The 57,552-nt window shown below is 57.5% G+C and carries 49 protein-coding genes, 6 tRNA genes and 1 other RNA gene (1 of these 56 only partly in view); 22 read left to right on the top strand and 34 right to left on the bottom strand.

Annotated features, from left to right (window positions below):
• Window positions 1-242: 242 nt before the first annotated feature.
• From B5F17_RS04610 to B5F17_RS04675, 14 genes are all read right to left on the bottom strand, one after another.
• Window positions 243-318: transfer RNA gene (locus tag B5F17_RS04610), tRNA-Lys, on the bottom strand.
• Window positions 319-437: 119 nt separating this feature from the next.
• Window positions 438-512: transfer RNA gene (locus tag B5F17_RS04615), tRNA-Gln, on the bottom strand.
• A gap of 75 nt (window positions 513-587) precedes the next feature.
• A tRNA-His gene (locus B5F17_RS04620) sits at window positions 588-664 on the bottom strand.
• 128 nt (window positions 665-792) lie between these two features.
• A tRNA-Arg gene (locus B5F17_RS04625) sits at window positions 793-869 on the bottom strand.
• A 58-nt stretch (window positions 870-927) separates the two neighbouring features.
• A tRNA-Gly gene (locus B5F17_RS04630) sits at window positions 928-1,001 on the bottom strand.
• Between the two features lie 125 nt (window positions 1,002-1,126).
• Window positions 1,127-1,738, bottom strand: a complete 612-nt coding sequence (locus B5F17_RS04635) for a DUF1349 domain-containing protein (RefSeq protein WP_087371322.1) — start codon at window positions 1,736-1,738, stop codon at window positions 1,127-1,129.
• A 232-nt stretch (window positions 1,739-1,970) separates the two neighbouring features.
• Entirely contained in the window at window positions 1,971-4,292 is a 2,322-nt protein-coding gene (locus tag B5F17_RS04640; RefSeq protein WP_087371326.1) for an ATP-dependent Clp protease ATP-binding subunit, read from the bottom strand.
• A 48-nt stretch (window positions 4,293-4,340) separates the two neighbouring features.
• Entirely contained in the window at window positions 4,341-4,949 is a 609-nt protein-coding gene (locus B5F17_RS04645; RefSeq protein WP_087371329.1) for a CvpA family protein, read from the bottom strand.
• Entirely contained in the window at window positions 4,930-6,567 is a 1,638-nt protein-coding gene (locus B5F17_RS04650) for a DUF5711 family protein (protein ID WP_143287671.1), read from the bottom strand. Before B5F17_RS04650 ends, B5F17_RS04645 begins: the two co-directional genes overlap by 20 nt.
• Before the next feature lie 250 nt (window positions 6,568-6,817).
• Window positions 6,818-7,591: a tRNA pseudouridine(38-40) synthase TruA gene (truA, locus tag B5F17_RS04655; protein WP_040333041.1), complete on the bottom strand. Its 774-nt coding sequence runs from the start codon at window positions 7,589-7,591 to the stop codon at window positions 6,818-6,820.
• Between the two features lie 5 nt (window positions 7,592-7,596).
• A complete protein-coding gene (locus B5F17_RS04660) occupies window positions 7,597-8,400 on the bottom strand; it encodes an energy-coupling factor transporter transmembrane component T family protein (RefSeq protein ID WP_087371335.1) in 804 nt (267 codons plus the stop codon).
• The gene (locus B5F17_RS04665) at window positions 8,401-9,261 is read right to left on the bottom strand and encodes an energy-coupling factor transporter ATPase (protein WP_087371338.1); all 861 of its coding nucleotides are present in this window, start codon (window positions 9,259-9,261) and stop codon (window positions 8,401-8,403) included.
• A gap of 17 nt (window positions 9,262-9,278) precedes the next feature.
• Entirely contained in the window at window positions 9,279-10,139 is an 861-nt protein-coding gene (locus tag B5F17_RS04670) for an energy-coupling factor transporter ATPase (protein WP_016148961.1), read from the bottom strand.
• Between the two features lie 28 nt (window positions 10,140-10,167).
• On the bottom strand, window positions 10,168-11,034 hold the full coding sequence (locus B5F17_RS04675; RefSeq protein WP_087371341.1) for a class I SAM-dependent methyltransferase: 867 nt from the start codon (window positions 11,032-11,034) through the stop codon (window positions 10,168-10,170).
• A gap of 295 nt (window positions 11,035-11,329) precedes the next feature.
• On the opposite strand from B5F17_RS04675, the gene B5F17_RS04680 reads away from it, so the two are divergent.
• Window positions 11,330-13,252, top strand: a complete 1,923-nt coding sequence (locus B5F17_RS04680; RefSeq protein WP_087371342.1) for an LTA synthase family protein — start codon at window positions 11,330-11,332, stop codon at window positions 13,250-13,252.
• Window positions 13,253-13,270: 18 nt separating this feature from the next.
• Window positions 13,271-15,238, top strand: a complete 1,968-nt coding sequence (locus B5F17_RS04685) for a YgiQ family radical SAM protein (protein ID WP_087371345.1) — start codon at window positions 13,271-13,273, stop codon at window positions 15,236-15,238.
• 370 nt (window positions 15,239-15,608) lie between these two features.
• Here B5F17_RS04685 and B5F17_RS04690 read toward each other — a convergent pair.
• The 3 genes from B5F17_RS04690 to B5F17_RS04700 form a co-directional block, all read right to left on the bottom strand.
• Window positions 15,609-15,684 (bottom strand) — tRNA-Gly (locus B5F17_RS04690).
• A gap of 353 nt (window positions 15,685-16,037) precedes the next feature.
• Window positions 16,038-16,496, bottom strand: a complete 459-nt coding sequence (locus B5F17_RS04695; protein WP_087371347.1) for an NADH-quinone oxidoreductase subunit NuoE family protein — start codon at window positions 16,494-16,496, stop codon at window positions 16,038-16,040.
• Complete coding sequence (locus B5F17_RS04700) at window positions 16,459-17,310, bottom strand: PfkB family carbohydrate kinase (RefSeq protein ID WP_162608078.1); 852 nt, start codon at window positions 17,308-17,310, stop codon at window positions 16,459-16,461. The genes B5F17_RS04695 and B5F17_RS04700 overlap by 38 nt, the downstream gene beginning before the upstream one ends.
• Window positions 17,311-17,528: 218 nt before the next feature.
• Here B5F17_RS04700 and B5F17_RS04705 point away from each other — a divergent pair, with 218 nt between their 5' ends.
• From B5F17_RS04705 to B5F17_RS14600, 5 genes are all read left to right on the top strand, one after another.
• Window positions 17,529-18,836 carry a glycoside hydrolase family 10-like protein gene (locus B5F17_RS04705; protein WP_087371352.1) on the top strand — a complete coding sequence of 436 codons (1,308 nt, stop codon included), beginning with the start codon at window positions 17,529-17,531 and terminating at the stop codon, window positions 18,834-18,836.
• A gap of 28 nt (window positions 18,837-18,864) precedes the next feature.
• Window positions 18,865-19,575, top strand: a complete 711-nt coding sequence (locus B5F17_RS04710) for an acyl-[acyl-carrier-protein] thioesterase (RefSeq protein ID WP_016148954.1) — start codon at window positions 18,865-18,867, stop codon at window positions 19,573-19,575.
• 60 nt (window positions 19,576-19,635) lie between these two features.
• Entirely contained in the window at window positions 19,636-19,944 is a 309-nt protein-coding gene (locus tag B5F17_RS04715; protein WP_087371355.1) for a hypothetical protein, read from the top strand.
• Window positions 19,928-20,365, top strand: coding sequence for a HEPN domain-containing protein (locus B5F17_RS04720; RefSeq protein ID WP_016148952.1), 438 nt, complete (start codon window positions 19,928-19,930; stop codon window positions 20,363-20,365). Before B5F17_RS04715 ends, B5F17_RS04720 begins: the two co-directional genes overlap by 17 nt.
• Before the next feature lie 124 nt (window positions 20,366-20,489).
• Window positions 20,490-20,675 (top strand): hypothetical protein, encoded by a 186-nt coding sequence (locus B5F17_RS14600; RefSeq protein ID WP_143287672.1) that lies wholly within the window; start codon window positions 20,490-20,492, stop codon window positions 20,673-20,675.
• A gap of 64 nt (window positions 20,676-20,739) precedes the next feature.
• On the opposite strand, the gene B5F17_RS04725 is transcribed toward B5F17_RS14600, so the two are convergent.
• Window positions 20,740-21,966: an HAD-IA family hydrolase gene (locus B5F17_RS04725; RefSeq protein WP_087371358.1), complete on the bottom strand. Its 1,227-nt coding sequence runs from the start codon at window positions 21,964-21,966 to the stop codon at window positions 20,740-20,742.
• 93 nt (window positions 21,967-22,059) lie between these two features.
• Window positions 22,060-23,868 carry a 4-alpha-glucanotransferase gene (gene malQ / locus B5F17_RS04730; RefSeq protein WP_275532114.1) on the bottom strand — a complete coding sequence of 603 codons (1,809 nt, stop codon included), beginning with the start codon at window positions 23,866-23,868 and terminating at the stop codon, window positions 22,060-22,062.
• Between the two features lie 3 nt (window positions 23,869-23,871).
• Between malQ and trmB the strand changes: the two genes are divergently transcribed.
• The gene (gene trmB / locus B5F17_RS04735; protein ID WP_016148948.1) at window positions 23,872-24,528 is read left to right on the top strand and encodes a tRNA (guanosine(46)-N7)-methyltransferase TrmB; all 657 of its coding nucleotides are present in this window, start codon (window positions 23,872-23,874) and stop codon (window positions 24,526-24,528) included.
• 423 nt (window positions 24,529-24,951) lie between these two features.
• On the opposite strand, the gene rplT is transcribed toward trmB, so the two are convergent.
• The 3 genes from rplT to infC form a co-directional block, all read right to left on the bottom strand.
• The gene (gene rplT / locus B5F17_RS04740; protein ID WP_016148947.1) at window positions 24,952-25,305 is read right to left on the bottom strand and encodes a 50S ribosomal protein L20; all 354 of its coding nucleotides are present in this window, start codon (window positions 25,303-25,305) and stop codon (window positions 24,952-24,954) included.
• 41 nt (window positions 25,306-25,346) lie between these two features.
• On the bottom strand, window positions 25,347-25,544 hold the full coding sequence (gene rpmI, locus B5F17_RS04745) for a 50S ribosomal protein L35 (RefSeq protein WP_016148946.1): 198 nt from the start codon (window positions 25,542-25,544) through the stop codon (window positions 25,347-25,349).
• A gap of 64 nt (window positions 25,545-25,608) precedes the next feature.
• Window positions 25,609-26,118 carry a translation initiation factor IF-3 gene (gene infC / locus B5F17_RS04750; protein WP_040333040.1) on the bottom strand — a complete coding sequence of 170 codons (510 nt, stop codon included), beginning with the start codon at window positions 26,116-26,118 and terminating at the stop codon, window positions 25,609-25,611.
• Between the two features lie 532 nt (window positions 26,119-26,650).
• On the opposite strand from infC, the gene B5F17_RS04755 reads away from it, so the two are divergent.
• Window positions 26,651-26,935, top strand: a complete 285-nt coding sequence (locus tag B5F17_RS04755) for a DUF1292 domain-containing protein (RefSeq protein WP_016148944.1) — start codon at window positions 26,651-26,653, stop codon at window positions 26,933-26,935.
• 25 nt (window positions 26,936-26,960) lie between these two features.
• Window positions 26,961-27,158, top strand: a non-coding RNA gene (gene ssrS, locus B5F17_RS04760) — 6S RNA.
• 615 nt (window positions 27,159-27,773) lie between these two features.
• On the opposite strand, the gene B5F17_RS04765 is transcribed toward ssrS, so the two are convergent.
• From B5F17_RS04765 to B5F17_RS04800, 8 genes are all read right to left on the bottom strand, one after another.
• Complete coding sequence (locus B5F17_RS04765) at window positions 27,774-29,312, bottom strand: nitrite/sulfite reductase (RefSeq protein ID WP_087371364.1); 1,539 nt, start codon at window positions 29,310-29,312, stop codon at window positions 27,774-27,776.
• Window positions 29,313-29,501: 189 nt separating this feature from the next.
• The gene (locus B5F17_RS04770) at window positions 29,502-31,028 is read right to left on the bottom strand and encodes an S-layer homology domain-containing protein (protein WP_087371367.1); all 1,527 of its coding nucleotides are present in this window, start codon (window positions 31,026-31,028) and stop codon (window positions 29,502-29,504) included.
• A 403-nt stretch (window positions 31,029-31,431) separates the two neighbouring features.
• Entirely contained in the window at window positions 31,432-31,740 is a 309-nt protein-coding gene (locus tag B5F17_RS04775; RefSeq protein ID WP_016148940.1) for a branched-chain amino acid transport AzlD family protein, read from the bottom strand.
• On the bottom strand, window positions 31,730-32,452 hold the full coding sequence (locus B5F17_RS04780; RefSeq protein WP_087371370.1) for an AzlC family ABC transporter permease: 723 nt from the start codon (window positions 32,450-32,452) through the stop codon (window positions 31,730-31,732). Before B5F17_RS04780 ends, B5F17_RS04775 begins: the two co-directional genes overlap by 11 nt.
• A 621-nt stretch (window positions 32,453-33,073) precedes the next feature.
• Window positions 33,074-34,141 (bottom strand): Gfo/Idh/MocA family oxidoreductase, encoded by a 1,068-nt coding sequence (locus tag B5F17_RS04785; protein WP_016148937.1) that lies wholly within the window; start codon window positions 34,139-34,141, stop codon window positions 33,074-33,076.
• Between the two features lie 613 nt (window positions 34,142-34,754).
• Window positions 34,755-35,753 (bottom strand): LacI family DNA-binding transcriptional regulator, encoded by a 999-nt coding sequence (locus tag B5F17_RS04790; protein WP_162608079.1) that lies wholly within the window; start codon window positions 35,751-35,753, stop codon window positions 34,755-34,757.
• Window positions 35,754-35,800: 47 nt separating this feature from the next.
• Window positions 35,801-36,703: a carbohydrate kinase family protein gene (locus B5F17_RS04795; RefSeq protein ID WP_087371375.1), complete on the bottom strand. Its 903-nt coding sequence runs from the start codon at window positions 36,701-36,703 to the stop codon at window positions 35,801-35,803.
• A 14-nt stretch (window positions 36,704-36,717) separates the two neighbouring features.
• Complete coding sequence (locus tag B5F17_RS04800; protein ID WP_087371378.1) at window positions 36,718-38,076, bottom strand: family 4 glycosyl hydrolase; 1,359 nt, start codon at window positions 38,074-38,076, stop codon at window positions 36,718-36,720.
• A 410-nt stretch (window positions 38,077-38,486) separates the two neighbouring features.
• Here B5F17_RS04800 and B5F17_RS04805 point away from each other — a divergent pair, with 410 nt between their 5' ends.
• Window positions 38,487-39,155, top strand: a complete 669-nt coding sequence (locus B5F17_RS04805) for a DUF624 domain-containing protein (RefSeq protein WP_087371381.1) — start codon at window positions 38,487-38,489, stop codon at window positions 39,153-39,155.
• A 267-nt stretch (window positions 39,156-39,422) separates the two neighbouring features.
• Window positions 39,423-39,578, top strand: a complete 156-nt coding sequence (locus tag B5F17_RS14785) for a hypothetical protein (protein ID WP_162608080.1) — start codon at window positions 39,423-39,425, stop codon at window positions 39,576-39,578.
• A 48-nt stretch (window positions 39,579-39,626) separates the two neighbouring features.
• Here the strand turns inward: B5F17_RS14785 and B5F17_RS04810 are convergent, their stop codons facing one another.
• A complete protein-coding gene (locus B5F17_RS04810; RefSeq protein ID WP_162608081.1) occupies window positions 39,627-40,916 on the bottom strand; it encodes a glycosyltransferase family 2 protein in 1,290 nt (429 codons plus the stop codon).
• A gap of 279 nt (window positions 40,917-41,195) precedes the next feature.
• On the opposite strand from B5F17_RS04810, the gene B5F17_RS04815 reads away from it, so the two are divergent.
• The 8 genes from B5F17_RS04815 (at window position 41,196) to B5F17_RS04850 (ending at window position 50,761) form a co-directional block, all read left to right on the top strand.
• Window positions 41,196-41,714 carry a peptidylprolyl isomerase gene (locus tag B5F17_RS04815; RefSeq protein WP_087371387.1) on the top strand — a complete coding sequence of 173 codons (519 nt, stop codon included), beginning with the start codon at window positions 41,196-41,198 and terminating at the stop codon, window positions 41,712-41,714.
• A 34-nt stretch (window positions 41,715-41,748) separates the two neighbouring features.
• Entirely contained in the window at window positions 41,749-42,654 is a 906-nt protein-coding gene (locus tag B5F17_RS04820) for a glycerophosphodiester phosphodiesterase (protein WP_087371390.1), read from the top strand.
• Window positions 42,655-42,744: 90 nt separating this feature from the next.
• Window positions 42,745-44,631: an ABC transporter ATP-binding protein gene (locus B5F17_RS04825; protein WP_087371393.1), complete on the top strand. Its 1,887-nt coding sequence runs from the start codon at window positions 42,745-42,747 to the stop codon at window positions 44,629-44,631.
• Window positions 44,632-44,865: 234 nt separating this feature from the next.
• Window positions 44,866-45,480 (top strand): YdcF family protein, encoded by a 615-nt coding sequence (locus tag B5F17_RS04830; RefSeq protein ID WP_162608082.1) that lies wholly within the window; start codon window positions 44,866-44,868, stop codon window positions 45,478-45,480.
• A 609-nt stretch (window positions 45,481-46,089) separates the two neighbouring features.
• On the top strand, window positions 46,090-47,154 hold the full coding sequence (gene prfA, locus B5F17_RS04835) for a peptide chain release factor 1 (RefSeq protein WP_087371398.1): 1,065 nt from the start codon (window positions 46,090-46,092) through the stop codon (window positions 47,152-47,154).
• A 49-nt stretch (window positions 47,155-47,203) separates the two neighbouring features.
• Entirely contained in the window at window positions 47,204-48,226 is a 1,023-nt protein-coding gene (locus B5F17_RS04840) for an L-threonylcarbamoyladenylate synthase (protein ID WP_087371401.1), read from the top strand.
• A 4-nt stretch (window positions 48,227-48,230) separates the two neighbouring features.
• Window positions 48,231-48,818: a dephospho-CoA kinase gene (gene coaE / locus B5F17_RS04845; RefSeq protein ID WP_087371404.1), complete on the top strand. Its 588-nt coding sequence runs from the start codon at window positions 48,231-48,233 to the stop codon at window positions 48,816-48,818.
• 566 nt (window positions 48,819-49,384) lie between these two features.
• Window positions 49,385-50,761: an aminopeptidase gene (locus B5F17_RS04850; RefSeq protein ID WP_016148924.1), complete on the top strand. Its 1,377-nt coding sequence runs from the start codon at window positions 49,385-49,387 to the stop codon at window positions 50,759-50,761.
• A gap of 362 nt (window positions 50,762-51,123) precedes the next feature.
• Here B5F17_RS04850 and B5F17_RS04855 read toward each other — a convergent pair whose 3' ends face one another.
• The 3 genes from B5F17_RS04855 to B5F17_RS04865 all read right to left on the bottom strand — a co-directional run bounded on the left by B5F17_RS04855 (window position 51,124) and on the right by B5F17_RS04865 (window position 54,272).
• Window positions 51,124-51,975, bottom strand: coding sequence for a carbohydrate ABC transporter permease (locus B5F17_RS04855; protein ID WP_087371406.1), 852 nt, complete (start codon window positions 51,973-51,975; stop codon window positions 51,124-51,126).
• 15 nt (window positions 51,976-51,990) lie between these two features.
• The gene (locus B5F17_RS04860; RefSeq protein ID WP_087371409.1) at window positions 51,991-52,863 is read right to left on the bottom strand and encodes a carbohydrate ABC transporter permease; all 873 of its coding nucleotides are present in this window, start codon (window positions 52,861-52,863) and stop codon (window positions 51,991-51,993) included.
• An 86-nt stretch (window positions 52,864-52,949) separates the two neighbouring features.
• Entirely contained in the window at window positions 52,950-54,272 is a 1,323-nt protein-coding gene (locus tag B5F17_RS04865; RefSeq protein ID WP_087371412.1) for an ABC transporter substrate-binding protein, read from the bottom strand.
• 213 nt (window positions 54,273-54,485) lie between these two features.
• Here B5F17_RS04865 and B5F17_RS04870 point away from each other — a divergent pair, with 213 nt between their 5' ends.
• Both B5F17_RS04870 and B5F17_RS04875 read left to right on the top strand, forming a co-directional pair.
• Window positions 54,486-56,264, top strand: a complete 1,779-nt coding sequence (locus tag B5F17_RS04870) for a sensor histidine kinase (protein ID WP_087371415.1) — start codon at window positions 54,486-54,488, stop codon at window positions 56,262-56,264.
• A protein-coding gene (locus B5F17_RS04875) for a response regulator (RefSeq protein WP_087371418.1) crosses the window boundary here: on the top strand, window positions 56,236-57,552 show its 5' portion. 228 nt of this gene lie beyond the right edge of the window; the window shows 1,317 of its 1,545 coding nt (coding positions 1-1,317); its start codon is at window positions 56,236-56,238; the stop codon falls past the right edge of the window. Before B5F17_RS04870 ends, B5F17_RS04875 begins: the two co-directional genes overlap by 29 nt.

Here is a 57,552-nt window from a genome sequence, read left to right on the forward strand (position 1 = left end):
TTACTTCCAAAAATCTCGTTGATATCAGAAAAGAATTAGAGAAGAGTGAATAGTGAATAAGGAATAAGTAAAGACACGCCACACATAAAATCCGTGCCGCTTGCGGCACTCCTTACTTCTTCACTCTTCACTATTACTTATTACTTCCAAAAATCCCGGTGAGAGCAGGAAAGAATTAGAGAAGAGTGAATAGTGAACAGGGAAAAAGTAAAAATCCCGAACGCATTTGCATCCGGGATTTTTGGTGGCTCATCGGGGATTCGAACCCCGGACACCCTGCTTAAAAGGCAGGTGCTCTGCCAACTGAGCTAATGAACCAAATTTTGGCTGGGACGGCTGGACTCGCTTTTCCTGCGGGAAAAGCCACGGCGGTTGTAACATGCCACAGGCATGTTCCTAAGAGCCGCCTTTCGAGTCACGAAAGTGCAATAAAAAAATGGCTGGGACGGCTGGACTCGAACCAGCGAATGGAGGAGTCAAAGTCCTCTGCCTTACCGCTTGGCTACGCCCCAATGTCAAAATCGGGCGTTTTGCCCTTATATGGATAATGCGCTGCGTTTGCAGCGCATTATCAAGGGTTTTCAATATGGGGTGAGTGATGGGAGTCGAACCCACGGCCTTCAGAGCCACAATCTGACGCTCTAACCAACTGAGCTACACCCACCATATTAAAAATGGCACGCCAGGAGGGATTCGCTTTTCCTGCGGGAAAAGCCACGGCGGTTGCAACATGCCACAGGCATGTTCCTAAGTGCCGCCTTTCGAATCCCGGCTTACTGCCGAGAAAAAGAGTGGCACGCCAGGAGGGATTCGAACCCCCGGCCTACTGCTTAGAAGGCAGTTGCTCTATCCAACTGAGCTACTGGCGCATAGGTGATCCCTTCTCTGGGGACTGTCTCAAATTTCCATAGCCCAAGATAAAATCAATGGAGCGGGTGATGGGAATCGAACCCACGTGTTCAGCTTGGAAGGCTGACATTCTACCATTGAACTACACCCGCGGGTCACCTGAGACTATTACATTATATCGACTCTGCGCCAAAAAGTCAAGCACTATTTTTATCATTTTATAAAAATTCTGGAGAGACCGTGAAACCCGCAATTGGCATGGCCTCTCCGGCGTCTGTTAGATCTCGTCGTCCGGTTTCTGGCCGTCATGCGCCTGCCATTGGCACGGCAGGAGCTGCATCTGCGAGAAGGTCGCGCAAAACGAGGAATCCTCCGGGCTGCACGCGTAAATACCGAACGAGACTGCGTCCGTGGCCTTGTGCATGTGGCAAATGCGCATCTGGCGGAAGGTCTGTCCGTCCTCCGAGCACTCAATGCAGAAATCGTCCGCGCGACGGCTCAGGCGATACCACATGGACTTAACCGAGGCGTCAATTTCGGTCGTTGCCCAGTCTGAATAGCCCAGATTGGTCACGACACTGCCCAGATGCTGAAAGCGTTCGTTCTCGTACTCGATCGACGCTTTGAGCCAGTTCTCACTGTCCAGGTACATGACCACGCCGCACTGGTCAAACCGGTGTTTGCTGTCGAATTCCGTGCGCACGACGAAGGAGAAATAGCGTTCGTCGGTGGTCATTTGCAGCACGGGTGCGTTATCGTTGCGGAAGTGGTAATAGGTACGCTGCCACAAGTCGGTATGGGGTTTGGTGGTGATGCGGATGGTATCATCGTTTATTTCCCAGCTCAGCGGCTCGCGCGTCCAGTGCAATGCGTTATGGTCAAACTGCATGGGGCATTCCTCCAATCTTCTATGATTTAGTATAGCATGGGGAAGGAAAAAGCGCCATCGGTCGATGGCGCTTTGGGATGTTTGTTTTAACCCATTCCCGGGGCGGACACCGGGACTCAAAGAGGGGATTTCGGACTCTGCAGAGTCCGACTCAGGGCTCTGCCCTGAGAACCCGCAAGCCTTTCGAGAAAGGCTTGAGCGAAAGCTTCAATTAGAGGTGCGGTGCTCCTGATTAAATCGTCTGAATCTGGATACCGTCATCATTTGCGGTGACGTGTGCACCGGTGAGCGGAGTATCGCACGCCTTAATGATCTCGGCGGCGAGTGCGTTCTCGACGTCCTTTTCGATCAGGCGGCGCAGGTTTCTCGCGCCGTACTTAATCGAGAAGGCTTTATGGGTCAGATAATTCACGAGAGAATCGTCCCAGCTCAGGCGGATACCGCGTACGGCAACCGAATCCTTGAGCTGACCGAGCAGGATACCGCAGATCTTACTGAAGTCCTCCTCGGTGAGCTGATTGAAGGCGATGATCTCGTCGATACGGTTTAAGAACTCCGGACGCATAATGTCCTCGAGTGCCTTGATGGCACGTTCCTTGCCCATATCGCTGACCGTACCGCCAAAGCCCAAGGAAGCGGTCTTATGCTGGGAACCGGCATTGGAGGTCATGACGATGACGGTGTTTTCAAAGTTGACCTGACGGCCGTGTGCATCGGTAATACGGCCATCATCCAGAATCTGGAGCAGGATATTCAAGATATCCGGGTGTGCCTTTTCGATCTCGTCGAGCAGAATGACCGAATACGGACGGCGGCGGATCTTCTCAGTCAGCTGACCAGCCTCATCATAGCCAACATATCCCGGAGGCGAACCGATCAGGCGGGAAACCGCGTGTTTCTCCATGTATTCGGACATGTCAAGGCGAATGAGAGATTCGGGGGAGTCGAACAGATCGTCCGCGAGCACCTTGACGAGCTCAGTCTTGCCCACGCCGGTCGGGCCGACGAACAGGAAGGACACCGGCTTGCGCTTGGGTGAGATACCGGCACGCGAGCGGCGAATCGCGGTGCAGATCGACTCGATAGCCTCGTCCTGACCGATGACGCGCTGTTTGAGGCGGTCTTCCATGCCGCTTAAGCGTCCGAGCTCCTGTGCCTGTACGCGGGAAGCCGGGATACCCGTCCACAGTTCAATGACAGCTGCCAGATGCTCGGCATCCAGCGCGGGCACCGGACGGGCGCGCAGTTCATCCAGACGGTTCTGGATTTGCAGCTCACGCGAGCGCAGATTTGCCATCTCGGCGTAGGTCTTTTCGTCCTGGGTCTCCTGGAGCAGATCGTCCTGCTTCTTGGCGATGCCGTCCAGCTCATCCTGAAGGGCAGGAATCTCGCTGATGGCCGGCTCGTCGAGGTTTAAGCGCGAGCACGCCTCGTCGATGAGGTCGATGGCCTTGTCGGGCAGGTAACGGTCGGTGATGTAGCGCTCGGACAGCGCAGCCGCGAGGCGGCATACTTCGTCCGGGATGGTCACGCCGTGGAAGGTCTCATAGTACGAGCGAATGCCCATGAGCATTTCGACCGTCTGGTCGATGGACGGCTCGTTGATGGTGACCGGCTGGAAACGGCGCTCGAGTGCCGCGTCCTTTTCGATATACTTGCGGTACTCGGCGAAGGTGGTCGCGCCGATGACCTGAATCTCACCGCGGGACAGGGCGGGCTTTAAGATGTTTGCAGCGTTCATCGCGCCTTCGGAGTCGCCTGCGCCCACGATCGAGTGTACTTCGTCGATGACCAGAATGATATTGCCCTGCTTTTTGACCTCGTTGATGAGGCCTTTGACGCGGCTTTCAAACTGTCCGCGGAACTGGGTGCCTGCGACCAGTGCGGTCAGGTCGAGCAGGTGGACTTCCTTGTCGCGCAGCTTATAGGGCACGTTGCCCGCCGCGATGCGGATGGCCAGACCTTCGGCAACCGCGGTCTTACCGACACCCGGCTCACCGATCAGACAGGGGTTATTCTTCTGGCGGCGGTTCAAAATCTGGATGACGCGGTCGGTCTCCTGTTCGCGTCCGATGATGCGGTCGAGACGGCCTTCGCGCGCCTTCTTAGTCAGATCATCGCAGTAATTGTCCAGATACTTGCGCTTTTTCTTCTTTTCCTTGTCCTTTTTGTCGGACGCGGTATCGTTTTTCTTTTCGGTGCGCAGGAAGGGGAAGGGGAATGCGGGCGGCTGTGCCTCGCCGTCCTCGTCCATGCCCTCTTCGGCGCCGTCTTCCATCTCGTCGGTCATCTCTTCGTCCTCCATGTCCGGGCCTGCCGGCATGAGTGCGCCGAGATCTTCGAGGGAATTGATTTCAGAGGACAGCATATCCAGGGTTTCCTCGTTGAGACCCATCTGCTCCATCATCTGATCGAGGGGCTTGATGCCCAGCTGTCGTGCGCACTTGAGGCACAGACCTTCCTGGGCCGCGCTGTCCTGGTTATTGGGGTCCATTTTGGTGATGAAAATGACCGCCACGTTCTTGCCGCAGCGGGAACACATGGGCATTTGCATGGTGAAACTCTCCTTACGATAAAACCACAGCCCCAAGCGGGGCAGTGTTTAGAATGGGAAATAAGCAAGCAATTCGCGCACAAGCACGGTGTTTTGGATGCGTTCGGGACTGAGCCAGCCGAGTGCCGAGAACAGGTCGGGGCGTACCAGATGGGCACACCAGACGAGCAGCAGGGCGACAGCCAGGCCGCTCACCAGACCGAAGGCCGCACCGGCCAGACGATTGAGCCAGCCAAGCGGCGGGAAGCGGGTGAGCAGGCTCAGGCTGTGCAGGATAAACGACAGGGCGAGCGATAACAGGATGAGAAAGACAGCGGAGAGGATGACGAAGGCGATGCCCTCGGCAACGCTCTGCGCACCCTCAGTGACCGTCATCTGCAAGCCGTCCAAAATACCGGAAAGCTCAGGGCTCTGTGCGGCTTGGTTGGCGAAGGCTTCGCCCACAAAGGGGGTGACGACCGCGCTTGCCAGCGTCGGTGCGCAGGTCTTGGCCAGCCAGCACGCACCCAGCACGACCGCGATCCGGCCGACAAGGCCGATGACCGACATGATAAAGCCGCGCCGTGCGCCGTTTATGACGCTCCAAATCAGAAAGAGGAGCAGGATAAGATCGGGCAGGTTCAACATGCCTGCCCCATCAGACAGGGACTGTATCATCGGTAAAATCCTCCGAGAGCGTGGACGATTTGGTCACACGCTGCGCGTATTTGGAATAGAGCAGCCACGCGCCGCCATCATCGGTCAGCATAACGCGCTGGGCTGCGCCGCCGCTCGTGCACTTCCAGTCGGGTTCGAGCGCGTTGTTATAGACGTACAGACCCGAGCTGGTCAGCACGCCGAGCTGGCCGCCCGCATAAGAGATACTTTCGGGTGCGCTGGGCAGGTTGAGCGTCGCGCGCGACGCACCCGATTTATCGTATCGGGTGATAGACGCGCGGGCATCGCCCGACCACGAGCGCTGCGCGAGGACGAAATTGTCGTCGTCGAACGCAAACCCGAGCAGGTCGGTGGCGGTGTAATCGGTCTGGGACGTGGTCTGACCGCGGCGGCTGACCGTAAAGGCCGACTGGTCGGTCACGACAGCGACGTTGCTGTCGTCCAGCCAGTGCACGGCGTAGCCGACGACCGAACCGAGGTTAACGCTTGCGCGCACCTGATCGGCGTCCAGATCGAAGAACTGCAAGATGGTTTCCAGCTGTGCGCCGTTTTGCTGATAGGTCATTGCGCACAGATGGGTGCCGGACGGCGAGAGCACGGCATCCTGAACGTAGTAGTCCGGGGTACGCCAGCGCCACAGGTGGTGATCTTCCTCACGGGAGGACGCGCCGTAGACCGTGACCGTACTCTTGTAGCCGGTCTCGTCGGTGATGATGACAAAGCTGTCACCCGAACCAATGGAGGCGTTGCGGATGGGCGCACTCAATTTGAGGGTGAACAGTTCTGCGAGGGTAGAATGGAATGCCAGGTCATACGCGCCGCGGTCGTAGGTCAGGATATAATTATCGTTGGTTTCGAGCACGGGGGACGCATAACTGAGCGAGATCTGCTGCTGGGTGATATCACCGAGCTGCAAGATGTGCAGGGCTTCGTCGCCCTGTACGGCAAGCGCCGAGCCGACCGGTTTGACCGTGCTGGCCGAGCCGGACGGGTATTCGATCACGCCGTCGCGGCCGCTGTTCGGGCCGAGGGCACTGGTCAGGATGTGGAAGGTCTGACGCAGGGACGACGGAGAGAACAGGGTAAAGTTGACCGCGCCGAACAGAATGATACTCGCGACGAGCAGCCAGCCCACAAAGGAGCGCAGGCGGGTCAGGCGGCGTAATTTGAGGCTCTCTGCCTGACGCAGGAGCTGTTTGCGTTTCTTAGCCGAACGAGGGAACGGCACAAGGTTTTTCTTTTCCGGCACCGGCAGTGCCTCCTCTCTCATTATAGTAGTGTAGCACAGTTTGAGAACGTGAGTGTAAACAAAGCGTGAAAAAGTTTTCAGACGGGGACGGGGATACCCCAGCTTGGGCGCGTAGATCAGCACCGTAAAAGCAGGTCGTACTGCCGCACTGAGCGCCCAAACCGCTGAAAGCCGATACTGCACCGCAGTTGTCCCATAAAGTTCGCATTCACAACGCAGTCCCAGCATAAGCGAGAGCGCCGGACGGCACGCACCCGCCGTGCGGAGTTCGTACTTTCCCTCCCGGTCGGCGGTACCTTGCGGAATCAGAAAATACCCCGGTGGGGTATTTTCCCGTAAGGCTGTGGCCGACTTGTTCGGCCAAGCCATGAACGGAGAACGGGGTGCGGCGCCAGCCGCTATGGGAAAAACGCTTCAGGCGTTTTTCATGAGCGCACTTGGTGCGCGGGGGATCTTGCCGCCTGCGGGCGGCGCTGGAAATTATTTTTGGTTGAAACCCGGGCCGAACCCCGGGTTTCAAAAGGGGATTTCGCCATCTGCGGATGGCGACTCAGGGCGCTGCCCTGAGAACCCGCAGCCTTTCGAGAAAGGCTGGCGAAAGCTTCAATTTTGTTCCGCTTTATTCGCTCAGGCGAAATACATCAAGTTCCGGGGTATGATCGTACCACAGTCGATTCATGAACAGACCGCACGCGGGCAGGGTCGGGCCTGCCTCCTCGCGGTCACAGGATTCCAAAATCCGGGCAACATCCTCGGGTTCAAATTTTCCGCTGCCGACATAAAGCAGTGTTCCCGAGATGGCGCGCACCATATTATACAGAAATCCGTCACCACACACGCGAATACGGATGAGGCCGTCGTTATTCTGGTCAACTTCGCACCAGAAAATCGTGCGAACGGTCGATTTGACCGGGGTACCGACCGAGCGGACGGCGTTAAAGTCATGTTTTCCGACGAAAAACTGTGCGCCCTTCTGCATCCGTTCGGCATCAAGCGGATAGGAATAGCGATAGGCGCGGTCGGTCAGAAACGGGTCGCGCATTTTGGAAGGGTAGACGTAATAAGCGTACTCCTTTTTGGTGCAGTCGAACCGTGCGTCGAAGTCGTCCGGCACCTGCACCGCGCCATTGACCGCGATATCCTCGGGCAGCTGTGCGCCGAGTGCGAGGGGCAGGCGGTCGAGGGGAATGCGGCAGTCGGCTTTGAAGTTTGCGACGTATCTTCTCGCGTGGACACCTGCGTCGGTGCGTCCGACACCCGACAAATAGGTATCGCAGCCGAGCAATTTATTGATAGCGTTTGTGACGGTCTCCTGAATGGACGCGCCGTTTTTCTGCACCTGCCAGCCGTGGTACTGGGTACCGACGTAGGACAGGGAAAGTGCGATATTCATGCGGTTCACCATCCGAAGCGGCCGAGAACGATAACGGCGGCGAAGATAACGACCGACACCGTACCGGTGAGTGCGTCAACCGAGCCGAGTTTCATCTGCTTCATGCGGGTACGACCCACGTCGCCGCGGTACAGGCGGCATTCCATCGCGATGGCCAGCTCATCGGCACGGCGGAACGCCGAGATAAAGAGCGGGACAAGGATGGGCACCATGGCACGGGCGCGCTGGACGAGGTTACCGGACTCGAAATCCGCACCGCGAGCCTTCTGTGCCGCGATGATCTTCTCGGTCTCCTCGATCAGGGTCGGGATAAAGCGCAGGGCAATGGACATCATCATCGCCAGCTCGTGCACGGGCAGGTGCACCTTCTTAAACGGCGACAGCAGCATTTCCAGGCCGTCGGTCAGCTCGATGGGCGAGGTGGTGTAGGTCAGCATGGAAGTGCCGATGATGAGCAGCAAGATACGTACGACCATCAAAATGGCCACGCGGATACCCTGATCGGTGATATGCAGGAAGCCAAAGCTCCAAAGTTCGGTGCCGGGGGTGTAGAACAGGTTTAAAAGTGCGGTAAAGGCCACGATGAACACGACCGGTTTGAGGCCGCGCACGACCATTTTCGGCTGGATGCCCGAAATCTTGATGACGGACAGGATATAGAGTGCCAGCAGGGCATAGGACACCGGACCAGAGGCCAGAAACAGGGTGACGATCATGGCGATGACCAAAACGAGCTTCAGGCGCGGGTCGGTGCGGTGGACGACACTGGTTCCGGGAAAATACTGGCCGATGGTAATATCTCTGAGCATTTATTTTCCCTCCTTATACGCACGGATGGCGCGGACTGCGTCCTCAACGGTGTAGATGGACGGGTCGAGCTCGATGCCGCGGCGGTTCAGCTCCCGGATGACCTTGGTGATCTCGGGAATGTCCAGACCGGCCTCTACGATCTCGTCGGCGTGGGCGAACACCTCACGCGGTGTGCCGCACAGCATGACATGGGCGCGGTTCATCACCAGCAGACGGTCGGCCATGCGGGCAATATCCTCCATCGAGTGCGACACGATCAAAATCGTCGCGCCCGAACGCGCGTGATAGTCCTGAATCTGTGCCAGAATCTCATCGCGTCCGGCCGGGTCAAGGCCTGCGGTGGGCTCGTCCAGAATGAGCACCTGCGGACGCATGGCGATCACGCCTGCAATCGCAACGCGGCGCTTCTGGCCGCCGGACAGGGCGAACGGTGAATGATTGGCGAGTGCAGGGTCGAGGCCGACAAAGTCCATCGCCTCGCGCACGCGCTTTTCCACCTCGGTGGCCGACAGGCCCATATTCTGCGGGCCGAAGGCGATATCCTTGGCGATGGTCTCCTCAAAGAGCTGGTACTCGGGGTACTGGAAGACCAGACCGACGGCAAAGCGGGTCTTGCGGTCGCACTTGCCCTTTGCGTCCCAGATCGAGTGACCGGACAGCAGGACTTCGCCCGAGGTGGGCTTGAGCAAACCGTTAAAGTGCTGGATGAGAGTGGATTTGCCCGAGCCGGTATGTCCGATGACACCCAGAATCTCGCCCTTTTTCACCTGAATATTGACATGATCGAGCGCGGTGCGCTCAAAGGGAGTACCTGCGCCGTAAACCTGGGTCAGGTCTCTCGTTTCTAAAATGTAAGACATGGGTTTTTTCTCGCTCCTCAGTTGGCTGCGGTCGGGCGCAGATAGCCTTCGAGGATATCCGCGCACTCGTCTACGGTCAGCGCATCGATGGGCAGATCGGAACCGATCTGATTGTTGAGGTCAAAGAGTACCTCGATGGTCTGGGGCACGGTCAGGCTGGCCTCGCGCAGCGCGTCCACCTGAGTGAAGATCTCACGCGGGGTGCCCTGCATGAGCACCTTGCCGGCGTGCATGACGATCACGCGTCCGGCCTGGACGGCCTCGTCCATGTGGTGGGTGATGAGCACGACCGTGATGCCCAGACGGGAATTTAAGTCCCGGATGACCCGCATGACCTCCTTGCGGCCGGACGGGTCGAGCATGGCGGTGGGTTCGTCGAAGATGACGCAGCGCGGCATCATAGCGATGACACCGGCGATGGCGACACGCTGTTTCTGTCCGCCCGACAGCTTATGCGGTGCGTGGCGGCGGAATTCATACATGCCGACGGCCTTGAGTGCGTCATCGACCCGGCGGCGAATCTCGTCGGGCGGGATGCCGAGGTTTTCCAGCGCAAAGGCGACGTCTTCCTCGACGACGGTTGCAACGATCTGGTTGTCCGGGTTCTGGAAGACCATCGCGCAGGTCTTGCGGATATCGTACAGGCGGTTCGGGTCGCGGGTGTCCATGGAGTCGACGTAGACCGCACCGCCGGTGGGCAGGCGGATGCCGTTAAAATGGCTGGCCAGGGTGGATTTGCCCGAGCCGTTGTGTCCGAGCACGGCGACGAACTCGCCGCGGGCGATGGACAGGTCGACCCCGTCAAGCGCGACCTTCTGGCCGCCCTCAGCGGTCTGGTAGACGTACCGAAGCGCCTCGGTTTTGATGATTTCAGACATAGAGGGGATTCCTCCTCGTTACAGTGAATTATCGCGCAGCGATGTAGCGCGCCGACGAACCGCAGGGCAGGACAAGGCCGGTCGAGGTGACCGGCAGGCCGATCTCCTGCGCTTCCACCCGTCCGGGATGACGAGCGACCGCGGTCGTGCCCAGCAGGTAAGCCATGACCGACGGTGCAAGACCGGTCGAGTAGCTGGAAATGAGCACGAAGAGCGGATGGTCGGACAGAAGCTGCATGGTCAGCGCGACAAAGTCCGCGACATCCTCCTCGATCTTCCAGGTCTCGCCGCCCGGGCCGCGGCCGTAGCTCGGCGGGTCCATGATGATCGCGTCATACTTGCGTCCGCGTCGGATTTCGCGCTGGACGAACTTCTTGCAGTCGTCCACGATCCAGCGGATCGGACGACCCTCCAGACCGGACGAGGCCGCATTCTCACGCGCCCACTGGGTCATGCCCTTGGATGCGTCGACGTGGCAGACCGACGCGCCCGCAGCGGCTGCCGCCAGGGTTGCACCGCCGGTGTAGGCGAAGAGGTTCAGAACATTGACCGGACGGCCTGCGCCGCGGACCTGTTCCATAATAAAATTCCAGTTGACCGCCTGCTCGGGGAACAGGCCGGTGTGCTTGAACGCCATGGGCTTGAGCTGGAAGGTCAACTCCTTATACGAGATCGCCCACTGCTCGGGCAGGCGGCGAATCTCCCACTTACCGCCGCCCGAAGACGAGCGATGATAGACCGCGTTTGCGCGGTTCCAGAACCGGTCTTCCTCGGTGCGCGGCCAGATGGCCTGGGGATCGGGACGCTGCAAGAGTTTGTCACCCCAGCGCTCGAGCTTTTCCCCGCCGCCGCAGTCCAGTACCTCGTAGTCCGTCCACTCGTTTGCAATCCACATAGATTTATGAAACCTCCGTCGGTATTCTGTCTTTTTTCGCCGAACTTTGCGCGGCGGAATCCATCGTTTTGATACAAATACAACTCATTACATTGTAACACCATTCTCTTTTCCGCGCAATTCCAACCCAAGACAAAAAGCACGTCCGGGACAGCACTGTTTTCGGGCAAAAAAACCAGTGCTCCCCGCGTAAAATGCTGGTTTTCCGCGATTACTGGTTGCAAGATCGCACAAATCCTCGTATAATGTAGAAAAAACGACGTGCGCCACGCGCACCATCACGAGGAAAATACGCATGAAAAAATACCGCAAAGTGCGCTTTGTCAGTTTCCGCCCGCGTGGGCGGGGATTCATGGGCGCACGCTACACCGGTCGGAGACGCTCCGGCGGCGTGTTCCGGCTGTGGCGCTTCCGCTGGCTGACCCTGTTGGGTCTTGTGCTCTCCGGTCTGGCCATCGGTCTGTGCAGTCTGCGTCTGGCGCCCGGCTCCTACGGCGCGGACATGTTCCAGAGCTACTTTGACCATCCCGCCATCCTTTGGCTCAATCTCACCCCGCCCGTCCTGCTCATCCTGTTCTTATGGTTCGTGCTCGGACGGGCATGGCTATCGGTCGCGCTCGGCGGCGGTGTCATCACCGTGCTGTCGGTGGCCGATCACTTCAAGATCATGTTCCGCGACGACCCGCTGACCGCTGCCGACTTAGGGCTTGCAGCCGAGGGTCTGAACATGGCGAATAGCTATATTTCGGCCATCGGTGCCGAAGTCTTTCTCGCCGTCGGCGCGTTCGCCCTGTCCGTGCTCATTCTGGCCGTCATCTGCCGCGCCAATCCGGCACGCACCTGGAAAGGACGCACGGCGGGCGGTCTGATTGCGCTCGGCCTGCTCGTCGGTATGGTCTGGCTGTTCTGCACCGGCGGCCCGATGACCAAGACCGCCTGGAACCAGTGGACGCAGAACGAGGACAACATTAACCAGTGGTCGGCCACTCAGGTCTATCTGTCCAAGGGCTTTGTCTATCCCTTCCTGCACAGTCTGCCTGACGCGGTCGAGGGCAAGCCCGAGGGCTACAAGGATGCCGATGCGCAGGCTGTGCTCGAGGCGCACCCCGATGCCGATATTCCGGAGAACCAGAAGGTGAACGTTGTGTCCATCATGCTCGAGGGCTTCAACGACCTGACCCAGTTTGCCGATATCGAGCTGCGCGAAGACAAAAAGAGTCCGTACAAGCCGTGGAACGATCTGGAAAAGATCAGCTACTCGGGCAGACTCATCACCAACATCTTTGCCGCCGGCACGGTGGACACCGAGCGCGGTCACGTCACCGGCATGACCGACTTCGGCAACCTGCGCCACGATATCTGGTCATACGCCCGCTACTTTGGCGATCAGGGCTACATCACAGACGGCAGCCATCCGTCCAACGACTGGTTCTACAACCGCAAAAACATCAACCGTTATCTGGGATTTGACAACTACTACTTTTTGGAAAACCACTATGCCGACATCACCGACGGCGAAATCGCCAAGGACGATGTGCTCATGCCCGAGATCTACGACCTGCTCCTCGAGGACATGGAGCAGGGAAAACCGGTGTTCTCCTTTAACGTCACCTACCAGAACCACGGCCCCTATCCGATCGGCTGGCTGCGCTACGGCGAGTTCGTGCCCAAGGGCGTATACTCGGACGATTCCTATTACATCTTAAATAACTATCTGGGCGGCATCGAAAAAACCGGTCAGCAGCTGGTCAAGCTCAAAAAGAAGCTGGAAAAGCTGGACGAGCCGGTGGTAATGATGGTCTACGGCGACCATAACCCGTGGCTCGGTGACGGAAACAGTGTATATGAGGAACTCGGCGTCAACTTCGACCTCGACACCAAGGAAGGTTTCGAAAACTACTACGGCACGCGCTACCTCATCTGGGCAAACGATGCGGCAAAGGAAGCTCTGGGCTTTGACTTTGTCGGTGAAGGCCCCGACCTCAGCCCGGCGTTCCTCATGGCGCATTTCTTCGATCTGTGCGGCTGGGAAGGCCCGGCGCTCACACAGGTCACCAAACCGCTGCTGGACAGCGGTCTGACCGTTGCAAGCAGTCACGGCGTGTACCTGTACAACGACCGCATGTCCGACACCCTGCCCGAGTCGCTGACCGACGAATGGCAGGATTACGTGAATCTGAGCTATTATCTGAGAAACCGCGTCAAATTCAACAACTGACCAAGACAAGGAGTATCTATGAACGAATTTCTTCCCATCTCACGGGCGGACATGGAAGCCCACGGGTGGTATTACTGTGATTTTCTGCTGGTGACCGGTGACGCATACATCGACCACCCGTCCTTCGGCACGGCCATCATCTCGCGCGTGCTGGAAGACGCTGGTTTCCGCGTCGCCATCCTGTCCCAGCCCGACTTCCGCGACGAGCACGACTTCGTCGAAATGGGTCGTCCGCGCTACGCCGTGCTCATCAACGCCGGCAACATCGACTCGATGGTCGCGCACTACACCGCAGCCAAAAAGCGCCGTCACGACGATGCTTACACCCCGGGCGGCGTGGGCGGCAAGCGTCCCGACCGCGCCGTGACCGTCTATTCCATGCTCGCGCGCCGCGCGTTCCCCGATACCCCGATCTACATCGGCGGTCTGGAAGCCAGCCTGCGCCGCTTCGCGCACTACGACTACTGGAGCGATCAGGTCATGCCCTCGGTGCTGTCCTCCTCGGGCGCGGACGCGCTCATGTACGGCATGAGCGAGCGCTCGGTCGTCGAGCTGGCCAAGAACCTCAAGGCCGGTAAGCACGGCATTGACGCGGTGCGCGATATCCGCGGCATGGCGTACTTCGCCCCCGATGCCTCCGACGTGCCCTTCCCGGCGGTCGAGTGCCCATCCTACGAGCAGGTGTGCGAGAGCAAGGAAGATTACGCACGATCGGTCAAGATTCAGTACGATCAGGCCGACCACGTACGCGGCAAGGCCATCACCCAGGTGCACGGCAAGCGCGTTCTGATTCAAAACCCGCCGTCCAAGCCCCTCACCACCGAGGAGATGGACAAGGTCTATGCGCTGCCCTTCGCCCGCACTTATCACCCGTCTTACGACGCGGTCGGCGGTGTGCCTGCCATTCAGGAAGTGCAGTTCTCCATCATCCATAACCGCGGCTGCTTCGGCGCGTGCAACTTCTGCGCGCTGGCCTTCCATCAGGGACGCTATATCTCGGCACGTTCGCACGATTCGGTCGTCCGCGAGGCCGAGCAGATCGCCCAGCACCCCGACTTCAAGGGCTATATCCACGATGTCGGCGGCCCGACCGCAAACTTCCGCTTCCCGTCCTGCCACCATCAGGAAAAACACGGTCTGTGCATGAATAAGCGCTGCCTGTTCCCCAAGGCGTGCGACAACCTCGAAGCCGATCACCGCGATTACCTCACCCTGCTGCGCAAACTGCGTCAGGTACCCGGCGTCAAGAAGGTCTTTGTGCGCTCCGGCCTGCGCTACGATTATATGATGGCAGACGACAACGACGAGTTCTTCCTCGAACTGGTCAAGCATCATATCTCTGGTCAGCTCAAAGTCGCACCCGAGCACATGAGTGATAACGCTCTGTATTATATGGGTAAACCTTCATTCTCTGTATATGAGAAGTTCCGCGAGCGCTACGCCCGTATCAATGAAAAGCTGGGCAAAAAACAGTACCTCGTGCCCTACCTCATGTCCTCCCACCCCGGTGCAACGCTGGATGACGCCATCCAGATGGCTTGCTATCTGAATAAGGTCGGTTATATGCCCCAGCAGGTGCAGGATTTCTACCCCACCCCCGGTACGCTCTCGACCGCCATGTACTACACCGAGATCGACCCCAGAACCATGAAGCCGGTCTATGTCGCCAAGACCCCCGAGGAAAAAGCCATGCAGCGCGCACTCTTGCAGTGGCGTAAGCCGGAAAAACGCCCGATCATCGTCGCAGCACTGAGAAAAGCCGGTCGCGAAGATTTGGTGGGCTTTGGTAAGGAATGTTTGATTCGTCCCAAGCCGGGCGAACATTGGGAGAAACCGAGCGCAAAACAGGGTCAGAAGAAGAACGGTAAGGGCGAACATCGCGGAAAACAAGCGAATCGTCCCGCCCGTCCGCCCAAACACGGCGGAAAGCCCACAAACCCGCTCGCCGGTATCGGCCCGAAAAAGGGTAAAAAACGTAAAGGCTAATTCACCACCGCACCCAAAAATGAAGCTTTCGCCAGCCTTTCTCGAAAGGCTGCGGGTTCTCAGGGCAGAGCCCTGAGTCGCGTCCCGCAGGACGCGAAACCCCCTTTTTGATTTTCCCGATCCCCCGCGAGGGAAAATCAACTAAAAAATAATGAAAAAGCGCCGTCCGCAGACGGCGCAATCCCCGGCGCGCAAAGCGCGCTCATAAGCCCCGACCCGCTGGATCGGGTCTTTTTTTGCGGCTTGCGCCGCTGTCCGGATCGTCGCTGGCGCTCCTCCCGGAAAACCTCCGCCGCGTCTCAAAAAAACAATCTGAGCTAACCCCCGGACAAAACGAAAAAGACCACTCTTTTCAGAGTGGTCTTTGATTTGGAGCGGATGACGAGGCTCGAACTCGCTACCTCCACCTTGGCAAGGTGGCGCTCTACCAGATGAGCTACATCCGCATTTCTCTGTGTTGTTCGCTCGGAACGATGTTTATTATATCAGCGTTTCCGGGGAATGTCAACATAAATTTTCAAGTTTTTTAAAAAATATTTTTGGGGTGGGAAGGGGGAATTTGGAGGGATAAAAAAAGAAACCAATCCGGTGGGTTGGTTTCTATGAGCGCACTTTGTGCGCGGGGGAGTTTCGCTCGCTGCGGCGAGCGATTAAAACGAGAGTTTATTGATTCCCGGGGCGGACACCGGGAATCAAAGGGGGATTCCGCGCTCTGCGGAGCGCGTCTCAGGGCTCCGCCCTGAGAACCCGCAGCCTTTCGAGAAAGGCTGGCGAAAGCTTCCTTGATTGGTGCGGTGGTTTAGGCGTTTTTCAGAATCTCTTTGAGTTTCTCCAAAGTCATTCCAGTCATGAGCTGGCCATCCACGCGGACGTTAGGCGCTGTGCGGCATGCACGCTGGCAGCCAACCGTCTGATACATCCATTTTCCACCCAGAAACGTCTTTCCGGGTTTTGCGCCCAGTTCATCTTCCAGATATCGATGGATGCTTTTACCCTCTCGGCTGCAATTGACACCCTGGCACACGGTCAGGGTATGGCTTGCACCCGACAACTTCAAATCCGAGATACGTTTTGCCACGGCCTGCAAGTAGGTGGGTTTGACCCCCAGCACTGCGCCGATCTCCTGTTGTGCCGCAGCGTCCAGCATACCGCCGCATGTCTGCTGTGCTTCGCGCAGGCAGCTCAAAAGTGCGGACTGATCGCTCGGTGCGCCCTGGTTTTTATAGTACAGTGCGATTTCCTGTAAAGTTTCCTTCATCGTACAACCTCCAAAGTTGTGGTTCCAAGATCACGCCCCACTGCGGCTGGCTGTCCATCTGTGCGGTTGCGCGGATGCACTCGCACACGAAGTTTGCCGCGCAGCTGGCTGCGTCTCTGAGCAAATCCCCGCGCAGGAGGGAACCGGTCAGCACGGCGGCGAACAGATCGCCCGTGCCCGGATAGTATGCCCCAATTCGGGGGTTGGTCACGGTCTGGACGGTGTCGTCCTGACCGCACAGAGTGAAAACCGTCGTTTCGTCTCCAAGTCCGGTCAGCACCGTGCGCGTCTCGTACCGCTCACACAATCTATGCACCCAGTCCTCGGCCTCGGTCATGCTCTCCGGGGTTGTATCCGCCGGCAAGTCCAGCAAGACCGCCGCCTCGGTGACGTTTGGGGTGATATAGTCGGCCATGTGGCACAGCTGCCGCAGGCTATCGACCAGTTCCGGGGTGCAGATCTTATATAATTTGCCGTTGTCGCCCATGACCGGGTCGACCAGCAGGATACCATCAGGCTGTTTGCATACCGCGGCACGCCGCACGCACTCCACCTGTGCCGGTGCGCTCAGAAAGCCGCTCAGCACCGCGTCAAAGCGCAGTCCCAGCGCCTCATACTGTCCGAGTGCGCCCGAAAGCCAATCGGTCAGGTCCTGTGTCACAAAGCCGGGAATGCCCGCGTGCGAGGAGTAGACCGCGGTCGGCAGGGGTATGCACTGGTGACCCATCGCGGTCAGTGCGCTCATCGCCTGCGTCAGTCCCGCCCGGCCGACGGCCGACAGGTCATGCAGGGCAAGTGCCTTTTTTTGTTCCATTTTATCCCTTCTTTTCCGGGTATTTGCTTTCTTTCCAGCATACGATTTTTTAGAAGCTGCGTCAAGCCCCTTGCGAAATTCCGGGCAAAATGTTAGGATGAAAGAGAGCTTTCCCGCGCAGCCCGCACCCGGCTGCGCCGGGTAATTTGTTTTCATGGACCGTTCGAGGTTTCACCTTTTCGAGCGGTCTGCACGACCCTGGCATCTTAGGAGGTACTATGAAACGATCTTTCCGTTTGCTCGCACTCGTTCTCGCGTGCGTGCTCACCCTGATGACCCCGGCGTTCGCTGCCGGTACGCCCTCGGCTTCCGAGGAAATGCGCGGCGTTTGGGTGTCATCGGTTTACAATCTGGACTACCCCTCGTCTCCCACCACCGACCCTGACAAGCTCAAGGCAGAAGCCGACGAGATTCTGGACAACTGCGTCAAGTGGGGACTCAACGCGGTCTTTTTACAGGTCAGACCGTCGGGCGATGCGCTCTACAAGTCCGATCTGTTCCCGTGGAGCAAATACCTGACCGGTTCGGTCGGCACCGCTCCGCAGGACGGTTTCGATCCGCTCGAATACTGGGTCGAGGCTGCCCACAAGCGCGGTCTGGAGCTGCACGCGTGGATTAACCCCTACCGCATCACCCGCGGCAAGGATACCGAGTGGAATTCTCTGCCCAGCACCCACCCGGCCAAGATGAACCCCTACTGGGTGGTCAAGTACTCGGACGGCAACTACTATTTTAACCCCGGTATCCCCGAAGTACGCGACCTTGTGACCCGCGGCGCGGTCGAGATCGTGCAGAACTACGACGTAGACGGTCTGCACATGGACGACTATTTCTATCCGGGCACCGATTTTAACGACGCTGCCACCTATCAGAAGTACGGCAGCAGCTTCTCCAACATTGCAGACTTCCGCCGCGACAGCGTCAACCAGCTGGTTGCCCAGCTGGACACCGCCGTCCACAACATCGACCCGGACATCCAGTTCGGCATCAGCCCGTCGGGCATCTGGGCGAACAAGTCCACCGACCCCCGCGGCTCCAACACAAACGGCAGCGAGCACTATGTCTCGAGCTACGCCGACAGCCTGTATTGGATCGAAAACGGTCTGGTCGACTATATCATCCCTCAAATTTACTGGGAGATCGGTCACAAGCTGGCCGACTTCGCCACCCTGGCCGACTGGTGGAACGATGCTGTCGCAGGCTCTGACGTTCATCTGTATATTGGTATGGGCGCGTACCGCTGCGCGGACAACCCGACCGGCGTGTGGACGACCACCGCCCCGCTGTTCGACAGTCTGGCATACCTGGAAAACAAGGACAACGTCGGCGGCTGCGTCTTCTTCCGCTACGGCTCCATCCCGGCGGTGTCCGGCATGGCCGACCGTCTGACCAGCTGGTACAGCACGGTGCACAACGAGAACACCGCGCCCAATCCATCCAACCCGGGCGGCAATAGCTCGAGTTCGCTTAATGGCGGGGACTTCGGCAGCATCCTCTCCCAGTTCCTGCTTTCTATGATTCAGTAAATGATTCAGTAAGAAGGTTTTTTGCATCATGCAGCTCATTTTTGACAAGGATTACGAACTGACATACAGCCACATTGACTGGCGCGGTACCGCGCGTCCGTCGGCGTATTTCGACTTCATGCAGGACGCAGCCACCGTACACGCGCGCAGCTGCCACCTTGACCGCGACGACATCGGCGCACTGTGGGTGCTCTCGCGCATGCACGCCGAGTTCACCCGCCCGCTCGCACCGTACGACACCCTGCGCGTGACCACCTGGTGCGCGGGCATCAAAGGCCCGAGCTGGCTGCGCGCGTTCGAGTTCTCGGTCGACGGTCAGCCCGCCGGCCGGGCGATGTCCAGCTGGGTCATTCTGGACGCCGAGACCCACCGCATCCGCCGTCCGACCACCGTCCCGCAAGCCGCAGACTACGCCTGCGAGGCGCGTGAGACGCTGCCCATGCCGGGCAAGCTGGACGTGTCCGGTCTGTCCCTGCACCACACCCACCCCATCCTGTATTCCGATCTGGACGTGAATGGTCACCTGAACAACGTCCGCATTGCGGCACTGGTGTCCGACGCACTCGACCTCAGCGAACACGACTTTGTGCGCTCGCTCCAGATTAACTACACCGCCGAAACCCCTGCCGGTCTGACCCTGTCCCTGTACGCCGAGCGCACAGACGACACCTTCCGCGTGCGCGGTGAGGCCGACGGTCAGACCCGCTTCGAAGCCGCAGGCACGTTCGGACGACTGTAAAAAAACAACTTTCAGCCCGGTCAGACCCGACCGGTCGATGCGGAAAGGAGGCTTCTCTCTATGGCATTTGCCGACGAGATCACCCAGACCATTCGAGGCGTTTGCCGTCCCCTCGCCATCATCCTGTATGGCGAAAAGCGCACCCTGTCCACCGACAAGCTCAAGGCAGCCAGCGTGTGCATCATCGTGCCCAACGATACCGACAAACACGCCTTGCAGCATACGCTCTATCTGGCCATCGTTGCGGACGTTCCGGTCAATCTGACCCTGTACACCGTACAGGAATGGGACGCGCTCACCGAGGACGAGACCAGCTATGCTGCCTGGATCCGACGGAAAGGGCGGGTGCTGTATGAGCAGGGCGCGTAAAGGCGGACGGGACAGTCTGTACTACTACAAATGGCTGGACAAGGCGCTTCTCGACCTGCAAGCCGCGCGCATTCTGATGACCTGGAACGGCGACACCTGCAACATCGCCTTCCACTGTCAGCAGGCCATTGAGAAGGCGCTCAAGGGGTACTTACTGTTCAAGACCGGAAGGCATTTCGACGGTCATAACCTCACCTATCTGTGCCGTCAGGCCGTCCAGCAGGACGAAATGTTCACCGAATGGCTGGACGAGAGTGCGGCGCTCAATAACCTGTACATTGAAACGCGCTATCCGACCGACTTACCGGTCGCGATTGATGAGCATGCTTGCAGACAGTATTTTGCCATGGCGGAGAATATGTTCGCGGCGATTCGACAGGAATTGTATGATGAGGGAAGACCGCATAAGATTAAGAAATAAGGACGCACCAATCCCGCCCGCAGGCGTAATGAAAGTTTCGCCAGCCTTTTCAAAGGCTGCGGGTTCTCAGGGCAGAGCCCTGAGTCGCCCGTCGCAACGGGCGAAACTCCCCCTTTGATTCCCGGTGTCCGACCCGGGAATCAATCAAACCAAACAAAAAGGAAAGACCAACCGGATGGTTGGTCTTTCCAGAGAATTGCGCGACCTGCGGGTCGCGCTTTTTTTGTTCTTTTTGGTTGATTTTCGCAAGAGCGAAAATCAAAAAGGGGATTCCGCGCTCTGCGGAGCGCGTCTCAGGGCTCTGCCCTGAGAACCCGCAAGCCTTTCGAGAAAGGCTTGAGCGAAAGCTTCAATTGGGGGTGCGGTGCTTTGGCTTAATAGCCCAGCTCCTCGCCGACAACCACGATTTCGTAATGACTCATTCCCGTCGGGGGAGCCATCACGACAGTCATTGCACGGCAGATACGCTCGGGGCTGCGGCAATCATGGCACTTACCATCGACTGCGCACGGGGTTCTCTTATTGAGTCTCTTTGCATTGAGCGGTGCGGCGATCTCTCTTGCGCGGCGCATGGCGCTCGTCAGGTCGGGTGCCAATTTATTGATACCGCACACGACGTAGCACGCGTCAAAGCCATGTACCGATGCTGCGATGCGGTTGCATGCGCCGTCGATATTGACGGTCTCGCCGGTTGCGGACAGGGCGTTCGCAGAGGTCAGGAACACGTCGCCCCCCGGCAGCTGGTCGCCGCCCTTCCAGTGCCAATGCACGTCGGCCTGGTCTTTGAGCTGTTCGTACACGCCCAAGCCGTCCAGGGTCATAGAACCGCCGAAGCCGATCTTCTTGCCCTTACACTGGCTGACGATGTAGTCGGCTGCCTGTGCTGCCGTCGCGCAGAACGTCCAGGTAAAGCCGTTACGCTCAAAGGCCTGCATGGCAGCGTCGAGCTGCAAGCGGTCAAGCAGCTGAATGAGGTCTTCGGGACGCTCGACGATGTGGTCTGCGCCAGCTTCCAGGAGCGAAGCGCGGTCGCGGAAGCCCCACAGGGCGCCGATTGCGGTCACGCCCGCTTTCTTAGCCGTCTGCATGTCAACGTCGCTGTCGCCGATGTACAGAATCTCGTCCGGCTGCACGCCCAGCACACTCATAACCTCCTGCGTAGAGGTCGGGTCAGGCTTGCGCGGTACGCCCGGACGCTCGCCGAAGGTCAGCGCCATATCGCCCGGGAAGTAATGGTTTACCAGGCGGCAGGCCGCTGCGTGGTACTTATTGGACAGCACGGCCATGCGCACGCCGCGGCGGCGGAATGCCTCGATGACCACCGGCATGCCCTGATAGGGATGGGTGCGCTCAACCAGATGCTCGTCGTATGCGCTCTGGAACTCTGCAAGGCACGCGTCAACCATTGCCTTGCCTGCATTCTTCGGCAGGCTGCGCTCGATCAGCTTGCGCACGCCATTGCCCACGCGGCTGCATACGTCCTCCTCGGTCAAAAGCGGGAATCCGTGATGCCGCAGGGCGGTATTGACTGCGCTCGTCAGGTCGCCCAGGGTGTCCAGCAGCGTACCGTCCAGATCAAAAATCACTGCTTTGATACTCATATTCTTCTCCTTATTATTCGTGGCAAAAGCGCACAGACGGATGTGGCCGCCTGTGCGCCTGATTTCCGGCAGATATGCGGGGTGGTTTTCCAGTCAGGACTCGAACCGCGTCAAAAACGCGTTCGCCTTGCGCAGCAGCGCCAGCTGCTCACGCACGTCCGTCCAGTATTTGCGTGCGCCGTAGTCCATGTCCGGCGTGACCTCCTGTACCTCGACCTCGTCCAGCGGGGTGCTGTCAAAGACAGCCGGTACCGGATGATAACGGCGGTTGACCTCGGTCACGTGGTGCAGGAAGGCTGCGACATCGCGGTTGATGCCCTCCTTGCGCACACGCCACGACCAGTTGCCGCCGACCGTTGACGGAATGTTCATGCGTGCGTCCGCGCCCAGATTCAAAAGGTCTTGCATGGTGGTCATGGCGATGGATGCGGGCGAGGCAAAGAGCGTACGGATGGCCGACCACGCCATCGGCTCGCGCTCGTCCCAGCGGATGTATGCCTTGGCAAAGTCCGCGTCCTCGGGCTCGCAGATGTCCAGAATCTGTTCGCAGATGGACTGTGAATCGTGGGTCGAGGTGTAAACGATCGAGTTTACCGGGTAGTTATGCGGCATGTGATCGTTGTCGTCAAAGCGATTGAACGCGAAGATCATCACGCGCATGCCCGGGAAACCGGTGCTGCGCAGCAGTGCGCGTACTTTATCGGTCATCACGCCCAGGTCTTCCGCGATAATGGGCAGCTCGGGGACTGCGGCATCCAGTGCGCGGAACAGCTTCATGCCCGGGCCCTTACGCCATACGCCGTTGATCGCGGTCTCTTCGTCCGCGTCAACCTCCCAGAACGACTCAAAGCCGCGGAAATGGTCGATACGGATGACATCGAACAGGTCTGCGTTCTGCTTGAGTCTCCAAATCCACCATGCGTAGCCGGTCTTCTCGTGTGCCTTCCAGTCATAAACCGGATTGCCCCACAGCTGACCGGTCGCGGAATAGTAATCGGGCGGTACGCCTGCGACCTTCTTGGGCTTAAAATCAGCGTCCACCTTGAACAGCTCGGGGTGCTGCCAGACGTCGGACGAGTCGGGCGAGACGTAAATCGGGATATCACCGATGATGCGCACGCCTGCGCGGGCGGCATAGGCTCGCAGCGTCGCCCACTGGGCAAAGAACACTGCCTGAAGGAACACGCGGAAGTCGATCTCGTCCTTGAGTTCCTCGCGTACGGCTTCCAGCGCCTCGGGCTCACGGTGCAGGATGTCGGCATCCGGCCATTCCCACAGCGGTGCACCCTCGTACTTCTCTTCCTTGAGCGCCATAAACAGCGTGTAATCCTCAATCCAATCGGCTGCGCTCTCGCGGAATGCCTGCACGGCTTCCATGACGCGCGGCATCTTCTGGGCACGGGCATAAGCCAGGCGCAGAAGCGGATAGCGTGCGGCGATCAGCGGGACAAAGTCCACCTTGTCGGGGTTCCAGTCCTCGTCGGCTGCCTCGACCTCCTCTTCGGTCAGCATGCCGTCTGTCACCAGCTTGTCGAGGTCGATCATCAGCGGATTGCCTGCCGCTGCCGAGTAACACTGATAGGGCGAATCACCAAATCCGGTATGCCCAAGCGGCAGAACCTGCCAATAACGCTGGCCTGCATCGCGGAGAAAGTCAACGAAATCGAACGCCGCCTGCCCAAGCGTGCCGATACCATGCGGGGAAGGCAGCGAGGTGATGTGCATGAGCACACCGCTCGAACGGTCAAATGACATTGAAATTTCCATCCTTACCTTGTGAAATGGGACAATACTGGTATTATTATAGCGTTTACCCAGAAATCTGTCAATTTTACCTTGCCAAGAAATGCGCCGGTAAGATATAATAAATGGCAGAAAAAACTTCGATTTGGAGGAATGCAACGCATGAGAATGCGCAAAAAAAAGAACCTTGACGTGCGCTTTGAACGATGCGCTTCGGTCATGGTATCCGACCCCCGTGCAGTACGCGGCAAGTGGCGCGAAAAATTCGGCAACGACAACCCCATCCGTCTGGAAATCGGCTGCGGTAAGGGTCGATTCATTCTGGAGACTGCCCGCCGCAACCCCGACATTAACTTTGTTGCCATCGAGAAGGAAGAGGGTGCGCTCATCATGGCCACCGAGAAGGCCATCGCAGAGGAGCTGCCCAACCTGCGCTTCCTGTCCTTCGATGCGGCAGCGCTGAATGAGATCTTTGCCCCCGGTGAAGTCTCGCTCATTTACCTGAACTTCTCCGACCCCTGGCCGCCCAACCGTCAGCGCAAGCGCCGTCTGACCTGGCGTGCGTTCCTGGCAGTATACGACGAGATTCTGGAAGAGGAAGGCGCGATCTTCTTCAAGACCGATAACCAGAGACTGTTCGAGTGGTCGCTCGGCGAGCTGTGCCAGAATGGCTGGCTGCTGCAAAATATCTCGCTCGACCTGCATAAGTCGGATTATGATAATATTATGACTGAGTATGAGGAAAAATTCTCGGCTCAGGGCTATCGGATTTACCGCGTCGAGGCCAGAAAGCGCATCGAAAAGAATTTGTTAAAGTAAGCACCGCACCCCTATTGAAGTTTGGATCAAACCTTTTCAAAGGTTTGCGGAGTCTTGAGGCAGAGCCTCAAGTCGCGTCCCGCAGGACGCGAAATCCCCTCTTGATTTTCGCTTTTGCGAAAATCAACCAAAAAGAAAACAAAAGCGCGACCCGCAGGTCGCGCAATTCTCTGGAAAGACCGTCCGAAGGGACGGTCTTTCCTTTTTTGTATGTTTAAGTTGATTCCCGGGTCGGACACCGGGAATCAAAAAGAGATTCCGCGCTCTGCGGAGCGCGTCTCAGGGCGCTGCCCTGAGAACCCGCAAGCCTTTCGAGAAAGGCTTGAGCGAAAGCTTCATTTCGCCCACGGGGCGGGATTCCGTTTATCGGGGCAAAAAAAGAGGACGCGTTACACGTCCTCTTTCTATTTCACGCTCTGAAACTTAGAGTGCAGCCTTTGCCTTCTCGACCAGTGCGCAGAATGCAGCGCTGTCGTTTACAGCCAGCTCGGACAGCATCTTGCGGTTGATCTCGATGCCAGCCTTCTTCAGACCGTTCATGAAACGGCTGTAGTTGATGTCGCAAGCCTTGCAAGCTGCGGAAATACGGGTGATCCACAGACGGCGGAAGTCACGCTTCTTGTGCTTACGGCCGATGTAAGCGTACTTCAGCGACTTCATAACCGCCTGGTTGGCAGTTCTAAAATGGGTGGACTTTGCACCAAAGTAGCCCTTGGCACGCTTCAGAATCTTCTTTCTTCTCTTGCGCGACATCATCGCGCCCTTAACTCTTGCCATTGTATGTTAGCCTCCTGTTATATTCTCTGTTGAAAAACGGTTTACGCGTAGGGCAGCAGACGCTTTACCTCTGCTACGTTGGTCTTGTCTGCGAAGCCTTCCTTGCGCAGGTGACGCAGGCGCTTGGTGTTCTTCTTGGTCAGGATGTGACGGCGGCCAACATGAGCGCGCTTGATCTTGCCGCTCTTGGAAACCTTGAATCTCTTCTTTGCACCGCTGTGCGTTTTGATCTTAGGCATGTTATTTAACTCCTCTCTGTGTATCGCATCCGTTTGTTTTGAAAAAGGGGATGCACCTCTGGGTTTACTTATCCTTCTTGGGGGCCAGGAACATGTGCATGTGACGGCCTTCCAGCTTGGGCTGCTTCTCTACCGCGCCGAACTCCGTGCACTGTTCTGCAAATCGCTGCAGCAGCTCCAGACCGATGGAAGAATGGGTGACCTCGCGGCCGCGGAAGCGAACGGATACCTTGACCTTATCGCCGCCCTTGAGGAAACGGCACGCATGACCTACCTTGACCTTCAGGTCGTTTACGTCAATGCCCGGGGTCAGGCGGATCTCCTTGATCTCTACCACGCGCTGATTCTTGCGCGCTTCCTTCTCGCGCTTGGCCTGCTCAAAGCGGAACTTGCCGTAGTCCATGATGCGGCAAACCGGCGGCTGCGCCTGGGGAGCGATCTTGACCAGATCCATGCCTCTCTCAATGGCGATATCAAGCGCCTCTTTTGCGGATACGATACCGAGCTGCTCACCGTCGTCGGCAATCAGACGGACTTCTTTGTCGCGGATCTCTTCGTTGATCTGATGTTCCATGCTGCTAATAGCGAATGCACCTCCTATGGTGTGAAAACGAAAGGTTGATTTTGACATGAAAAAAGGACAGCCGCTGCTGTCCGTCACTCGTTCACAAATCCCCGCGCAGGTCAGACTTTCCCGAGGAAAGCTCTGGCAGGAAAATAACATTGTGAACCCGTTTGCGGATAGCTGCGGGTGAAGGCAGACACGAACACGCGCCTTTCGCCTTACTTTATTGTTGCTAGATTAGTATAATCGGCTTTTTACCGTTTGTCAAGTGTATTTTATGTAATTTTTGTCCCGCTCAATGTAAAAAATGGAAAAAATGCGCAAAATGACGGTTTTGCTTGACAAATCCCGACAAATATCGTACAGTTATACCCTAAGTCGGGTGGTTTTTACGGCTTCCAGCACCATCCTTCAGGAAATTTTCTATGACTTTTTCCCAAAAACTTATTGAAAATTACGCCGGATTCGGTTATCCTGATGTTGGAAGGAATACCTGGCCGCCACGCGGCATAGAATCTTACTACATGGAGGTTCACGCATTATGAGCGAGCAGTTCGGCAACGATTACGTTGTCCTGACCGACGAGGACGGCAACGAAGTTGAATTTGAACATATCGATACCGTCGAAGTAGACGGCACGATGTATATGGCCTTTATCCCGGCAGAACTCGCCGTCGATGAAGAGGCCGAGGTCGTCATCCTCAAGGTTGAGGAAGAGGACGGCGAAGAAGTCCTGGTTTCCGTCGACAACGACGAGGAAGCTGACCGCGTTTTCCAGATCGTTATGGAGCGCGTCGAGGACATGTACGAGGAAGACGGCGAATAAGCCCTCTCCTCCCTTACTCCGTTAAGACCCCCTGCAATGTTTGACAGCAGCCTGTTTTAAACCCACATTATGTAATCGGGATTCCGAAAATCTTCCCCTGACAAGCGCAGGCCTCCCGCGAATCAAAAGCGGAAGTTGGAAGCGCAGCGGCTTGGGATAGGAAACCCACCTGCCGAGTCGTGCAGGTTATTATTATGGGCTGCATCGGCAAAGCGGGGGTTCTTTTATTTTTTTGCGAAATTTCTGTTTCGTCCTCTTTGGTTCGTATTTTGATACATCGTTCGGTATCGCGCATAGTTGCGACACGATCTCACCTTTTTTGTGCGCCTTCGACGAGATTTCCGAAAAACTTCTTATAAAGTTTACATAAAATTCATTTGATTTCGACTTCCTTTTCTGGTATACTATACAAGGAAAGAGGGAACAAGAATCTCTCTCCCATGTACATCATAAAACCGAAAGGAGGATGAGACCATTATGTTAATGACCAAGATTCGCCCCCAGCGTCCGGACACGCCCGATATTGACGACCTGATTTACGGCAAGGACTCCGAAGAGAGCACCAAGTAAGTTCGTCTCGTAAATGGCTTTTTTCCACGCTGGGCACGATGTCCAGACGTGGTTTTTCTTTTTTGTAATAAAATTTCGCGCCCGGCCTTCCCGCTGTGCGGCGCCTGATGATATGATAAATAAAGAGATGGAAAAGCGTTCGGACGACCGATGCACCAGTTCCAGGCGGCTGCCCTGTGCAGTCCGTCAAAACCAAAGAAAAAAAGAAAAGGACAGTCTATGTGAGACTGTCCTTTTTGTTTGCTTATTTGTGCACGGGCACAGGGGTTTAGTCCAGATAGGGCTTTGCAATCGCACGCAGGTCTTCCATGTGCGTAGGCAGCCACTGCTCGAACGACTGGCCGGCTGCTGCAACCGTCTGACCGACCTCGACCAAAAATGCCGGGATGCGCTCCTCGAGCATCGGGCCCCAGTTCTCTGCGAGGTGCTCGTGACCCAGCACAGCCGAACCGCCGACGTGCAGGGTGAATGCGGGCAGCGGCTTCTTGTCCACGATCTTAACACCGCCGTGGAAGCCCAGCGCACCGATCTGGTGGGTACCGCACGAGGACGGGCAGCCAGAAATGTGAATCTGGGGCAGTGCGCCGTCCGGGATGTTTGCCTTGCGGACAGCGTCCACGCAGGCATGGTACAGGCCCTGAGAATCACGTGCGCCCTGCTGGCAGATCAGCGCACCGATGCACGATACCGAGTGCTCAAACAGCGTCTCTGCGCCGTCTGCGGTCACGTTCAGCACGCGCTGTGCCTCGTCTGCCGTGCAGTTGATGATATACATGGTGCCGTCCGCGCCCAGACGAATCTCAACCGCTTCCATGTCCGCGATAGTATCGCGCAGTGCGGTCAGGGTCTGACGCGACGGGGTGCCGCCCAGCGGGTGATAGGAAACCGCAAACAGGCCGGGCTGCTTCTGCGCAACGATGCGCTTGCCCGAAATCTCGCCTGCGCCGGTCTTGGTGACCGGGGTCTCGGTGACGGTCAGGTCAAGACCGCCCTCGGCCTTGCGGTTCTCTACGTTCTGAAGGAAAGCGGCGCGGTACGCGTCCTCGCCCATGGCAACCGGCATATAGCGGGTGCGCGCCTTGGCACGCATCTCGTAGTTGCCGTGTGCCAGGAAGGTATCGACCATGGCACGGACGTAGTAGAGCAGCTCGGAACCCGGTACCGCCTCGGCCATCTTCATGCCAAGACGTGCGTTCGGGCCCATACCGCCGGCAGAATATACATCAAACGTGCCGTCCTCGCGTGCGACAAAGCCCAGGTCGCGGATGGTCGCATGGGTGATGTTGCTCGCATGGTTGGCAAAGCCGACCTTGAGCTTGCGGGGCATCTTGATATCGTACAGGATGGACAGCAGGTAATCGCCGACCGCGTAGGCGTAGGGCATGACGTCGAAGGTCTCGCCCGGCTGCACACCGGAAAGCGGAGGCGCCATGACGTTGCGGGGATGGTCACCACCGCCGCCGCGGCAGAAAATACCGTGATCGAGCGCCTTGGCAGACAGCTCGACGATCTGCTCAGCCGTCAGGTGGTGCAGCTGGATGGTCTCGCAGGTGGTCATCTTCATCGTGTCGATGCCGTAAGCATTGGCCGAATCGACCACAAAGGACAGCTTGTCCTTGTCCATGCGTCCGCCGGTCATGCGCAGACGCAGCATGCCGCGCTTGCCGTCGCGCTCGGAATAACTGCCGAAGCCGCCCGAAATACCCTTGTAGGTCTTGCGGTCGATCTCTCCGGCATAATACTTGCGGGTGGCATCGTTGAACTGTTCCAGGTCGTCCCGGAATCTCTGAATGATCTCCTGCTTCATAAATAAGCCTCCTTGGATGGCGTGTGTTTTGTTCCTGTCGTAATCGCTGTCCTTTATTATAACACGGGAAAGCAGGTTTACACAGGGCGATATCACACAAAAAAGCATGCGGGAGGTGCATGATTGCACGTTATCGATCGATAAGAAAAATTTATAGACAGGGATCTTGCGGTTTTTTCGGCGTGGGTGTCAGGTTTGGGCGATCTTGCCCGTGGTCAGTCCCAGCGTGTTCGCCCACCATGTCATATGTTCGGACGCGCTGTACAGGCCGTTTAGGTCGTCCGGGACGTTATGCTGGTTGTCCGCGTCCACGACGCGCACGTCGCTGCCCTTGCCCGAGAATGTGACGTGCCATGCATTGCCGCCGTCGGCCGAGTGCCACGTGCCGCGTGCAGTGATCGTGCCGTCGGGCGATGCCCCAGTGACCGTTTCCAGGCAGATCGGGTAAGCGCTGCCGGTCGGCAGGGTCAGCACCGTGCTCTCCTTACCCATCGCCAGCATGCGCACCTCGTGGCCGCCGTCACTGTATCCGTCGGTACGCTTGACCGATGCGTCCGGGATGAAGTACAGAATACCGCCGAGCAGGGTCATCGCATAGCACGGCGTGCGGGTCAATACCTGCGTGCTGCCGTCCAGTCCGACCGACAAAATGCCGAACGTGCCCGAAAAGTACTTGCCCTCGACGGTGGACAGGGTATTAACCTGTCCCAGTGCTCCCGTGCCGCTCAGCACCAGCCGCCAGCCGCTCGCGGGCGACCAAGTATAGAACCGGTAGGCGCTCGACGCGGTCGGGTCGCTCACGCAGAACAGCGTCGTACCGTTCATGCTGCCCAGTGCATCAATATATCCGCGTTCATTCTCGTCGAAGAAAGAGGATAGATCTGCGATCTTGATTTCGGACAGGGTCTCCGGGTCGAGGTAGTACAGCGTCGTGCTGTCATAGGCAAAAATACCGTCCACGCCCGTTGTCGTGATGGCACGGTCGAACGTACGGTTTGACGTCGCGCGCACCTGATCTTCCTGTCGGCGCACGACCTTGACCTGCCCGTTATCCATTCTGCGCACGTCCCACACCGAATCTTGCAGGGCTGCTGCGTTCACCGCCGGGATGGTCGGGCGGTCGCCTGCGGCGAGGGCGAAGGTCTCGGCGTCGATTACGCCCTGTTCGATGAGCACGTCCGAAAAGGCGAGTCCGGAGGAAGTGGTGGAGAACAGTGCGTCCACGGTCAGCGACACGGCTTCCCCGCGCGTCAGGGTTTGACCCTGTGCGGCCTGATAATCGGCTGCGCTGACGAAGCTCTTACCGGTCGCGGTATCATTATCCGCGTAGCCCAGTGCACGGCCCAAGAACAGCAGGTAGGACTGTTTGGTGATGGGGTCATTGGGGGAATACGTCGTCTGGCTGGTGCCGTGGGTCAGTCCGTGCTGATAGAGCCAGCTGACGTAGGGTCTCGACCAATCGGACAGATCGGTGAAGGGAGTGGGGTAGGTCTGGGCGGCCATCCCATCGGCTGCGCCGTACAGGCGCACCAGCATTACCGCGGCTTCGGCGCGGGTGAGGTTCTGACCCAGTGCATCTCCGGCTTCGGTGCCCTGAAACAGGCCCAGAGTGCGCAGCAGGTCGGCATCGCTTTGCTGGTCGGCAGGCGCTGCCATAGCTGGGGTGACGAGTAGGCAGGCGGCCAATGCCGCGGCGATCAGACGGGTTTTGACCATAACGATTGTCCTCCTTTGGGGTGATCGACAACAGGCGGTTGCCTTAAACCCATTGTATCACGGGGAAGGGCTGAGGGAAAGTGATAGATTGATTACAGAATTGGGGGTAAAAAAAGAAAACTGTTCCGAAAGGAACAGTTTTGATGTCTTACGGGAAAACGGAAGGCTTTCGCGCTCTGCTGAGCGCGATGGGTTTTTATTTTTGGTTGATTCCCGGGGCGGACACCGGGAATCAAGAGGGGATTTCGTGTCCTGCGGGACACGACTCAGGGCTCTGCCCTGAGAACCCGCAAGCCTTTCGAGAAAGGCTTGAGCGAAAGCTTCATTACGCCCACTCGTTTTATTCGTGCTCGGCACGAGAATAAGGATAGTGACCTACGGGCTTTGGGCGGGAATCCGAACCTTACAATAAAACGCATTCGGCGGCGAACACGGCGACGCAGGCGACGCTTGCGACGGTGAACAGGGAACATCCACGCCATGCCATTGCAGCGGCGACAATTAAGCCGACGAGGGCTGACCACGGGGTACCGGTTGCGCTCAGAATTGCCGGGAAAGTCATGACAGCCAAGGTTGCGTAAGGCATATAGAACAAAAACGAGCGGATGGTGCGGTTTTGAATCTGGCGGCGGATCAGCGTCAAGGGAAGGACGCGGATGAGGTAAGTCACCAGCGCCATGACCGCGATATATACATATACATTAGGCTGCATGGTCGTTTTCCTCCGGGATTGGGAACAAAATTGCGGCGGCGCCCGCGATGAGGACGGTCAAAATGATGATGCGCGTACCCGAGGACAGGCCGGAGAGCACGGGCAGATAGGTAAAGAGTGCGCTTGCGATCATGGAAGCCGCGACCACGCCCGCGATGACCTTACTCTTGCGTGCAGGCGGCAGGATGACGGCGAGGAACATGCCGTACAGGGCGACCGACAAAGCGGACACGATACGACCGGGCAGAGCATTGCCGAGCAGGACACCCAGACAGGTACCGAGTGCCCAGCCGGGTGCGGCAACCGAGATTGCGCCCAGGCAATAAAATGGGTCTAAGCGTCCGGGAACGGCGGCGGAAATCGCGAAAATCTCGTCAGTGACCGTATAGCCCATCATCAGGCGCTGCCAAATCGAGGTTTCCGGTGCGATTTTCTGGCTCAGTGCGCACGACATAAGCAGATAGCGCAGGTTAATGACCAGCTGGGTGAATGCCATCTCTAAATACGGTGCACCGGCGGCGATGATGCCCAGTGCGGCGAATTCTCCGGCTGAGGTATTGTTGAGCAGGCTCATGAGCGTCGCGTCTCCCGCGCCCATGCCGCTGACCTTGGCTGCGATGCCCAGTGTAAACGATACGGCCAGATAGCCCAGGCCGATGGGCACGCCGTCGCGCAGACCTCTGCGGTACCACGTGCCATGTGACTCTATCATAAAAACATGACCCCTTCTTTTTTCGTATTGCTATTATTGTATCACAGTACCATACGAAAAACCATCCCGCCTTTTGCCCAATCTGCTCCCGCTCGGCAGGTACGAAAAAGCGCGGCCTCTCGGCCGCGCTTTCCCGCTTTTTTCGTCTTTATTCCATACATATCAATGCTGAGTTGCTGTATTTACCTGCAGTTTGCTCTCTACATACTGCTTTCCGTTTTCGGCCTTCAGCTGGCGCACCAGGTCAAAAAACATGCCCATTTTTATACGCCTCCTATCCTGTTTCTCTGTCTCTTTTTGTATTGCATCTATCATACTACTTACGAACAGGAAACGCAATATCGAACACGTCCAAAAGTTACCATTAAACTTGCCATAAATTGTGCATATTACTCCATAAATTTACACTCTTCTTTTTTGTCCGCCACGCACGGACAAAAAACGGCAAATACCGTTTTTTGAAGGAAGAAGTAAGAGTGAATAAGGAATAGGTGTTGTTTTTTCACTTCTTACTTATTCACTCTTCACTATTCACTCTTTTTGCGTTGCGTTCGGGGCAAAAAAAGACACGCAGGATAAAATCCCGCGTGTCTGCTTTGCATTTCGGTAGGGTAAAACCGATCAGATCTTGCTGCAGATGTCCTGGAACATCTTGATGTCTTCCATTGCGTCCTCGAACGTGGTCTTGGGCTGCTTGCCGGACTCGATGCAGTCGTGGTAGTAGCGCAGCTCGTTCTCGAACGAATCGTGATAATCCGGGCCGTAGGTGATGGTCTGAGAGTCGGTCTTGGTGGACTCTACAACCTCGAAGGTGTGCGGCTGATAGCGCAGGTAGGGAGTCTCGTGCTTGATCTTCATGCGGCGACTGTGCTGGTAGATCTCGATCGCTGCGTCAAACTGAACGATGTCCTGATCGTTTACGATCTCGTATACGCCCAGGAAGCCCTTGAACTGGAATACGATGATAACATGCTCACCGTCAACGGCAACCGACTTAACCTCGGGCACATAGCCAACCAGCTCGCGGACAGCCGACAGGGTGTGGCAGCCCAGGCCAGCCAGCATGGTATAAGTAATGCGCTGCTGCTCGGTGCAGTCTGCGCCCAGTGCCTGGCACAGCTGGTCGTAACGGCGCTTGCCGCTCTCCTCCAGTGCCTCTGCCGGGATATCGTTCTGCGCGAGGATGGGCTGACGCGCCTGATCCATGAAGTAATCACCCTCCAGGATGATATCACGGAAGCGCATGTACTCGATCGGGCGGTCGTCTGCTGCGAGCAGCTCCTGGCACTTCAGGAAACCGGTCGCAAAGCGGCGCATATAGCCAACCATGCAGATCTGGTTCGGGTGCGACTTCTGCAGCTCGATCAGCTCTTCCAGCTCCTGCGGGCACAGGCAAACCGGCTTCTCAACAAATACATGCTTGCCAGCCTCGATTGCTGCCTTTGCGTACTCTGCGTGATACTGGTCGGGGGACAGAACGAAAACTGCGTCTACGTCCTCTGCCTTGCACAGATCAAACGGGGAAGTGTATGCCTTTGCGTGATACTTCTCGGAAATTGCCTTCAATACCGACGGGGAAACGTCAGATACTGCGGTAATCTGATACATACCCGACAGGTCGTTCAAAATCGGTAGGTGCATCATCTGTGCAACCGTACCCGTTCCGATCAGTCCTACTCTTACTACCATATTTTTTGGCTCCTTTCTCTGTCAAACAGGCCGCGTCATCCTCGCTGACCTGACTGCGTTTTGTTTCCTTTTCTCTGGTGACTAGTATAATCGTTTTGTCTTTCGCGCTCCATGCAATCTTTCGCCGGGTTTTGGTAGTTTTTTGACGGAGAGTGAAACAAAGTAGAAACAGATCAAATTACGGACGCACCCATCCCGCCCGCAGGCGACAAGCGGGTCCGGGTCTGCGACCCGGCGCGATCCAGCCGCGCAGGCTGGCCGCTCGCCGCAGCGAGCGGAACTCTCTTTTGATTCCCGGGGTTCGGCCCGGGAATCAACTAAAACTAAAAAATAATCGCGTCCCGCAGGACGCGAAATACTCTTTGCGCACGAAATGCAGGGGAGTCTTGCCGCCTGCGGGCGGCGCTTTTGAACGAAAGTTTAGTTGATTCCGGTCGTTGACCGGAATCAAGAGGGGATTTCGCCCGTTGCGACGGGCGACTCAGGGCTCTGCCCTGAGGACCCGCAGCCTTTGAAAAGGCTGGCGAAACTTTCAATCATTGGTGCGGTGCCAATCCTGACAAAAAAAGATCGTCCGTTTTTGCGGACGATCTTTCCCTTTTCTCTCTTATTTTTACATTTCGCTCGGGTCGAGTGCGCGGCAGCTCGCACGCTCCACAATCTCGCAGGCCATGGTCAGCGAAGAAACGTCGTGTGCACCCTGCATATTCGCCAGGCGCTCGAGCGTCTTCTGTGCAATCTGTTCCATCGGCTGATGTACGGTGGTCAGCGCAGGCGAGAACCGGCGCGCCATCGAGTTATCATCAAAGCCCAGTACAGAAATATCCTCCGGTACGCGGCGGCCCATCTCACGCAGACGGGCAATCGCACCCGCTGCCAGATCGTCACTGAACGCGAAAATCGCGGTTAGGTCGGGATGACGCTCGATCAGAGCGGCAACGCCTTCGTAGCCGTCCTCGTAGGTCATACCGCCCGGCTGGGTGTAGCTGTCGTCGAACGTCAGGTGCTCGTCCTCCATCGCCTTGCGGCAGCCGGTCAGACGCTGGAAGCCCGACGAAATCGCACGGGATGCGTCGGTCAGGAAGCCAATCTTGCTGTGACCCAGGCCGATCAGGTAGTTCGTACCATCGTATGCCGCCATCATGTCATCGATGTGTACCGCAGAGAATCTTCTGCCCGCTGCCAGTGCGCCGCAGACAACAACCGGCAGATTGCGGCGGCTGAGTGCGTCCGCAAGCGGGAAGTCTACGCTCTCGTGCAGCAGAATGACGCCCATCGGCTCGCATGCCGAGATCAGTGCAAGCGTATTCTGCGGATTGCTCTGATCGATGGGCATAATCAGCAGGCGCTTGCCCATACGCTCGGCGTAGGTGCGCAGCTGCTCGATCATATCATTAAAGAAGCACTGGCGGAAGTTTGGAATGATGACCACGATCAGCGCGCTGGTCTTGCGGCGTCCACGGAAGGAGTCCGGGGGTGCATAGCCGGTCTTCTTGGCCATCTGCTCAATGCGCAGGCGCACCGGCTCACTGATCGAGCCGCGGCCGCTGAAAAAACGCGATGCCGTCGCGGGGGATACATCACACAGTTTCGCAAACTCACGTATTGTCATAATCTTTATGCCAACTTTCTCTTTTCTAAAATCCTGCGCCCGGTGCATCACCCGAGCAAATGTTGATATTGCTTGAATTTTTCCAGAAGTTCGGACTCGGTCAGCCGCGCAGACAGGCATCCCACCGCCGTCACGCACGTTCCACCCGTGATGTTGCCGAACAGCACGCTCTGCTCAAAGCTGTAATCGTGGTACAGTCCGTACATCAGTCCGGCCAGGAACGCATCGCCCGCTCCGGTCGAGTCGCGATGAACGACCGGAATGTTCGCAATCACGCGCTCGCGCCCGTTCTCTCGAATCAGGCAGCCGTCTTTGTCCAGCTTGACGATCACGCGGTCAAAAAACTGCTCGAGCACCTTGGCCGCGTCCGACGGATTGTCCGTCCCGGTGATCTTCAATGCTTCCTTCTGGTTCGGCGTGTAATAATCGGCCAGCTCCAGGTACTCCCGGTAGCTGTCAAGGCTCATATCGTCGTCCCATCCGGTGTCAAACACCAGAATCGTGCCCTCGGATTTGAGCTTGCGGTAGGCCGGCAGATAGTCCCGTCCCATCTCCACGACCTTTGCCCCCTTGGCTGCCTCATACACACGGTCTGCACTCGCGTTCAGGCCATCGGTGTACGAGACGAACGTACGGTCGTTCGGAGTCAGGATGGCAGCCGTGATGTTGAGCGGAATTCCACTCTCACCCTCAGCCAGGTTGTAGGGCGTAGCGCCAAATTCGTCAAACTTACGGCGGGCAAACTCGGAAAACATATCCTCGCCCAGTCCGGTCAGAATGCGCACCGGAACGCCCAGTCCGGAAAGGTTCAGAAGGGTCGCCGGGACACCGCCGCCCATTTGCAGCGAAAATCCACGGGCAAACAGCTCTTCGCCCTCGTTCGGGATGCGCGGCATTCCCTCAAACAGCAGATCGACGTTGATACTGCCCGCGCCTGCGGCAAAAGACATAAGCGCCCCTCCTTTTATGCACCGAGGAACGGTGCATTGAGCTCAAAGTATGCGTCTGCCAGCTTGACCGCCAGCGAGTACGAGTTGACCAGCGGATGCAGCATCAGGCAATCGATTGCAGCCTGACGGTCGCGGTGCACGATGGCCTTAGCTGCCAGTCTCTCGTAGCTCTTGACGCGGCGGATGAGCTCCAGTGCGCGCGGATCGGCGTTTTCTACCTTATGCGGCTTTGCGCCCTCGCGCGAGATATCGCAGGTGATCTCTACGATGTCGTCGTCTTCCAGTCCCGGGATTGCGCCCTGATTGGGTGCGCACAGAATCATGCTGCCGGTCTTACCCGACTCGATCAGCTCGATAAAGCGCAGCGCAACGCCTGCGTAACCGCCAGCATCGGGCGAGAATACGTCGAACTTCCACGGCTTGTCGCGGCGTACGCCGGTCTCGTTTGCCATGTATGCGTCCTCGCGCTTGCCGTACCACTTCTCAAAGCATGCAAGGCAGCTCTCAAAATCACCGTCAATGTCCATCGTGGACAGCTCGGCGGTCATCTTGCGGTTGATGTCCTCGATGACCTCACCGCGGGTCACGCCGGCGTTCAGAATATTCTGTACAGCCTGCTCGCGGTAATAGAAATAGTACAGGTACTCGTTGAGCACGCAGCCCATATGCTCGATCAGGTCGGGCCCAAAGAAGCGCAGGTCGGTCTTTTCGTAAGCATCCGGACGCGCGATCAGCTCGGGCATGATCTCCTTGCCGTCGATCTGAATGGAGCGGAAGTAGGACAGGTGGTTCAGACCATAGCACTCGCCCACGATGCGGTCGGCGGAAACGCCGTACAGATCGGCAAACTGGTGCAGCATGCCGCTCGGTGCGTCGCAGATACCATAGGTGAAGTCGTAGCCCATGTCGCGCAGCGCCTGAGAGACGACGCCTGCGGGGTTGGTGAAGTTAAACACCTTGACCGTGGGCTTGGACAGGCGCTTGATGCGCTCGCAGTAGCCAGCCAGAGCCGGTACCGAACGCATGGCAAACGAAAGACCGGCAGCGCCGGTGGTTTCCTGACCCAGAATGCCCAGATCGAGCGCGATGCGCTCGTCGCGCACGCGCGTGTGGTCGCCGCCGACACGGATGGTCGTGATGATATAATCGGCATCGCGTACCGCTTCATCGGCATCGGTCGTCAGGGTGAACGTCAGATCGGCATTCAGCATACGCGCCACATGGCGGGCAAGTCCGCCATAGATGCGCAGCTTCTCCGCGTCGGTATCCATAAATACAAGCTCGGTAATATGCAGATCACGGGCGCGCTGGGCGATACTCTTTGCCAGGAACATCGAGCGGACGCCGCCGCCGCCAATAACAGTCAGCTTCATAAGATTCGTGCCTCCTTGTGTGTTACAGAAAACATTCGTTCTATGTTACAGGATACCAGCTGATGCAGGCCGGTACAATGGGCGAATCTGATAATTTTTGTTTCTGGATTTCGAAACAAGCAGCATTCTGTTTTTGGACGCGCCGGAAATGCAGCCGGAAAGCGGGAAACACACGCCATTTTTCCCCCGCGTCGCACGGCTCGCACGTGTTTTTGTCACGTACGCATGGGCATTTTCGTCAGCTTGAAATTTTCCATTTTGATTATAACACATTTTTTTCGTTTTGTGCAAAAAATAAATCATTTTCCGAAAATATCTTGTGCACGATGTATGGCCTGCTTCCGGGCTTGCGCACGCACGCATCCCTGTGTTAAGATGGAGAAAACACCGGCCGAAAGGAGAGAGACCGCATGGGTCTGTTTACCCCCAATTATGTCAAACCCGGCCCCGGTATCGACAAAGATGCCCCGCCAAAAACCGGTCTTGCACTGTTTTTTGAAATCTTTATCCGTGAATTCTGGGCGCTGGTCAAGCTCAACGTCCTGTTTTTGCTGACCTGCATCCCGATTGTAACCATCGGTGCAGCCATGGGTGCGATGACCAAGGTCACTGTGCGCATGGTGCGCGACATCCCGAACGATGTATGGTACGATTATTGGCGTGGTTTTCGCGAGAACTGGAAGGCTTCGACCGTACTTGGTCTGATCACCGCCTTGGTGTACGGCGGCGGACTGCTCGGATTGGTGCTCTATCCGGCAGGCTCGATCATCTGGCTGGTCACGCTTGCTGCGCTGCTCATCTTAACCATGGTCTGGCTGTATCTGTATCCGCTGCTGACCTCGACCACGCTTTCCTTTCGCGACTGCGTCCGCGACGCCATTTTGCTGGCCATGCTGCGGTTTTACTACAGTTTCCCGGTCGCATTGCTGATTTTGACGCTGGTTGCGCTGGAAATCATGTTCTTCCCGCTGTCCATTCCGGCAACTTTATTGGTCGGCTGCGCGATTCCCAACTTTATTGCTAGTTTCCTGGCGTGGTCGGGTATCCGAAAACATATCCTGCCGCCGGAAAAAGAGTGAAATAGGCAAGATTTGTTTTTGTAAAATTATTGTGATTGTTTTGTGAAATAAACCATTTTAGTTTCATTGTTTTTAAGCGTTGCAATCGTCTGATTCCCGCCCGCAGGCGAGAACGGGATTCTCAAGGGACGAGTCCCTTGAGCCCGTCCAGGTGGAACCTGGTCGAGCCCGCAGGCTCGAAACGCCCCTTTGATTCCCGGTGTCCACCCCGGGAATCAACCCAAACAAACAAAAGAGAAAGACCACCCGTTCCGGGTGGTCTTTCTTATGAGCGCACTTTGTGCGCGAAGTCTTTCGCTCGCTGCGGCGAGCGATTATTTTTTCTTTTTTGTTGATTTTCGCAAGGCGAAAATCAAAAAGGGGATTTCGCGTCCTGCGGGACGCGACTTGAGGCTCTGCCTCAAGACTCCGCAAACCTTTTGAAAAAGGCTTGAGCGAAAACTTCAATTAGGGGTGCGGTGGTTAATCGCTTTAGCGGCTCTTCTCCATCTTCACGCCCTTCATCGCGCCTGCATCCTTCATCTCATCCATGCGCAGGCTGCGGGTATGCGGGATTGCCTTCCACTCCAGATTCGGGTTGCACAGTGCGACAATGTTAATCGGAATCCAGCTCATGACGAACAGCCAATAGCCCAAGACGCCCTTACCCATATTCAGCAGGGGTTTCCGCTCGAGGACGATGACAGCCATTGCCAAGACGACGGTGCCGACAAAGGACATTGCGAGCGACATGAGGGGCTCATAGAGCACGTCACTATACGGAGCAACCGCGTAGTGAATCTGCAATGCGCCCAGAATACCGGTCATTGCGAGCGAGATGAGATACATAAGCTGGAACAGCGGTGCGAAGAGGAACAGAATCTGATCCAGACGGGCATGCAGCTGACCATTTGCGCAGTGACGGTCACGGATGAGGCGCGGGCCGTACACGCGCAGGCACTGGATGAGGCCGACCGACCAGCGGCAGCGCTGTCTCCACGACTGTGCGAAGGTGAGGGGCTGCTCGTCGTAGGTCTTTGCCTCGGGCACCCATGCCACCCGCTCGCCGCCCAAGATGCACTGGGTAGTGAACTCGATGTCCTCGGTCAGGGTGACGGTGTGCCAGCCGTCGTGGCGGCGCAGCCAATCCATGGATACCATGAAGCCCGAGCCGTTGACCACAGCGGACAGGCCGACATGGGCACGGGTCTGGCTGAACAGGCGATTGACCATCCAGTAGTAGATGGAGTAGCAGGCAGAGATCATGCTGTCCTGCGGGTTCTTACTATCACGATAGCCCTGACCTGCCGGCACGCCTGCGCACCATGCGTCATTCATGCCTGCGAGGAAGCCCGGGTCTACCAGATTATCCGCGTCAAAGACGCAGATTGCGTCGTAGCGATCCTGCTGCATCAGCTTATCAATGATCTGACGCAGTGCGTCGCCCTTGGTGTGCACCGGCTCGGTGCATTCCATAATCAGTGCGCCAGCGCGGTGCGCTTCGCCTGCGGTGTCGTCGGTGCAATTATTCGGAATGACGATCACGTCATACAGTTCCTTGGGGTAATCTTGCGCCATGAGCGTCTCGACCAGATTGCCGATAACCGCCTGTTCATTGCGTGCGGCGACCAGTACGGCAAACCGGCAGCGCGGCGCCTGCTTGGCCCACTTGCGCGCCGGACGCAGCGCATAGGGGAGGTAGAGTGCAAAGTACACCAGATACAGTACCGAGACGATACTGATGAGAAAAATTCCTGCTTTGAGCCACGGGATTGCAAACATGAATCCATCACTTCCTTTTCTTTCGTATCCTTTTTTTCTTTTCTGTATTACTGTATTAGCCGTGTTAGTACAGTTAAAATACCACATCCGACCGTCGCTGTCAATCACCTTTTGCAAATTTTAAGAGAATCGTAATCAAATTGTAAGAAATATGTAAAGTCTGGTCAAAGCAGCCCGATTGCGGCGACTGAAATTTAACACGTTACGCCTTGTATAACCCCGGCGTCTTTGCTACAATAGAAGAAACGCAGCAAAATACACGAAATGGAGTGTTTTACTATGAAGAACCCGATGATTACGATTGAAATGGAGTCCGGCGCAAAGATCGTCGCCGAGCTGTACCCCGAAGTCGCTCCCAACACCGTACGCAACTTCATCTCTCTGGCACAGCAGGGCTTCTATAATGGTACCATCTTCCACCGCGTCATCCCTGGCTTTATGATCCAGGGCGGCGACCCCGAAGGCACCGGCATGGGCGGCCCCGACTACTGCATCCGCGGCGAGTTCACGGCCAACGACTTCCAGAACGATCTGGCACATACCCGCGGCGTCCTGTCGATGGCGCGCACCATGGACCCCGATTCCGCTGGCTCCCAGTTCTTTATTATGACTTCCGATGCACCCCATCTGGACGGTCAGTACGCATCCTTCGGTATGGTCATCGAGGGCATGGACGTTGCCGACGAGATCGTCAACACCCCCCGCGACTGGCATGACCGTCCCCGTGCAGAGCAGAAGATGGTCTCTGTCACCGTCGACACCTTCGGCGAGACCTACCCCGCTCCCGAAACCGTCTGAGCTGACCCCATCCGTCTGACTGAGAGGAACTGTCATGCGTTATTCCAACCGTGATTCTTTTATCCTGTCCGCACCCGGCGCAATGGGTCTCGAGCCGTGCAGCCTGGAAGCCATTATGGCAGGCACGGCCGCAGGTGCACGCGGCTGTGTCCTCCCCGTGGACACGACCAAGGACGGCATCACCTTGGTCTGCGCTGAAGGGTGCTACCATTCGGCACAGGCCACGCTGACGACCTGTGACCACACCTTCGAAGACCTCCGCCGCGCCTACCCCAAGATCGTATCCTTCGGTCAGGCGCTCGAACTGGCCAAGGCCGCCGGCGGCGGACTGGGCATCGAGCTGCACCACCATCAGGCTGCGGCGCAGGTGCGCGTGTCGCTCAAGTACTCCGAGTACGTCGACAACGCCTACTTCTGCGGTCTGTCCCTGTACGATGCCGGCCGCCTTGCGGCACGCTATCCCGATCTCCAGATCATGGCCGACATCCAGTCTGCCCCCGAAGACCCCATCGCCTTCGTGCGCGAGGTGCAGAACCTCCGTCTGTTCGGCGTGCGCGGTACGCCCGACGCTCTGACCGAACCCTTATGCAATGAGGCGCTGCGCTGCGGTCTGTTCCTGGCCTCCACCGATTCGAGTGACCCGGACGAGCTGCGCCGTATGCTGTCCTACGGGGTCAACTTCATCGAGACCAGCCGGCCCGATCTGGCCGCACCCCTGCTCACCGCGTCCGAACCCGAACAGGAGATCTTCGTCCCATTCTCGGATGCCGGCACCGAATTCGTGCCCTTCGATGCGCAGGACAATCAGACAAAAACGGCGGAAGAAGACGAGGCTCCCGATGCGGAGCACGACGCAGGGGAGACAGAAGAGACGACAGAGGCATCTGAAGCTGCTCCTGAGCCCACCGAAGAGGCTCCGGTCAGCGAGGACAAGCACTAACCCCGTTCTCCGCCAACCACTGAACCAAAAGGGCCTGTCTCGGCCCTTTTTTCAGGTTTTTTCTATTCTTTCCTTTGGAGGGAACTGCTTTTGGCTGATATTACCATACAAAATCTGACAAAATACTACGGCGATCGCCTCATCCTGTCCGGTCTCAATTTCGACATCCAGCCGGGTGAGAAAGTCGCCATCTTAGGGCCGAACGGTGCGGGCAAGACCACGCTCCTGCACATCATCGCCGGCCGTCTGCCCTACGACGACGGTCACGTCTCCATCGGCGCAGGCCGCACGGTCGGTGTCATCGACCAGATGCCGGTCTACGATCCCGCCGCCACCGTCGAGGACGTCCTGCGCACCGCCTTTGCCCGTGCGCACGAGGTACGCGCCGCGATGGACGAGCTGGAAGCCCAGATGGAGCAGCACCCCGACAACGACAGCTTGCTGCACCGCTACGGTGCGCTCCAGCAGAAACTGGACGCGCTCGGCGGTTACGACCACGATTTTGAGGTCGATAAGGTGTGCAACGGTCTGGAAATCCCGCGCGCACAGCGCACGCAGCTCTTTTCCCAGCTGTCCGGCGGCGAAAAGACTCGCGTCAATCTGGCGCGCATCATCCTCGAGCAGACCGATATTCTGCTGCTCGACGAGCCGACCAACCACTTAGACCTCGACGCGGTGCGCTGGCTGGGCGATTATCTGGAAACGTACACGGGCACGGTCGTCACCGTCTCCCATGACCGCTATTTCCTCGACCAGTGCTGTGACCGCATCATTGAAATCCACGACACCACCTGCGAGTTCTACGCTGGCTCCTACTCCTATTATGCGGAGGAGCGCGAGCGCCGCTACGAACAGCGCATGGCGGAACACGAAAACCAGATGGCCGAGCTCAAGCGTCTGGAAACCACCGCACGCAAGATGCACGAGCACGGCACCGAAAAGCTGGCCAAGCGTGCCGCGTCCATCGAAAAGCGCATCGCACGCATGAAGGTCACCGATCGACCCAAGAAGGACAAGAAAATGTCGGTCTCCTTCGGTGACCCCAACTACGAGACCGAGGACGTGCTCAAGGTTCGAGGTATTACAAAAAGTTATGATGGACGTAGAATATTACAGGACGTAACATTCAACGTACACAACGGCGAGCGCGTCGCCATTCTGGGCGACAACGGCGCGGGCAAAACCACCCTGCTGCGCATCATCTTGGGCGACGAGACCGCCGACGAGGGCGTCATCAAAAAGGGTCAGGGACTGCGCCCGGCCTACCTGCCCCAGCAGGTGCACTTCGCAAACGAGGGCAGAAACCTGATCGACACCCTCATCTACGACAAAAATGTCACCATGCAGACCGCCCGCAACCGTCTGGGCGCGTTCCGCTTCTCGGGCGAAGATCAGCTCAAGATCGTGCGCACGCTGTCGGGCGGCGAAAAAAGCCGTCTGCGCCTGTGCGAGCTGATGTACGACCCGCTCAACATGCTCGTACTCGACGAGCCCACCAACCACCTAGACCTCATGAGCCGCGAATGGATTGAGGAAGCCGTCGAGGCGTTCACCGGCACGCTGCTCTTCGTCAGCCACGACCGCTATTTCGTCTCCCGCTTCGCCACCCGCATCATTTACCTGGAAAACGGTACATATACCGACTTTACCGGCAATTACGAGGCGTTTCTGGCCTACCGCGAACGCCAAAAGGCCGAACAGGCCGCGTCCACCGTGGTCGAGACCCCCAAAAAGGCCGAAAAGCAGGAGAAACCCAAGCCCAAGGGCGGTACCAAGAACATCGCGAAGAAGGTCGCCGTGCTCGAGCGCGAAATCTCCCAGCTTGAGGAGCGCATGAGCGCTCTTGAGAACGAGATGGCCGCGTGCGGCGCGGATGCCGGCAAGCTCATGGAGCTGATGCACCAGCGCGACGACGCTGAGGCACAGCTCATGGACAAGATGGCACAATGGGAAGAACTGGCGGCACAGATTGAGTGATTCCATGTGCACATGATGCGCACATGGAATCTCCGCGTTCTGTGTTCTGCCTATGTGTACATGTTTCAATGTGCACACGAAAGAGGTTTTGCCATGCGGAAAAGTTCTAAATTTTGGTTCATTTTAGCAATTACACTGTTTGTGCCTGGCCTGTTCTTTCTTCCATATTCACCGATTCGCTTCGGTGGATACTTCCTGTGCGGCCTCGGCGTATGCTGTGCAGGAGAAGGGTGGATGGTTTGGCTGGGACGACGTCACCGTGGTGCACGCGCCGTGGCACAAGTCGGCCGCGTGCTGTTCGCCCTGTTCTGTGTGTCATTCGTGTGCATTCAGGGTTTAATCATCAGCGGCGAACACGCCGACCCCGAAGCCGATGATGCACAGTATGTGCTCGTCCTCGGTGCACACATCTTGCAGGATCGTCCGTCCGATGCACTCATCGAACGACTCAAAACCGCAAATGCGTTTCTGGACGAGCACCCGGATGCCATCGCCATCCTGTGCGGCGGTCAGGGCACCAATGAACCCATGCCCGAGTCGCACATGATGCGGCAATATATGGTTGACACGTTGGGCACTGACCCCGACCGCCTGCTGATCGAGGATAAGTCCCGCAATACCATTCAAAATATCGCAAACGCAAAGGCGCTCTATCCGCTGGAAGAGTCCCGCTGCGCGGTCATCTCCAGCGACTTCCACCTCGCCCGCGCACGTAAACTCATGGAGCAGGCCGGACTCGACCCCTACGGCGTGCCCGCTCCCGTCCCCAATCTGCCCCTCGCCGCCGCGTCCCACATGCGGGAGTATTGCTCGACTTTGGGACTGATTTTGACAGGACGGTATTTTTAAGGGATAGCACCGCACCAATCATTGAAGTTTGGATCAAACCTTTTCAAAGGTTTGCGGGTTCTCAGGGCAGAGCCCTGAGTCGCCGTCCGCAGACGGCGAAATCCCCCTTTTGATTCCGGTCAACGACCGGAATCAACCAAAACCAAAAAATAATCGCTCGCCTCAGCGAGCGAAATACTCCGCGCGCATTGCGCGCTCATGGAAAACCAATCCAGCGGATTGATTTTCCCACCCGCATCCTGCCTGCGGTCTTTCAAACGGAGGGTGCGCAGAAAGGGTAGGGGGTTGTGGAATCCGTTCCACGGGAACGGATTCCATGAGCGCGCCTGGTGCGCAGAGAGTCTTGCTCGCTGCGGCGAGCGCTTTCAATTTATTTTTTGTTGATTCCGGCTTTGGCCGGAATCAATTAGGAGAGTTTCGCGCTCTAGCACTCATTTTATCCGCGCACAGCGCGGGAACAAGGATAGTGACCTACGGGCCGGAGCGCGACTCAGGGCGCTGCCCTGAGAACCCGCAGCCTTTCGAGAAAGGCTGGCGAAAGCTTCATTTGGGGCTGCGGTGCTTTCCGCAACTACGTTTCTTTCAATCCACAACAAGAGGTTTTTTTCTATGCTCGATAAACTCAGCGCTCTGGTCGCACGCTTTGATGAGGTCGAAGCCCGTCTGTCTGCGCCCGGTCTTTACGATGACCCCGCAGCCGCGGCAAAACTCCTCAAAGAACGCAATCGCTTAGAGCCCATCGTTCACGCCATCCGTGCACGCGAGGATGCGCTGCGCACGATCGACGAGGCGCAGGAGCTGATGCGCGATCCCGAGCTGCGCGACTTCGCGCAGGAGGAATTATCCGAGGCGCAAGCGCGTATACAGCAGCTCGAAGAAGAACTCAAAATCTTACTCCTGCCCCGTGACCCCAACGATGACAAGAACATCATCGTCGAGATTCGCGGCGGTGCGGGCGGTGAGGAGTCGGCACTGTTTGCGCACTCGCTCTTCCGCATGTATTCCATGTACGCCGAAAAGCGCGGCTGGCAGGTGGAAATCCTGTCCATCAATCAGACCGAGCTCGGCGGATGCAAGGAAGTCGTCTTTCAGATTTCGGGAGACGGCGTATACTCCCGTCTGAAATTCGAGTCGGGTGTACACCGCGTGCAGCGCGTCCCCGAAACCGAGAGCCAGGGTCGTGTACACACCTCGACCGTCACCGTCGCGGTACTCCCCGAGGCCGAGGAGGTCGACTTCCAGATCAACCCCGCCGACCTCAAAATCGATACCTTCCGTTCGTCCGGTGCGGGCGGTCAGCACATTAACAAGACCGAGTCCGCTATCCGTATCACCCATCTGCCCACCGGCACGGTGGTCGAGTGTCAGGACGAGCGCAGCCAGCACAAAAACCGTGACAAGGCCATGCGCGTACTGCGCACCCGTCTGTACGAGGCGGAATGCGAAAAGCAGAACGCCGCCATCGCGGCCGAGCGCAAGGCGCAGGTCGGCACCGGTGACCGCTCCGAGCGCATCCGCACGTACAATTTCCCGGAAAACCGCGTCTCCGATCACCGCATCAAGCTCACTATCTACAAGCTGTCTCAGTTCATGGACGGCGACCTCGACGAAGTCCTTGACGCACTCATCACCGCCGACACCGCCCGCAAATTACAGGCGCAGGAAGAAAGTTAACCTAAACTCATTGTATTATTTTATCTTACCATAACAGGAAGTGTATGCTATGAATACCTTGCTTCTGCATCCCGAGGATGCGGGCGCGATTGAACAGGCCGGTGCAATGCTGGCCAGCGGGCAGGTCGTCGGCATTCCCACCGAAACCGTATACGGTCTGGGCGCGAACGCGCTCGACGGGAACGCTGTGCGCCAGATTTTCGCCGCCAAGGGTCGTCCGATGGACAACCCGCTGATCGTTCACATCGCGGACTTCGACCAGATCTATCCGCTGGTCTCCGACGTTCCCGAGGCTGCCCGCCGTCTGGCCGACGCCTACTGGCCCGGCCCCATGACCATCATTCTGCCCAAGTCCGACCGCATTCCGGTCGAAGTTTCGGCAGGTCTTGACACCGTGGGTATCCGTCTGCCCTCCCATCCGGTCGCTCGCGCGGTCATCCGCGCCGCAGGCGTGCCCATCGCCGCGCCCTCGGCTAACACCTCCGGCCGTCCCTCCACCACCACCGCGGCGCACGTCATGGAAGACATGGCGGGCAAGATCGCTGCCGTTGTGGACGGCGGCGCATGCGCGGTCGGTGTGGAATCCACCGTCATTTCGCTCGCAGGTGACAAGCCCCGTCTGCTCCGTCCGGGCGGTATCTCGCTCGAACAGCTCGAGGCCGTTCTCGGTCCGGTCGAGGTCGACCGCGCCGTCCGTGAGCAGATCGGTGACGACGTGCGCGTCTCCGCACCCGGCATGAAGTACCGCCACTATGCGCCCCATGCACCGGTAACCGCCGTTTGCGGCGACCCGGAAAAGGGTGCGGCTTACATCGCGTCGCAGCTGACCGGTCAATCGGGCGTCATCTGCTTCGACGAGTTCGCAGACCGTTTCCCCGGTCACATCGTGCGCACCATTGGCCGCTCGGACGATCAGGCCGCACAGGCGCACGCCATCTTCGACGCGCTCCGCGCCTTCGACGAAACCGACGTGACCGCCATCTTCGCCCAGTGTCCCGACGACTCGGGCATCGGTCTGGCCGTCGCCAATCGCCTCAAAAAAGCGGCCGGTTTCCACGTTATCGAGGTGTAACACCATGAAAATTTATGGTCTGACCGGCGGTTCGGGCGCGGGAAAAAGCGCTGCCGCTGCATTGCTCGTCCAAAACGGCTTTGGCTGGGTGGATGCCGACGCGGTCTATCGCGGTCTGTGCGTCCCCGGCAGCGCCCTGCTCGATGCATTACATCTCGCCTTTGGGGACATCCTGACCCCAGAGGGTGCGCTCGACCGCCCCAAGCTGGCAAGCGTTGTCTTTTCTGACCCCGCACGCCTTGGGCAGCTCAACGACATCACCCGTCCGCACATCTGGCAGGCGAGTCAGCAGGAGTTTCACAAGCTGGCAGAGCAGGGCATCGACCGCATCCTCTACGACGCACCCACCCTGTTTCAAACCGGGTTTGATCGCTCGTGCGACGCGGTCATCGGCGTGGTCGCCTCGCGTGAGACCCGTATCCAGCGCATTATGCAGCGCGATGGTTTGAGCGAAACCGCCGCCGCCGCACGTATCGACGCACAGCCAGATGAGGCTTTTTATCGCGAGAAATGCGATTTTGTGCTGGAGAATAACGGAAGTTTAGAGGAACTCCAGAAACAAGTCGAGATTTTGTGCGGTCAGCTGCGCTGAATCCCGCCCAACACCGCACCCATAATTGAAGTTTCGATCAAACCTTTTCAAAGGTTTGCGGGTTCTCAGGGCAGAGCCCTGAGTCGCCGTCCGCAGACGGCGAAATCCCCTTTTGAAACCCGGTGTCCGACCCGGGTTTCAACCAAAACAAAAAATAATCGCTCGCCGCAGCGAGCGAAATACTCCGCGCACAAAGTGCGCTCATGGAAACCCAATCCGGCGGATTGGGTTTCCCACCCGCATCCTGACTGCGGTCTTTCAAACGAAGGGTGCGCAGAAAGGGTGGAGGATGGGGAATCCGTTCCCGTGGGAACGGATTCCATGAGCGCGCTTAGCGCGCAGGGGAATTGCGCGACGTGCGCGTCGCGCTTTGAAACGAGAGTTTCGTTGATTCCGGCTTTGGCCGGAATCAAAAGGGGAATTCCGCGTCCTGCGGGACGCGGCCAGGTTTCACCTGGACGGACCAAAGGGACTCGTCCCTTTGGAATCCCGGAATTTCGCTCCGCGAAATTTGCTAATTCGTTCTTACAACCAATTTTTCTACCCATAAAAGGAGCATCACCACTATGGAACTGTTCTATGACAAAAAGCCGGGCTATGACAAGCTCGACAAAAAGGCTTGCATGGACTATGCCGAGGGCTACAAGGCATTCCTCGACGAGGGCAAGACCGAACGCGATGCAGTCGACGCAATCGTGCGCATGGCTGAAGCCAAGGGCTACAAGGCTTATGTCCGCGGTATGGCGGTCAATCCCGGCGACAAGTTCTACCAGATCAACCGTCACAAGGGCATCATTCTGGCGCACATCGGCTCGGCTCCGCTGTCCGACGGTGTTCGTCTGACTGCTGCCCATCTGGATGCACCCCGCATCGATATCCGCACCGTTCCGCTCTACGAGCAGGACGGCATGGCTTACTTCAAGACCCACTACTACGGCGGCATCAAGAAGTATCACTGGCTGGCTATCCCGCTCGAGCTGCGCGGCGTGGTCTGCGTGTGCCGTGACGGCAAGGTCGAGCGTGTACCCGTTCACGTTGGCCACAAGCCCGGCGACCCCAAGTTCGTCATCACCGATCTGCTGCCCCATCTGGCAAGCGAGCAGATGGTCAAGAAGGCAACCGAGGTCATCAAGGCGGAAAACATGAACGTCCTGCTCGGCTCGTTCCCGAGCGAAAACAGTGCGGACGGCGACAAGGATCGCGTCAAGCGTGCCATTCTGGAGTACCTGAACGCAGAATACGGCATGACCGAGGCTGATTTCCTGTCGGCTGAGCTGTCCTGTGTTCCGGCGTTCAACGCCTGCGACATCGGCTTCGATCGCTCGCTGATCGGCGCTTACGGTCACGACGACCGCGTTTGCTCTTATCCGGCTGCAACCGCGCTGCTCGATGCCGACGAGACTCCGGTACACACCAACCTGTGCCTGCTCGTCGACAAGGAAGAGATCGGCTCGGACGGCGTGACCGGCATGCAGAGCCGTCACTTCGACACCTTCCTCGGTGATCTGTGCCGTGCGCAGAACGTCCTGCCCGACGAGTGCTATGAGCACTCCATCTGCCTGTCGGCTGACGTTTGCAACGCGTTCGACCCCAATTTCCCCGAGGTTTCCGAGGGCCGCAACGATGCCCGCATCGGCTGCGGTATGGCAATCATCAAGTACACCGGCGCACGCGGCAAGAGTGGGACTTCGGACGCTTCCGCTGAGCTGATGGCGCAGGTGCGCTGCATTCTGGACGGCGCTGGCATCACTTGGCAGACCGGCCAGCTCGGTCGTGTCGATCAGGGCGGCGGCGGAACGGTCGCTATGTATCTGGCAAACCGTAACATTGATACGGTTGACGCTGGTGTTCCGGTTCTGTCCATGCACGCACCGTTCGAGACCATTTCCAAGCACGATCTGTATATGACCTATCTGGGATTTGGCGCGTTCTATCGCGACTAAGAACGCAAAAGGGGAGAAGAACAAATAAAGTTTGGATCAAACCTTTTCAAAGGTTTGCGGAGTCTTGAGGCAGAGCCTCAAGTCGCCCGTCGCAACGGGCGAAATCCCCTTTTTGATTCCGGTCGTTGACCGGAATCAACCAAAACAAACAAAAAGGAAAGACCGTCCTTTCGGACGGTCTTTCCAGAGATTGCGCATCCTGCGGGATGCGCTTTTTCTTTTTATTTTTGTTGATTTTCGCGAGGCGAAAATCAAGAGGGGATTCCGTGTCCTGCGGGACACGGCTCAGGGCTCTGCCCTGAGAACCCGCAAGCCTTTCGAGAAAGGCTTGAGCGAAAGCTTCATTTCGCCTGCGGGCGGGATTATTCCTTTACTGCGCCTGCGGTCAGGGACGATACGACCTGTTCCTGGAAGATCGCAAAGACTGCAATCGACGGGATAACCGCAATCGTGATTGCCGCAAACATCGCCGTATAGTTAAAGCTAAACTGCGAGGTAAAGTAGCTCAGCGACAGGGGCAGTGTTCTTGCTTCCTGACCGCTGGTCAGAACCAATGCGAAAGTAAACTCGTTCCAGTTATTGAGGAATGCCAGAACCGCAGCCGATGCAAGGCCGCCCTTGGCACACGGCATCATAATCTGGATAAAGGTGCGGAAGAAGCCCGCGCCGTCTACGTATGCGGCTTCCTCCAGGCTCTTGGGGATGGAAAGGAAGGTACCGCGCAGAATGAGCAGCGACATCGGCAGGTTCAGTGCCGTATACACCAGAATCAGGCCGGTCTTGGTGTCTGCCAGACCCATGCCGTTAACCACGATGTACACCGGGTTTAAGAGTGCGGTCATGGGGATGACCAGAGACAGCGAGAGCAGCATATACAGTGCGTTTTTGAGCCGGAACTGGCATCTTGCGAACACGTACGCTGCCATTGCCAGGAAAAAGACGTTGGCTGCGGTGGCGACAACGGCCACGATGACGCTGTTCATAAAGTACTTGAGGATGGGGGAGATTGCGAGTGCCTGAACGTAACCGGTCAGGCTGAAGCTCGACGGCAGGCCGATGCCGTTGGACAGGATCTCGGCGTTGGTCTTAAACGACGACATGATGACCCAGGCAATCGGGAAGATCGCGACGATGACGCAGATCGTTAGAAAGATGTATTTCAGAACACAGAGTATGCGCTCTTTTGCGGATAAAGTACGCCATGCGGGATTCATGATTCGAGCGCCTCCTTAATAATCTTCTTCGTTGACCTTGAGCGCCTTATTGATCGTTACCATGACGATCGCGCCGAGGACGATGATCATTACACCGATGGTATTCGCGTAGCCGTAGTTATTCTCCGACTTGAATACGCCGTACAGCAGCAGCGGCAGGTTGGTAGTGGTCTTGCCGGGGCCGCCGTTGGTGGTGATGTAGATCAGGTCGAACATCTGCAGCATGTAGGTTGCTGCCATGACCATGGTCGTGCCGATGATCTTCTTGAGCAGCGGCAGCATAATGAAGATATCAATCTGGAAGTTGGTTGCGCCGTCGACACGTGCTGCCTCGAGCACCGACTCGTCAACCGACAGCGCCTGTGCCAGAATGAGCGTCGTGGTGTAGCCTGCGAACAGGAACCAGACCATGGTAACCGACGGGAACGCGGTCGTCGTGTCCATCAGCCAGTTGTGGGTCAGCTCTTCCAAGCCGACCATCTTCAGGATCGAGTTGACAACACCGAACTGCGGGTTGAAAATGTTGACGAAAATCATACCCATTGCAGCGTTCGAGATGATGTTCGGCACCATGTATGCGGTACGGATGAACTTCCAGCCGCGCGGCTTCTTATAGAGCAGCAGCGCAATCAGGCAGCCCATTGCCACATGCAGGATGCAGTGAATCAAAATCCAGATGATAGTGTTGGTGAATGCTGTGTGGAATGCCGGGTCTTGGAACAGGTCGATGTAATTCTGCAAGCCGATGAATGTGATGCTCTTGGATGTCAGCTTGTACTCGCACAGCGAGGTCGCGAAGACCATGACAAGCGGCACCGCATAGATCAGCAGAAACAGGATCACCGCCGGGGCCAGAAAAATCGGTATCCAGGCCTTTTTTACTTTCATGCAGGGTCATCCTCCCTCGTTGTTTCTCCTTTTTTGGGGTGAAAAAGCCTGCCCCTCAGGCAGGCTTTTTCCCTTCCAAACTTTCATTACTGATTCTTTGCAGCTTCGGTGCTCAGAGTCTGGCAGAACTCGGTTGCGGTCATCTCGCCAGAAGCCAGCAGCGGCAGATCCTGCGATACAACATCCAGCAGGTTCGGGTACATGGTTGCCTGCAGGTTATCCGTGCGCACGGTTGCACCTTCTGCCAGGTCGAGGAACTCGACGAGCAGCGGATAATTCTGCTTTGCAGTCTCGGTGATCTCAACAGACGAGGAAGCCGGTACCATGCCCTGTACTTCCAGCGCTACCTGCTGTGCATGTGCAGAGGTGAAGAACTTAACCATCTCAACAGCTGCCTCTTCCAGTGCCGGATCGTCCTGCTTGGTGACGAAGTAGCCCTGAATCGGTGCGTCGTATACGAAGTTGCCCGGGAAGATTGCTACGCCAACCTTGTCAGCGAAGTCTGCGGTGGTCTTGGTCTCATCGGAGAAGTCACCGATCATCCAGGGGCCGTTTGCGATCATTGCAGCCTGGCCGGACAGGAAGTTGTTTGCTGCGTGCTCGTACTTACCGCCGATCGCATCCAGAGTGGTGTACTCCTGCAGCATCTTCTGTACGTTGGTGAATGCGTCGATGGTGGGCTGGTTGTTGTAGTCGATCGGGTTCATCTGCTTCATGAACTCGTAACCCTCGTCGCCGCTGGTTGCGATCATTGCGCCTGCCCACAGCGAGGTAACCCATGCGGAATCTGCGGTATCCAGTGCCAGAGGCGTGATGCCTGCTGCCTTCAGCTTATCGCACTGCTGCCAGAACTCGTCCCAGGTGGTTGCCGGTGCGTCGATGCCAGCCTGTGCGAACAGATCCTTGTTGTAGAAGTAACCGACCAGGCTGCCCTCGGACGAAGATGCGTAGATCTTGCCGTCGCGGGAGTTGGTGGTCAGTGCAACGTCGGAGTACAGTGCCTTCCACTCGGGGTCAGCTTCAACATAAGGAGTCAGGTCAACAACGACGTCCTTTGCCAGTGCCAGGTCGAGCAGGTTGTAACCGCCGCCGTATACAACCGGGGGCAGATCGCCGGTGCCCAGCTGTACCTTGATCTTATCAACGTAGTTTGCATCGCCCGGTACGTCTTCCTTCTGGATGCGGTACTTGCCTGCGTACTCTGCGTTGAACTCCTCGATCAGCTGATCGACTACCGGTGATGCGGTGTTGACGCCACACTGGAAGGTGGGGTAATTGATGACGATCTCGCTGCCGGTGGACTCGGTGCTTGCGCCCTCATCGGTGGTCTCGGTGCCGCCGCCACAGCCGGACAGACAGCCCGCGGTCATCAGAGCCGCCAGTGCAAGTGCGGTCAATCTCTTTTTCATTTTCTGGTTCCTCCTCTTCTTCTTTCCGGTCGGCCTTTGTTGCCTACCTCTCTCTTGGCTCTATTTTAGCACATGGGCAATGTCCGAAAGTAGGGAATAATTGGTCGGTTTGTAGTAATAATTTGAACTGTGAATCGGTCAAAGGAAACAAAAATACCCCTGCCGTTTCGCGGGGAAATGTGATATGATACAAAGGAATGGGAGGGATACCCGATGCAACACACTGAGCAGATGCGTCAAAACAAGTCCAAAAAGTCGCTGCTGCGCACCGGCCTGCGCCTCATGCTCGCCGCGATTATCATTCCCCTTGCCGCCTCTCTGCTGCTCTTCTTCGGTTTTGTCTCCCGTCAGATGCGCACACAGGCCGAGCACATGACGCAATATTATACCGATCAGCTGGTAAATTCCACGACCGATGCGCTCAGTCAGGCGCAGAGTATCATTTATTTCACCCTCGGCAGCGATACCGTGCAATCGGTCATGCATAGCAGTCAAAACCCGGTCGGCACACAGGCCGAACTGGTACAACAGGAGATCGGTCGGGCGACCCTGTTCAATGCCGCCTGGGACGATCAATATGTACACTCGATCTTCCTGTTTCGGCAGGACGGCGTCGCTTTTCCGGCCTCGCGCAGCGGCATCTATCAGGCTGAGTATGGCCGTTTGGAAACAGTATTTCGTCTGTTTCCCGACCGCAACTCGACCCAGTCGCTGATTGCGCTCACCAATAACGCAGAATATTCCTATATGGTCGTCGATTACAACTCGCTCAACGACCCCGCGCGCTGTCTGGGCAAGCTCATTCTGGAAGTGGACACCGCTGCGCTCATCGACGCAGCTCCGCTCCAGTCGGTCTACCCGGGCGCCGAGGTCATGCTGTCCGACGCACAGGGCAATCTGCTCTATGCGGCAAGCGATCGTCTGGTCGGTGATCTGCTGGTCGATCTGCGCACGCTGGACGGCACGTCAAACGGGGTCTCTCAGGTCATCCGTTGGGCGGGCGGCGATTATCTGCACTGTCGCGCGGCGGTCGGTGACATGATTCTGGACGTCTGCGTCCCGCAGCGCGAAATCCTGACCGGCGTGCACACGACGGCGGCCTGGTACGTCCTGCTGACCAGCCTCATCTTCATCGGCGTGCTGATTTCGGCAATCTACGCTTACCACGGTCTGCTCCGTCCCTTCGCGCACACCCAGCAGACACTCGACCGCATGGCTGAGGGCGATTTATCGGTGCGCATGGACGCGCCCGAATATCAGGAGCTTGCCGGCATGGCCGACACCTTCAACCGCATGGCCGACACGCTCACCGACCTCTATCAGGATGCCTACAAAAAGGGCGTGCTGCTGCGCGAAAGCGAGTTTAAAATGCTCGAAGCGCAGATCAATCCCCACTTTATCTTCAATGTCTTACAGGTCATCAACCTGCGCTGCATGGAGGCAGGGCAGAAGGAGACCAGTCGCATGGTCACCGACCTCGCCGGTCTGCTGCACGGCACGATCGGCAAAAACGGTGCGCCCAAGGTCACGTTCCGGCAGGAACTTGCCTACGTGCGCTACTACCTCGACCTGCAAAAAGCGCGGTTTGAAAACGCGCTGCAATACGAAATCGACTATGCCGACCCGTCTATCCTCGATTACTACCTCCCCAAGCTCACCATTCAGCCGCTGGTGGAAAACTCGGTCGTGCACGGTCTGGAACCCAAGCGCGGCGGCGGCAAGGTGAGCGTCAAAATCTGGGAGGAGGACGACAGCGTCTACATCCGCGTGGAGGATGACGGCGTGGGCTTTTTACAGGGTGCGGTGTCGCCCGGTGCGCACAACCACATCGCCCTCGACAACATCCGCAAACGCCTGGAACTTATGTATGGGACAAACGGCACATTCCGCATGAGTTCCATGCCGGGCACCGGCACGGTCGTGCTGATCATCATTCCCATCGACAAAACGGAAGGAGAACACGATGTACAACGTACTTCTGGTGGACAATGAACCAGCGATCTTGAGCGCACTGTCGCACGCGATCGACTGGGCTGCCCACGATTGCCATATCTTAAACATCGCACGCGACGGCCGCGAGGCCATGCTGCAATTCGCGCAGGAAGCGCCCGATATTGTGATCTCAGATATCCGTATGCCCGAGGTGGACGGTCTGGAGCTTGCCCGGTGGATCAGCGAGAACCACCCGGCCTGCAAGGTCATCATCCTGACCGGCTTCCCCGACTTTTCCTACGCCCAGCAGGCCATCAACTACCGTGTGGTCGACTTTGTGCTCAAACCGACCTCGGAGGACAGTCTGCTCGCCGCGCTGGACAAGGCAAAACAGCGTCTGGCCGAAGATCAGGTGCGCAAGACCGACAAGCAGGCCGACGTGCTGGCGTGCGAGCTGTTCCTGCACCAGCTGATTTTCGACCCAGTGCAGTCGCTGCTCTACACCATGGAGCGCACCAACGCGCTCGGACTCGATCTGTCCAGCTGCTACGTGCTGCGCTTCGGTCTGGACGACATCCACACCGAAGCCGACCGCATCGCCTTTCAGAGCGAAGTGCGCGAGATGTGGCGGCAGGCGATGGGCGAGCACACGATCTATTTCATCCCGCGCGGCGAGCGGTTCTGCTACATCATTCTGTGCGCACCGGTCGGCTTTGACCCGACCGAGGCCTGCCATCAGGTCGTGCAGACCGTTCAGCAGACCACCGACTTTCAGATCACCGTGGGCATCAGCGCGCACCATCACAGCCCGCTCGAACTGTCCGACGCGGCACGCGAGGCCGACCACGCCCAGCAGCTCGCCGAGTACAGCCCCCAGATGCCGGTCATTTCCTATGGTCAGCTGCCCGTCCTGTCCGACCTGCACGCCTCCCGCATCACCGAGGAGCTGCGCACTATCCAGAGTGCATTGGAAAACCGCAACCGCGGCGCGGTCATCAGCGGTCTCGACCGTCTGTTCGCCTATCTGCGCCGGGAAGCCATCCCGTTCCCCAGTGTGCGCCGCATTGCGGTCATTCTGTACGAGTGCGGTCAAGGTTTGCTGATCAGCTATAACCTTGAAATTTTGCTGACCGATGCCTCGCTTGCCAGCGAACGTGCACTGCTCGACAGCGGTGCGATTGACGACATCGAGCAGCTGCTGCGCGGCTATCTCACCGCCGTCCTCGACCGCATCTGCATGAATGCAACCGATCTGGACGATCTGGTGTTCCGCGTCAAGCAGTACATTGACCAGAATTATGCCGGGGAGTTGTCGCTTGAGGGTCTGGCGGATTATGTCCATCTGTCC

The sequence above is a fragment of the Butyricicoccus pullicaecorum genome, assembly GCF_002160355.1.
Taxonomy (GTDB): domain Bacteria; phylum Bacillota; class Clostridia; order Oscillospirales; family Butyricicoccaceae; genus Butyricicoccus; species Butyricicoccus pullicaecorum.

What these genes read in the sequence shown, in the direction of transcription:
- B5F17_RS04635 (WP_087371322.1), bottom strand. Translation starts at nt 1,738, where the DNA reads ATGCAGTTTGACCATAACGCATTGCACTGGACGCGCGAGCCGCTGAGC.
- B5F17_RS04640 (WP_087371326.1), bottom strand. Translation starts at nt 4,292, where the DNA reads ATGCAAATGCCCATGTGTTCCCGCTGCGGCAAGAACGTGGCGGTCATT.
- B5F17_RS04645 (WP_087371329.1), bottom strand. Translation starts at nt 4,949, where the DNA reads ATGATACAGTCCCTGTCTGATGGGGCAGGCATGTTGAACCTGCCCGAT.
- B5F17_RS04650 (WP_143287671.1), bottom strand. Translation starts at nt 6,567, where the DNA reads ATGGCTTGGCCGAACAAGTCGGCCACAGCCTTACGGGAAAATACCCCA.
- truA (WP_040333041.1), bottom strand. Translation starts at nt 7,591, where the DNA reads ATGAATATCGCACTTTCCCTGTCCTACGTCGGTACCCAGTACCACGGC.
- B5F17_RS04660 (WP_087371335.1), bottom strand. Translation starts at nt 8,400, where the DNA reads ATGCTCAGAGATATTACCATCGGCCAGTATTTTCCCGGAACCAGTGTC.
- B5F17_RS04665 (WP_087371338.1), bottom strand. Translation starts at nt 9,261, where the DNA reads ATGTCTTACATTTTAGAAACGAGAGACCTGACCCAGGTTTACGGCGCA.
- B5F17_RS04670 (WP_016148961.1), bottom strand. Translation starts at nt 10,139, where the DNA reads ATGTCTGAAATCATCAAAACCGAGGCGCTTCGGTACGTCTACCAGACC.
- B5F17_RS04675 (WP_087371341.1), bottom strand. Translation starts at nt 11,034, where the DNA reads ATGTGGATTGCAAACGAGTGGACGGACTACGAGGTACTGGACTGCGGC.
- B5F17_RS04680 (WP_087371342.1), top strand. Translation starts at nt 11,330, where the DNA reads ATGAAAAAATACCGCAAAGTGCGCTTTGTCAGTTTCCGCCCGCGTGGG.
- B5F17_RS04685 (WP_087371345.1), top strand. Translation starts at nt 13,271, where the DNA reads ATGAACGAATTTCTTCCCATCTCACGGGCGGACATGGAAGCCCACGGG.
- B5F17_RS04695 (WP_087371347.1), bottom strand. Translation starts at nt 16,496, where the DNA reads ATGAAGGAAACTTTACAGGAAATCGCACTGTACTATAAAAACCAGGGC.
- B5F17_RS04700 (WP_162608078.1), bottom strand. Translation starts at nt 17,310, where the DNA reads ATGGAACAAAAAAAGGCACTTGCCCTGCATGACCTGTCGGCCGTCGGC.
- B5F17_RS04705 (WP_087371352.1), top strand. Translation starts at nt 17,529, where the DNA reads ATGAAACGATCTTTCCGTTTGCTCGCACTCGTTCTCGCGTGCGTGCTC.
- B5F17_RS04710 (WP_016148954.1), top strand. Translation starts at nt 18,865, where the DNA reads ATGCAGCTCATTTTTGACAAGGATTACGAACTGACATACAGCCACATT.
- B5F17_RS04715 (WP_087371355.1), top strand. Translation starts at nt 19,636, where the DNA reads ATGGCATTTGCCGACGAGATCACCCAGACCATTCGAGGCGTTTGCCGT.
- B5F17_RS04720 (WP_016148952.1), top strand. Translation starts at nt 19,928, where the DNA reads ATGAGCAGGGCGCGTAAAGGCGGACGGGACAGTCTGTACTACTACAAA.
- B5F17_RS04725 (WP_087371358.1), bottom strand. Translation starts at nt 21,966, where the DNA reads ATGAGTATCAAAGCAGTGATTTTTGATCTGGACGGTACGCTGCTGGAC.
- trmB (WP_016148948.1), top strand. Translation starts at nt 23,872, where the DNA reads ATGAGAATGCGCAAAAAAAAGAACCTTGACGTGCGCTTTGAACGATGC.
- rplT (WP_016148947.1), bottom strand. Translation starts at nt 25,305, where the DNA reads ATGGCAAGAGTTAAGGGCGCGATGATGTCGCGCAAGAGAAGAAAGAAG.
- rpmI (WP_016148946.1), bottom strand. Translation starts at nt 25,544, where the DNA reads ATGCCTAAGATCAAAACGCACAGCGGTGCAAAGAAGAGATTCAAGGTT.
- infC (WP_040333040.1), bottom strand. Translation starts at nt 26,118, where the DNA reads ATGGAACATCAGATCAACGAAGAGATCCGCGACAAAGAAGTCCGTCTG.
- B5F17_RS04755 (WP_016148944.1), top strand. Translation starts at nt 26,651, where the DNA reads ATGAGCGAGCAGTTCGGCAACGATTACGTTGTCCTGACCGACGAGGAC.
- B5F17_RS04765 (WP_087371364.1), bottom strand. Translation starts at nt 29,312, where the DNA reads ATGAAGCAGGAGATCATTCAGAGATTCCGGGACGACCTGGAACAGTTC.
- B5F17_RS04770 (WP_087371367.1), bottom strand. Translation starts at nt 31,028, where the DNA reads ATGGTCAAAACCCGTCTGATCGCCGCGGCATTGGCCGCCTGCCTACTC.
- B5F17_RS04775 (WP_016148940.1), bottom strand. Translation starts at nt 31,740, where the DNA reads ATGCAGCCTAATGTATATGTATATATCGCGGTCATGGCGCTGGTGACT.
- B5F17_RS04780 (WP_087371370.1), bottom strand. Translation starts at nt 32,452, where the DNA reads ATGATAGAGTCACATGGCACGTGGTACCGCAGAGGTCTGCGCGACGGC.
- B5F17_RS04785 (WP_016148937.1), bottom strand. Translation starts at nt 34,141, where the DNA reads ATGGTAGTAAGAGTAGGACTGATCGGAACGGGTACGGTTGCACAGATG.
- B5F17_RS04790 (WP_162608079.1), bottom strand. Translation starts at nt 35,753, where the DNA reads ATGACAATACGTGAGTTTGCGAAACTGTGTGATGTATCCCCCGCGACG.
- B5F17_RS04795 (WP_087371375.1), bottom strand. Translation starts at nt 36,703, where the DNA reads ATGTCTTTTGCCGCAGGCGCGGGCAGTATCAACGTCGATCTGCTGTTT.
- B5F17_RS04800 (WP_087371378.1), bottom strand. Translation starts at nt 38,076, where the DNA reads ATGAAGCTGACTGTTATTGGCGGCGGCGGCGTCCGCTCGATGTTCCTG.
- B5F17_RS04805 (WP_087371381.1), top strand. Translation starts at nt 38,487, where the DNA reads ATGGGTCTGTTTACCCCCAATTATGTCAAACCCGGCCCCGGTATCGAC.
- B5F17_RS14785 (WP_162608080.1), top strand. Translation starts at nt 39,423, where the DNA reads ATGAGCGCACTTTGTGCGCGAAGTCTTTCGCTCGCTGCGGCGAGCGAT.
- B5F17_RS04810 (WP_162608081.1), bottom strand. Translation starts at nt 40,916, where the DNA reads ATGTTTGCAATCCCGTGGCTCAAAGCAGGAATTTTTCTCATCAGTATC.
- B5F17_RS04815 (WP_087371387.1), top strand. Translation starts at nt 41,196, where the DNA reads ATGAAGAACCCGATGATTACGATTGAAATGGAGTCCGGCGCAAAGATC.
- B5F17_RS04820 (WP_087371390.1), top strand. Translation starts at nt 41,749, where the DNA reads ATGCGTTATTCCAACCGTGATTCTTTTATCCTGTCCGCACCCGGCGCA.
- B5F17_RS04830 (WP_162608082.1), top strand. Translation starts at nt 44,866, where the DNA reads ATGGTTTGGCTGGGACGACGTCACCGTGGTGCACGCGCCGTGGCACAA.
- prfA (WP_087371398.1), top strand. Translation starts at nt 46,090, where the DNA reads ATGCTCGATAAACTCAGCGCTCTGGTCGCACGCTTTGATGAGGTCGAA.
- B5F17_RS04840 (WP_087371401.1), top strand. Translation starts at nt 47,204, where the DNA reads ATGAATACCTTGCTTCTGCATCCCGAGGATGCGGGCGCGATTGAACAG.
- coaE (WP_087371404.1), top strand. Translation starts at nt 48,231, where the DNA reads ATGAAAATTTATGGTCTGACCGGCGGTTCGGGCGCGGGAAAAAGCGCT.
- B5F17_RS04850 (WP_016148924.1), top strand. Translation starts at nt 49,385, where the DNA reads ATGGAACTGTTCTATGACAAAAAGCCGGGCTATGACAAGCTCGACAAA.
- B5F17_RS04855 (WP_087371406.1), bottom strand. Translation starts at nt 51,975, where the DNA reads ATGAATCCCGCATGGCGTACTTTATCCGCAAAAGAGCGCATACTCTGT.
- B5F17_RS04860 (WP_087371409.1), bottom strand. Translation starts at nt 52,863, where the DNA reads ATGAAAGTAAAAAAGGCCTGGATACCGATTTTTCTGGCCCCGGCGGTG.
- B5F17_RS04865 (WP_087371412.1), bottom strand. Translation starts at nt 54,272, where the DNA reads ATGAAAAAGAGATTGACCGCACTTGCACTGGCGGCTCTGATGACCGCG.
- B5F17_RS04870 (WP_087371415.1), top strand. Translation starts at nt 54,486, where the DNA reads ATGCAACACACTGAGCAGATGCGTCAAAACAAGTCCAAAAAGTCGCTG.